This is a genomic window from Micromonospora sp. NPDC001898 (assembly GCF_042891255.1).
In the GTDB taxonomy this organism is placed as follows: domain Bacteria; phylum Actinomycetota; class Actinomycetes; order Mycobacteriales; family Micromonosporaceae; genus Micromonospora.
The window spans coordinates 385909-443273 of the sequence record NZ_JBIATC010000001.1 but is presented as its reverse complement, the minus strand read 5'-3'; the positions used below and the strand labels follow the sequence as shown (position 1 = coordinate 443273).

Here is a 57365-nt window from a genome sequence, read left to right as displayed (position 1 = left end):
AACCGGTACCCACCAACCATCCGCCTAATGACTGTGAGTTACCTGTAAAAACTGAGCGGCTACTGAGCCCCAGGTCAAGAGCGATCTGCTCAGACCGCGCAAGGGGGCTCGATCTACGCAGGGTCAGCGGGCTGCGAGGTCCAGCACGAGCTGCGGGGCGAAGCCGACGACCAGCGCGACGCCGGTGGCGGCGGCGAGCGCGGCGGCGACCGCTCCGGCCGGGCGGGTGGGGACGGGCGTGACGTCGGCCGACGGGGCGTACAACAGGGCGGCGACGCGGAGGTAGTACGCGAGGCCGATCACCGCGTTCACCGCCACGACCAGTGCCAGCCAGGCCGCGCCCCCGTCCAGCAGGGCCCGAACCACCGTCACCTTCGCGAAGAGGCCGGCCAGCCCCGGCGGGAGACCGGCCAGCCCGACCAGGGCCAGCGCGAACGCGGCCCCCACCCAGGGCCGCCGCCGGGCCGCGCCGCGCAGCTCGACGAGGGCGCCGCCGTCGGCGTCGGCCGGCCGCAGCGCCACCAGCGCCGCGAACGCGGCCAGCTCCAGCACCACGAAGAAGACCGCGTACGCGACGGCGGCGGCGTACGCGGCGGCACGGGCGTCGGCGGTGCGGCCGGCGGCCAGCGCGAGCGCGCCGAGCGGGGCGAGGATGTAGCCGGCCTGGGCGACCGACGACCAGGCGAGCAGCCGGACCGCCCGGCGCTGGCGCAGCGCCACCAGGTTGCCCACGGTCATCGTGAGCACGGCGAGTCCGGCGAGCACCGGGCCGGTCACCTCCGCCGGCAGGGCCCGCTGAACCACCGCGAGCAGGGCCACCACCCCGCCGAGCTTCGAGGCTGTCGACAGGTACGCCGCCACCGGCAGTGGCGCGCCGTCGTAGGTGGCCGGGGCCCAGGCGTGGAACGGCACGGCGGCCACCTTGAACGCCAGCCCGAGCACGACCAGCGCCACGGCCGCCGTGGTCAGCGGCACGTCCAGCAGGTCGGGGCGCTCGGCGAACAGCGCGCCGACCCGGCCCAGGTGCAGTCCGCCGGTGACCGCGTAGAGCAGGGCCGCGCCGAGCAGGGTGAGGGTGGTGGCGACCACGCTCACCACGAAAAACGTCACCGCCGCCTCGGCGCTGGCCAGGCTCCCCCGGCGCAGGCCGACGAGCACGTACAGCGGCAGGGTCAGCGTCTCCAGCGCGACGATCAGGGTGATCAGGTCGCCGGCCGCGCCGAGCACCACGCCGCCGGTCATCGAGCAGGCGAGGAGGAAGCAGTACTCGCCCACCGGGGACCGGCCGGCGCGCAGCAGCGGCCCGGACAGCGCCAGCACCCCGAGGGTGAGCAGGGCGAACAGCGCCCCGACCAGGGCGGCCCGGCCGCCGAAGACGTACGAGCAGTCGGCGCCGACGCAGAACGTCGAACGCTCGCCGCCCGCCCCGACGACGGCGCAGCCGAGCGCGGTGGCGACCGACCCGGCGGCGGCCACCGCCACCGTCGCGGCGGCCCGCGCCACCAGCAGGTCGGTCAGCAGCACCAGGACGGCCGTGCCGGCCGCGAGGTACGCCGGGAGCAGCGCCACGCTGTCGACGCTCTGCACCACACTCACCGGAACCCACCTTCGTTCGCGACTGCGGGGCTCCGCTCCGCTGCACTCCTCGCACTCACCGGAACCCACCTTCGTTCGCGACTGCGGGGCTCCGCTCCGCTGCACTCCTCGCACTCACCGGAACCCACCTTCGTTCGCGACTTCCACCACGGGGGTCATGGGAGGATCGCCACCAGGGCGGCCACCGGGTCGGCGGCGACGCCGAGGACCAGGGCGGGTGCCAGGCCGACGGCGAGGGCGAGCAGCACCAGCGGGGCCCACGCGGTCAGTTCGGCGGCGGCGAGGCCGGGGGCGACCCGGCCGACCGCCGGGCTGGGCCGGCCGTGGGTGACCCGGCGCAGCAGCCGCAGCAGGTACGCGGCGGTCAGCGCGCCGCCGACCGCCGCCAGCACGCCCAGGACGGTCCAGAACACCCCGCCCCGCCCGATCGCGGCGACCACGGCGAACGCCTCGCCCCAGAACCCGGCCAGGCCGGGCAGGCCCAGCGAGGCGACGGCGGCGAAGCCGAGCAGCCCGGCCAGCCGGGGCGCGGTCTCCCGCAGCCCGGACAGCTCTGCGAGCTCCCCGGTGCCCGACCGGTCCTTGACGGCCCCGGCCAGGAAGAAGAGTAGTCCGGTGATCACCCCGTGCGCGATGTTGCCGATCAGCGCGGCCTGGATGCCGGTGGCGGTCAGGGTGGCCACCCCGAGCAGCACGAACCCCATGTGCCCGACGCTGGAGTACGCGATCAGCCGCTTCAGCTCGCTCTGGGCGAGGCAGACCAGGGAGCCGATCAGGATCGCCGCGACGGCGAGCACCCCGAGCACCGGGGCGGCCCAGCGGGCCCCCTCCGGCGCCACCCCGACGGCGACCCGGACCAGCCCGTACGTGCCCATCTTGAGCAGCACCCCGGCGAGCACGACGCTGCCGACGGTGGGCGCCTGGGTGTGCGCGTCGGGCAGCCAGGAGTGCAGCGGCCAGAGCGGGCTCTTCACCGCGAACGCCAACCCGAACAGGGTGAACGCGGCGAGCTGGGTGCCCCGGGGAAGCCCGGCCCCGCCGGTCAGCGCGACGAGGTCGGCGGTGCCGGCGGCGGCCACCACGACGTACACGCCGACCAGCAGCAGCACCGAGCCGAGCAGGGTGTAGAGGGCGAACTTGCGCGCCGCCCGCCGCCGGTCCGGTCCGCCCCAGCCGGCGATGATCGCGTACATGGGGAGCAGGACGACCTCGAAGAAGCAGAAGAACAGCACCAGGTCGAAGGCGAGGAAGGTGCCGAGGATGCCGACCTCGACCACCAGCAGCAACGCCACGAGGGCCCGGCCGCTGCCGCCGCCGGCGGGCACCTTCCACACCGTGTACGCGCAGCAGAGCAGGGTGAGCAGCGCGGTCAGCACCACCAGGGGGTACGAGATGCCGTCCACGCCCAGGTGGAAGCGCAGGTCGAGGCCGGGCACCCAGGGCAGGTCGAGCTGGTGCCAGGGCCGCACGGCCGGCGCGGGCCCGTAGCCGGTCCACAGGTGGTCGCCGGCCGCCAGCCACGCCGTGGCGAGCAGGGTCAGCCCCGCCGCCGCCGTGCCGACCAGGCGGGCCGCCCGGTCCCCGGGGACGACGGCGACCACGGCCGCGCCGACCGCCGGCACGGCCAGCGCCGCGACGAGCAGAACCTGTCCGAGCGTCATGCGGCCCCTCCGATCAGCACGGCGGCCAGCCCGATCAGCAGCGCGCCGGCCAGCACTCCCGCCACCGCCCGGGGCAGCGCGGCGCGGTGCAGCCCGGCCAGTGCCCCGCCGAGGCCGCGTGCGCCCCGGGCGGTGCCCTCCACCGCACCGTCGATCACCAGTTCGTCACCCGCGCGGGCGGCCCGGGCCAGGGCGGCCACCGGGCGTACGACGAGGGCGCGCTGGACGTCGTCGAGCCGGAAGCCGGCGGCGAACAGCGGCCCCAGCGGGCCCAGCGCGCGGGCCGGGTCGGCGGGCCGGTCCCGCCGCCAGCCGGCCCAGGCCAGCCCCGCGCCGAGGGCCAGCAGGGCCAGCGGCAGCAGCAGGGCCGGGCCGAGGTGCACCAACTCCCCCTCGCCGACGGCGAGCCGGTCGGTGAACGGGGGCAGGAACGCGGCCAGCCCGAGCAGGGCCGCCGGGACAGCGAGGATCAGCACCGGCCAGCGCATCAGCGCGGGCGGGTCGTGCGGGTGGACCAGCGGCATCCGGGTCTCGCCGAGGAACGCACGCAGCAGCAGCCGGGTGGCGTACCAGGCGGTGACCGCGACGCCGGCCAACCCGGCCAGCCAGACCAGCCAGCCCACCCAGGCGGGGGCCGGGCCGGCCCCGTCCAGCGCGGCGGCCTCGGCGGCGGCGAGCACGCCCTCCTTGCTCCAGAAGCCGGACAGCGGGGGGACGCCGGCCAGCGCGCCGAGGCCGGCCGCCGTGCACCAGAAGGTCACCGGCATGGTGGCGCGCAGGCCGCCCATCCGGGACATCAGGGTGGTGCCGACGGCGTGGATCACCGCCCCGGCCGCGAGGAACAGCAGCGCCTTGAACGCGGCGTGGCTGAGCAGGTGGAACAACGCGGCGGTGGGTGAGCCGACGGCGAGCGCACCGGTCATGTAGCCGATCTGGGAGACCGTGGACCAGGCCAGCACCCGCTTGAGGTCGTCCTGGGCGGTGGCGGCGAGCGCGCCGAGCAGCAGGGTGACCGCGGCCATCACCCCGAGCACGGCGAGCGCGGCCGGGGCCCGCTCGAACAGCGGGTAGAGCCGGGTGACCGCGTACACGCCGGCCGCGACCATGGTGGCGGCGTGGATCAGCGCGGAGACCGGGGTCGGGCCGGCCATCGCGTCGGGCAGCCAGGTGTGCAGCGGGAACTGGGCGCTCTTGCCGGCCACCCCGGCGAGCAGCAGCAGGCAGGCGGTGGTCAGCATGCCGGCGGAGTGGTCGTGGGCGAGCACGTCGGCGATCCGGAAGCTGCCCGCCGAGACGCCGAGCAGCGCGATGCCGAGCAGGAAACCGACGTCGCCCACGCGGGTGACCAGGAACGCCTTCATCGCGGCGGCCGGTGCCTCGGGCAGCCGGCGGTCGTGGGCGATGAGCAGGTAGGAGCACAGGCCCATCACCTCCCAGCCGACCAGCAGCATGATCAGGTCACCGGCGACCACCACCAGCAGCATCGCGGCGGTGAAGAGGCTGATCTGCGCCGCGTACGGCGGGTAGCGGTGGTCGACCTCGACGTCGTCGTGCGGGCCCCGTTTCAGGTAGCCGACGGAGTAGACCTGCACCGCGAGGGCCACCGCCGCGACGGCGACCGCGACCAGGGCGGCGGCCCCGTCGAGCCGGACCCCGAGGGTGACCCGCAGCCCGCCCAGGTCGACCCAGGTGGTCGAGGTCTCCACCGGCGCTCCGACGCGGACCAGCAGGACGACCGCGATCAGCAGCGCCCCGGCCGCCCCGGCCACGCCCAGGCCGATCGCCGCCCGCCGGGCCGGATCCTGCCCGGTGGTCGCGCCGCGCGGCGAGGGCGGCAGCAGCAGCCCGACCAGGCCCGCCACCAGGGGTACGGCCGGCAGCAGCGCGCCGAGCAGGCCGGTCACCGGATCACCTCGCCGGCCGACCCGCCCGGGGTCGCCGCCGCGCCCGCGCCGGGAGCCGGCTCGACCAGGGGCGGCTCGGTCAGCGGCACCTCGTCGACGGCGACGCTGGCCCGCATGCGGTAGAGCTGGAGCACGATCGCCAGCCCCACGCCGATCTCGGCGGCGGCCAGGACGATCACGAAGAGGGCGAATACCTGGCCGGCGTGCGGGAGCTGTGCCCGGACCGTGGTGTCGGCGGTGACCAGGACCAGGTTGACCGCGTTGAGCATCAACTCCACGGCCATCAGCACCAGCACCGCGTTGCGACGGCGCAGCACGCCGTACACGCCCAGGCCGAACAGCAGGGCGGCGGTGACGTACGGGATGACGGGTCTCACCGGCGACCCCCCGCCGTCGGCGCCGGCCGGTCGGTCGCGGGGCTGCCGATGTCGGGACGGGAGAGCACGATCGCGCCGACCAGGGCGGCCAGCAGCAGCACGGAGAGCACCTCGAACGGCAGCACCCAGGAGCCGAACACCTGCTCGCCGAGGCGCTCGGCCGTGCCCGGCTCGGGCAGGTCGACCCGCGTCCAGCGGAACGCGTCGACCAGCAGGGCGGCCAGCCCGAGGCCGGCACCGCCGCCGATCAGGGCGGCCGGCCAGCCGGGCCGGTCCAGGTCGTCGGAGGCGCCGATCGGGGCGCGGGTCAGCATCACCGCGAACAGCAGCAGCACCACCACGGCGCCCACGTAGATCAGCACCTGCACCCAGGCCACCAGCTCGGCGGTGAGCACCAGGAAGAGACCGGCCAGGGCGCCCAGGCAGACCACCAGGTAGAGCCCGGCCCGGACCAGGTGCCGGGTGGTCACCACCAGCGCACCCGCGCCGACCGCCACCGCGCCGAGGGCGAGCAGCAGCGCGTCCACACCGGTCACGAGGCGGCCCCCGGCTCGGCGGCCCCCGGCTCGGCAGCACCCGGCTCGGCAGCACCCGGGCCGGTGGCGGCGCCGGGCTCGGGGCGTACCCGCGTGGGGGCCGGACGGACGGCGGGGGCGGCCGGGGCGGCGGCCTTGCGCGCGGCGGTGGTCTCCTCCTTCGCCGGCTCGCCGTTGCGGTCGTGCGCGGGCGGCGGCGGGACGGTGCCCATCCACTCGCCGAGGTGGTCCTTGTCGTGCAGCAGGTTCTTGATGTCGTACTCGGCGTACTCGAACTCCGGCGACCAGTAGAGCGCGTCGAACGGGCAGACCTCGACGCAGATGCCGCAGTACATGCAGAGCGAGAAGTCGATGTCGAACTTGTCGAGCACGTTGCGCTGGCGGGGACGGGCGGCGCCGGGCACCGCCACCTCCTCCTTGTGCGAGTCGATGTAGATGCACCAGTCCGGGCACTCGCGGGCGCAGAGCATGCAGACGGTGCAGTTCTCCGCCAGCAGGGCGATCACGCCCCGGGACCGGGGCGGCAGCTCGGGGGCCACGTCCGGGTACTGCTGGGTGGTCGAGCGGCGGGTCATCGTCTTCAGCGTGACGGCCAGCCCCTTCGCCAGCCCTTCGCCAGGCACACTCCGCTCGCTCATGCCGTCCATCCTGCCCTGTGCCCCCGGCGCGCGCGACCACCACCCTGCGCATTGCGTTGGTACGGTGACGGCGGGGAGAACGACGCACCGGGAAGGACCTTTCCCATGACCGCCGCGCTGCAGGGCGACCAGCCGCCCGAGGGCGGGTGGACGACCGACGACCTCGACGCGCTGCCCGAGGACGGTCGCCGCCGCGAACTGCTCGATGGAGTGCTCCTCGTGTCCCCCTCCCCCACCCGCGTACACCAGACCATCGCCGGCCGGCTCATGGTCGCGCTCGAAGAAGACTGCCCCGACGAGTACGACGTCACCCAGGGCGTCGAGGTGCGCATCAACCGCACCCGCTCCTTCATCCCGGACGTGCTGGTCACCACGTCGGTCGCGGCACGGCGTCAGCCGTCGCGGTACGAGGCGCACGAGGTCGTGCTCGCGGTCGAGATCGTCTCCCCCAGCACCCGCTCCATCGACCGGGTGCTCAAGCCCGCCCTCTACGCGCAGGCCGGTATCCCGTACTTCTGGCGGATCGAGGTGGAGGACGACGGGCTGGCCGTCCACACGCACCGGATCGACCCGGTGGACGAGGTCTACACCGAGACCGGGCGCTGGACGAAGTTCGTGGACACCGGCGAGCCGTTCCCGGTCAACCTGCCGGTCAGCCGGATCACGCCCCGGCACCTCTGACCGGCGGAAGCACCTCGACGCCGAGCTGCTGGAGGAGCTGGAACAGCTCGGTGCAGTGCCACACGTCGGCGATCCGCCCCGCCTGGTCGAAGCGCAGGAACGACGCCCCCGAGAAGCTGACCACCTGACCGGTGGGCGGCACCGGCCCGAACGCGCCGGCCTGGGTGCCGGCGGCCCGCCAGTGCACGGCCACCCGCTCCTCGGACGCCACCACGTCCACGGTCTTGTAGCGCAGGTCCGGGAAGGCCGCCCGCCGCTCCCGGTGCCAGGCCAGCGCGGCCTCCGGGCCGGTCCCGCCCAGCCCCGGGCACTCCGCCGCGACCAGCTCGTACGCGGACTCCTCGCGCCGGCCGTTCCACACGTCGGCGATGAAGCGTCGGGCCGCCGCCTCCACATCGTTCACCCGGGCAGCCTAGCCACCAGGGACCGGGCGGCCCGGGGCACGCGGGCGGGCGTCCGGAGGGGGCACGCGGACCCAGGCCCCGCCCGCAGGCCGGAAATCGGCCAAGATGGTACGGACGGGAACGACCGGCGGACACCAGGAGGCGACGTGGGCGACGAGGCAGAGGCGACGACCGACGGGAAGTACGTCGAGCCCGGCAGGGAGTTCACCCGCGACCAGCGGTACATCGCCACCCGGATCACCGCCGACGGGCGGGACGGCTGGCCGGTCGAGCCGGGCCGGTACCGGTTGGCGGTCAGTCGCGCCTGCCCCTGGGCCAACCGGCTGATCATCGTACGTCGGCTGCTGGGCCTGGAGGACGCCATCTCGATGGCCGTGGCCGGGCCGACCCATGACGCCCGGAGCTGGACGTTCGACCTGGACCCGGGCGGGCGGGACCCGGTGCTCGGCATCGAACGGCTGGCCGACGCGTACTTCGCCCGGTTCCCCGGGTACGAGCGGGGCATCACCGTGCCGGCGATCGTGGACGTGCCGACCGGGCAGGTGGTCACCAACGACTACTCCCAGATGAGCCTGGACCTGTCGACCGAGTGGACGGCGTACCACCGCGAGGGCGCGCCGGAGCTGTACCCGGAGCGGCTGCGCGACGAGATCGACGAGGTCAACGCGGTCGTCTTCGCCGACGTCAACAACGGCGTGTACCGGTGCGGCTTCGCCGGCAGCCAGCAGGCGTACGAGAAGGCGTACCACCGGCTGTTCGACCGGCTGGACTGGCTGGCCGAGCGGCTGGCCGGGCAGCGGTACCTGGTCGGCGACACGATCACCGAGGCGGACGTGCGGCTGTTCACCACGCTGGTCCGGTTCGACCCGGTCTACCACGGCCACTTCAAGTGCAACCGGCAGAAGCTCACCGAGATGCCGGTGCTGTGGGCGTACGCCCGGGACCTGTTCGCCACGCCCGGGTTCGGCGACACGATCGACTTCGACCACATCAAGCGGCACTACTACGAGGTGCACCGGGACATCAACCCGACCGGGATCGTTCCGCTCGGCCCCGACCTGTCGGGTTGGCTCACCCCGCACGGCCGCGAGCAGCTCGGTGGCCGCCCCTTCGGCGACGGCACCCCACCCCCACCCCCCGCCGAGCGCGCCACCCCACTGCCCTAACCCACCCCTCCCGCTCCCACCCCACTCCAACCCCACCCCGGCTCCCCCGCGATCTTGCACTTTGGGCCCCCGTGATGCGCCTTTCGCACCTTGTGTCGGGGCCGCAACTGCAAGATCGCGGGAAGGAGGGACGGGGTGGGGTGGGGTGGGGGTTAGAGGGCGAGGCGGACGGCGGCCGTCAGGACGAGTTGGGCCAGGGAGGCGGGGACCAGGACCAGCCAGCAGAGGCGCTGGAGCTGGTCCTCGCGCAGCCGGGGGTACGACACCCGGAGCCAGATGATCACGAACGCGACGGCGAAGACCTTGAGCAGCGTCCACAGCCAGCCGAGGTGCTCGTCGGCGAACGGGCCCTGCCAGCCGCCAAGGAAGAGCACGGTGGTCAGCGCGGCGATCACCACGATGCCGACGTACTCGGCGAGCAGGAAGAACGCGAAGCGCAGGCCGGTGTACTCCGTCATGTACCCGAAGACCAGCTCGGAGTCGGCGATCGGCATGTCGAACGGGGGCCGCCGGATCTCAGCCAGCCCGGCGACGAAGAAGACGATCATCGCGGGTGCCTGCCAGAGCAGCCACCAGGGCCGCCACGCCTCGACGATCCCGGGCAGGCTCAGGGTGCCGGCCGCCATGGCCACCGACGCTGCGGCCAGCACCAGCGGCAGTTCGTAGCCGAGCAGCTGGGCCGCCCCGCGCAGCCCGCCGAGCAGGCTGTACTTGTTGGCCGACGCCCACGCCGACATCAGCACCGCCAGCACGCCCACCCCGACCACGGCCAGCACGAAGAACAGGCCGATGTCCAGCGGCTGCCCGACGAGGTCGCCGGGCCCGAGCGGGATCACCAGCAGGGCGAGCAGGTACGGCACCAGGGCCACCACCGGGGCCAGCCGGAACACCGCCCGGTCCGCCTCGCGCGGGGTGACGTCCTCCTTCTGCACGAACTTGACCCCGTCGGCGACGAGCTGGGCCCAGCCGTGGAAGCCGCCCGCGTACATCGGGCCGAGCCGGCCCTGCATGTGCGCCATCACCTTGTGCTCGGCCTGCCCCACGACCAGCGGCAGGACCAGGAAGGCGGCCAGCACGCCGACCACCCGCAGGACGGCCTCCAACCAGTCGGGCATCAGGGCGTACCTCCGTTGCTGCCGGCGTCGTCGCCCGCCGGACCCGAATCCGAACCCGGGTGGGCCGGTGGCTCGGCCGGGGCGGGGGCGGCGGGGCGCTCGGCCGGGGCGGGGCGGGGCGGGCGTTCCCGGGCCGGTCGGGCGGGCGTGCCGCCGCGCGGCCCCTCGCCGACCCCGGCCGCGCCGGCGGGCGTCGGCGTCGGCCCCCACTCCCCCGGAGCCGGTACGCCCGGCGGGCGGATCGGGCGCCGGCCACCGCCGGCCCCGGACTCGCCGGGCTCCTTCGCGCCCGGCCAGGGCTTCGCCACCCGGGAGGCGAGCACGAACTCCTTGCGCAGCGGGTGCCCCTCGAACTCCGGCGGCAGCAGCAGCGGCCTCAGCTCGCCGTGCCCGGGGAAGTCGACGCCGAACATCTCGTACGTCTCCCGCTCGTGCCAGGCCGCGCCCGGGTAGAGGTCGACGACCGAGGCCACCCGTGGCTCGTCCCACGGAACCCGGGTGCGCAGCAGCAGACCGTGCCGGTGGCCGGTCGACCAGAGGTGGGACACCACCTCGCAGCCGTCGGCGAGTTGGTCGACGGCGGAGAGCCAGTCGAAGAAGTCGCAGGCCAGGTCCGCGTCGTCCCGGGCGGCGGCCAGCGCGTCCCGCCAGCTCGCCGGGGGTACGTCGACGGTGGCCCGGGCGTACGCCTGGCCGCCGGATACCGACGCGGTGGCCTCGGCGGGGGCGAGCAGCGCCACCAGCCGCCGGCCGACCTCTTGCGGAGTCATGCCGCTGATCCTATGGCCGACGCCGGCCCCACGCGGCGGGCCGCCCCGGCCGTGGGCCGCGCGGAGTCCGCGTGCGCGCGGCCCGGCGGACCGGATCGCCGCTTTGCCCGGCGGACCGGATGGCCGCTTTCACCGGCGGTGGCCGGCTCGGCGGGGAAGGATGAGGTCGTGCGCGCCGTGACTGTCACCCCCGGGGTCCCGAACTCACTGCGCCTGGTGCACGACCATCCCGAGCCGCCCGCCGAGGAAGGCGCGATCCTGGTCGAGGCGCTCGCGGTGGGGATCTGCGGCACCGACCACGAGATCATCGCCGGGGACTACGGCGAGGCCCCGCCCGGCGCGTCGACCCTGGTGCTCGGGCACGAGTCGCTGGGCCGGGTGCTGGAGGACCCGGGCGGCACGCTGCAACCCGGCGACCTGGTGGCCGGCATCGTCCGCCACCCGGACCCGGTGCCCTGCCCCAACTGCGCAATCGGCGAGTGGGACATGTGCCGCAACGGCAGGTACACCGAGCACGGGATCAAGGAGCTGCCCGGCTTCGCCCGGGACCGGTGGCGGGTGCAGCCGAGGTTCGCCGTCGGCCTGGACCCCGCCCTGGCTCCGGTCGGAGTGCTGCTGGAACCGACCGCGGTGGTGGCGAAGGCGTGGGACCACATCGAACGGATCGGCGCCCGCGCCGAGTGGCAGCCGCAGACGGTGCTGGTCACGGGGGCCGGGCCGATCGGCCTGCTGGCGGCGCTGCTGGCCACCCAGCGCGGGTTCTCCGTGCACGTGCTCGACCGGGCCACCACCGGGCCGAAGCCGGGCCTGGTCAGGGCGCTCGGCGCGACGTACCACACGGAGTCGGTGGCGCAGCTCGACTTCGACCCGGACGTGATCGTCGAGTGCACCGGCGCGCCGGTGGTCGTGCTGGACGCGATGTGCAAGGCCGGACCGACCGGGATCATCTGCCTGACCGGGGTGTCCAGCGGCGGCCGGCGCATCGACTTCGACGCCGGGGCGCTGAACCGGGAACTGGTGCTGGAGAATCACGTGGTGTTCGGCTCGGTGAACGCCAACCGCCGGCACTGGGGCCTGGCCGCAGAGGCCCTCGCCCGAGCCGACCCGGCCTGGCTGAGTTCGCTGATCACCCGGCGGGTGCCGGTGGAGGCGTACACCGAGGCGTACGCCTCCACCCCCGACGACATCAAGGTGGTGCTCGACTTCACCGCCTGAGCGGGTGATCCCGCCCGGCGCACGGGGTCACCGCGTCCGGGCGGAGCCTCGGCGACGCAGCACGGACGCCTTGTGCAGCCGGTAGTTCTCACCTGCGGCGAGCGCCTTCAACAGCTCACCCGTGCCGAGCAGCGCCTCCAGCAGCGCGCCCTGGAGCGCGTTCCCCTCCACCCCGTCGGACAGCACCTCGGCGATCCGCCGCAACTCGCCGACGACCCGGTCCAGGTCCGGTTCCGCCACCACGTCGAAGGCCTTCTCGAAGGCCGGCACGGAGCGGGTGAGCAGCCGGTCCAGCAGGCGGAGCAGGACGTCCAACTGCTCGCGGGAGACCGCTTCCGGCACCCCGTGCTCGTTGACCAGTCGCAGGGTCCTGAAGTACAGCTCGTCGTCGAGCAGCGGCCCACCCCGGCGCCAGGGCTGGCGCGGCAGCACCGCCCCCTCCAGCAGGAACCACCTGTGCACGTCGGTCACGTCCTCGGAGACCCGTCCGACGGCGTCGCCCATCACCGGCGACCACCGCCGGACGTACTCCCGCCGGAGGAAACGGCTGACGCCGAGGGTCACCACCAGGGCGCTGCTGGAGAAGCCCGTCATGCCGGACAGGACGTTGACCAGGTAGGGGTGGTTCTGCATGTTGCCGCCGGCGAACGTCTCCCAGCCGACGCCCACCACGAAGCTGGACAGGGCGATCGCGAACAGGCTCCAGGCGACCGACCGGGGCAGACGGGGCGGCACGGCCGTCAGATACCGGGCAGGCGGCCGTTGCGGAACAGGTCGACGAAGAGCTGGTGGTCCTCGCGGGCCCGCAGCCCGTACGCGTGCGAGAACTCGACCAGCCCGGTGGCGAACCCGTCGGGGTCGGCGTCCACCGCGGCGACGATCGCCTCCTCGGTGGAGTAGTCGACCAGGTCGTGGCTGGACTCGTCGTCGGCCACCGAGTGCATCCGGGCCACCGCCCGACCCAGGTCGGCCAGCACCCCGGCCAGCTCCTCCGGCTCGTTGACGTCCGCCCAGTCCAGGTCGGCCGCGTACGGGGAGACCTCGGCGACGAGCTGCCCGGCACCGTCCAGCTCGGTGAAGCCCAGCCACGGGTCGGCGTGTGCCTGGAGCGCCCGCTGCGACTCGGCCGTACGGTGCCCCTGGTGCCGGAAGTAGCCGCGTACCCGCTGGTCTTCGATGTGCCGGGCCACCGCCGGCACCTGCGCCTGCTTCATGTAGATGACGACGTCGTTCTCCAACGCCTGGGTGTGCCCCTCCAGCAGCAGGTTGTACGACGGCAGCCCGGCCGAGCCGATGCCCACTCCCTTGCGCAGCACGACGTCCTTGATGTGCGCGGCGACCGGGCGCAGCCGGGCGGACGACTCGGGCAGGGTGCCCAGGTAGTCCTGGAAGGCGGCGCAGACCTTCGCCCGGGTGTCGTCATCGATTTCGAAGACCCCGTCGCCGAGGGAGAACCGGCGCTCGTAGTTGTCGACGGTGGTCTGCGCGGAGAGCAGGTCGACCCGGGTGTTGAGCCGGGCCTGCTGGAGCACCCGGCGCAGCACCCCGTCGGCGTTGTCCAGGGTGATCGAGCCGATCGCGTCGTCCCCGCCGGCGGCGATGGCCCGCAGCTCGGTCAGGTACGACCGGGCGAAGCCGGTGACCAGGTCACTGATCGCCCGGTCGGAGAGCGCCTTGGCGTACCCGAGCAGGGCCACGCTGGCGGCGAGCCGCCTCAGGTCCCAGGAGAACGGCCCGACGTACGCCTCGTCGAAGTCGTTGACGTTGAACACGAGCTGCCCGGAGGCGTTCATGTAGGTGCCGAAGTTCTCGGCGTGCAGGTCGCCGTGGATCCACACCCTGCTGGTGCGCTCGTCCAGGAACGCGTCGTCGGCGAAGTCGCCGCGCTGGTCGGCGTAGAAGAGCGAGGCGCTGCCCCGGTAGAAGGCGAACGGCGAGGCGGCCATCTTGCGGAACTTGCGGCGGAACGCCGCCGGATCGAGCGCCATCGACGTACCGAACTCCTCGGTGAGCACGTCGACGATGAAGGCGGAACGCTGGTCCGCGGACTGGGTCATGGACCGCAGGCTAGCCCCCGGCCGCCACGGACGACCCAGGTACTTCGGGCCCAGCCGGTGAAGCGCTCGGCCGGTCCGCCGGGCCGGACAGCGTCAGCGAGTTCCGCAACGGCCTCCACCTGCAAAGGAGCGAGATAGATCAGCGGGCCGACGCGATTCCCCGGTACTCGGCGAGGAGCAGAGGTTGGCGGGCGAGCAGGGCCAGGCGATCCCGCACGCCCGGCAGCGCCGGAGACTGCGCCGGTGCGAGTCGTGGCGCTGTCCGAGGGCGTTTCACCCTCTCTGCCCGGCCATAACTGCAAAATCGCGCAGAGTGGGGTGGGGCCTGCGCCGACGTCACCCTTGCCGCCACCCCTGGCTGGCGACGACGTGCGCGGTGACGCCGGGTGCACACCAGCCTGTCGTGGCGTGATCGTTTGCTGATTTGTGAGACGACACGCCGGGCGAGTTCTTCAAAATCAGCAGACGATCGTGAAGGCCCACCCCCCAGGGGCGGGCAGAGGCGGGGCGGGGGCGGAAACGCCGACGCCGCCGACCGGCAGGCAACACCGCAGCGCCCCCTTTGCTCTGCTGCCCCCTGCGCAACGCCCACGGAGCGTGACGGTGCTGCCGGCCTCACTGCCGGCACCGACCCGAGGCAGCTGCGCGATGCTGGGGGTGCTGGTGCTCGTGCTGCACAGGTCGGTGCTGGTGTTGCGGTGGCGGCAGCAGAGCAAAGGGACGGGGTGGCATTACCTGCCTGGCATCCCGGCCGCTTGGACGGCTGGCCCGCTGTCCCACTTCATACGCCCACCCGCATCGGGCCAGGGCCTGCAACATGGTCAAGGCCTTCGCCGCAGTTTATCGATCAAGCCGCAGCTACCGCACTCACACCCGTGACGGTGGAGTCGCTACAGGCCCTGTCACCAACGTCCATGGGCAGAACACCTAGCCGGCCGGCGGACGGACCGGCGGGGCGGTCAGGGACTCCACCGGCCGTGGCGGGTGCGCGCCGGCCGGGGGCGCGGGCGCGTCGGCCGGGGAGGCGAGCGGGTCGGGGCGGGGGACGCCACCGATGCCGGACTGCTCGGCGGCGATCTTCTCCTGGAGGCGCAGGATGCCGTGCAGCAGCGCCTCCGGGCGGGGCGGGCAGCCGGGCACGTAGACGTCGACGGGGATGAGTTGGTCGACGCCCTTGGTCACCGAGTACGAGTCCCAGTACGGGCCGCCGCAGTTGGAGCAGGCGCCGAACGAGATGACGTACTTCGGCTCGGGCATCTGGTCGTAGAGCCGCTTGATCGCCGGGGCCATCTTGTCGGTGACCGTGCCGGAGACCACCATCAGGTCGGCCTGGCGCGGGCCGTGGGCGAACGGGATCACCCCGAGCCGCATGAAGTCGTGCCGGCCCATGCTGGTGGCGATGAACTCGATGGCGCAGCAGGCCAGGCCGAAGTTGAACACCCAGAGCGAGTAGCGGCGGCCCCAGTTCAGCACGAACCGGATCGGCTCTCCCAGCACTCCCGGCAGCTGCACGACCGGCCCCCCTCTCGTCCTGCGCCAGTCAACCACAGCCACCGGACGGCCCGGCCGGGCCGCTCAGTACGTCGGCCGTTGCAGCAGCCCGACGAACTCGACCAGCAGCCGTTCCCGCAGGGCCGGCGGGGCGGCGTTGAGCAGGGCGTTCACGGTGGCATCCGGCCCGGAGCCGCCGGGGCCGGACGGCGTACCGCCGAGGCCGAGGCCGGCGGCCAGGCCGGCGACCAGCTCCGGGGTGAGCGCGTCCGGGGTCAGGGTCGCGGCGAGCGCGGTCAGCTCGGCGGGCAGTTCGACCGGCCCGGCGGCCCGGGCCGCCGCGACCGCGTCGGCCAGGTCGGGGCCGAACTCCGCCACCCTGGGGGCCACCGAGGCGGTCACCGTGAGGTGCACGCTGGCCGGCAGCTCGCCGCACGTGAGCTGGGGCTGGGTGTGCCAGCCGCGCGCCGTCAGCTCGTCGACCAGCACGAACAGGTCCAGCCCCGGGTCGACGGAGGTGAAGCAGACCACCGTCGACTCGGGCTCGGCCATCAGCCGCAGCCCGTCGACGCCCCGTACGGCGTCGGCGAGCCCGGCCACCGCGTCCCGGGTGGCGGCGGCCAGCCGCAGGTAGCCGTCCTCGCCGAGGTGGCGCAGGGTGGCGTACGCGGCGGCGATCGGCCCGCCCGAGCGGGTGGAGGCGATTACCGGGTTGACCATGGTGTACCCGGGCCAGTCGGCGTACGCGAAGTACTGCGGGGCGCGCAGCGCCGGGTCGCGGTGCAGCAGCACCGAGACGCCCTTCGGGGCGTACGCGTACTTGTGCAGGTCGACCGAGATCGAGGTGACCCCGTCGACGGTGAAGTCGAACGGCGGCACCGGGGCTCCGAGGCGACGCAGCCAGGGCAGGGCCCAGCCGCCGAAGCAGGCGTCGACGTGGCAGCGCACCCCGGCCGCCGCCGCCACCTCGGCGATCCCGGCGACCGGGTCGACGACGCCGTGCGCGTACGAGGGGGCGGAGCAGGCCACCAGCACGGTGTCGGGGCGGATCGCGGCGGCCACGTCGGCGGCCGACGGGCGCAGCGTGTCCGGGTCGACGGGCACCGGGTCGAGGGCCACCCGCAGGTAGTGGGCCGCCTTGGCGAACGCCGCGTGCGCGGTCACCGGCACCGCGATCCGGGGCTCGGTGATCTCCGGGCGGGCGTCGCGGGCCGCCTTCACGGCGAGGATCAGCGACTCGGTGCCGCCGCTGGTGACGCTGCCGACGACGTCCGGGGCGGTCGTGCCGGGGCCGCCGCCGAGCAGCCGGGCAGCCGCCCCGACCAGCGCGTTCTCCATCGCCAGCAGGGACGGGAAGGCGGTCGGGTCGAGCCCGTTGACGTGCGCGCTACCGGCGTGGGCGGCGGCGGCCAGGTCGTCCAGCCCCGGCACGGCGGGGTCGTACACGTACGCGAACAGCCGCCCCCCGTGCGTGGGTCGGTCGGCCTCGCGCAGCCCCCGGATCTCCCGGAGCACCCGCTCGGCCGGCACCCCGTGCTCCGGCAGCGCCCGGCCGGTGTCCTGGTCGTCGATCATGGAGTGGTGACGTCCTTCTCGTGGGGGGGTGGGTGTGGCGAGGAGGTCGGCCCGGGTGAGGGTGTAGCGGCGCAGGAGGAGCAGGGGCGGAGCCACCAGCAGGGCCGGCAGCAGGGTGAAGCCCAGGAGGACACCGAGGCGGGCAGTGTCGGACTGGGCCGCCGCCGTGCCCGTGTCGGACGAGACGTAGCCGCTGAGCTGGAGGACCAGGCCGTAGATGCCCGGTCCGAGGGCGAGGCCGAAGGTCTCCCCCGCCGTCCACAGGCCGGTGAACACGCCGGCCTGCCTCCGGCCGGTGCGGGCGGTGTCGTACGCGATGCAGTCGGGCAGCATGGCCAGCGCGAAGACCTGCTGGCCGGCGTACCCGACGCCGATCACCGCGACCACCAGATAGACCGCGACGGCCGGCAGCACCGGCGCGGCGACCAGGGCGGTCGCGCCGGCCGCGAGCAGCACCGACGCGGCGACCAGGGCGGCCCGCTTGCCGACCCGGGCGCCGACCCGGGTCCACAGCGGCATCACCAGCAGCGCCGGCCCGACGAAGCAGGCGAACAGCACGGTCGGGCCGGTGTCCGGGTCGCGCAGCACCTGACCGGCGAAGTAGCTGACTCCGGCCAGGATGGTGGCCACCCCGGCGGACTGGATCACGAAGCAGACCAGCAGCGCCCGGAACGGCCGGTTCCGCCCGGCGACGGCGAGCTGGGCGCGCAGGGTCGGCTCGCTCTCGCCGACCGTGCCGGTGGGCGCGCCCCGGGTGCCGAGGAACGCCCCGACCGCGCCGAGCACGATCAGCCCGGCCACGAACAGGCCCATCCAGCGGTGCCCGGCGACGCCGTCGCCACCGGCGGTCACCACGGCCGGGGCGACCGCGCCGGAGACCAGGATGGCCACCGCCAGCACCGCGATCCGCCAGCTCATCAGCCGGGTACGTTCCGCGTAGTCGTCGGTCAGCTCGGCCGGCATCGCCACGTACGGGACCTGGAAGAAGGCGAACGCGGTCGCGGCGGCCAGGAACGCGACGGCGACGTACCCGGCGGCGGCCGGGCCCGACCCGAACGGGCCGGCGAAGATCGCGGCGAACAGCACGCCGAGGGCGAGCCCGCCGAGCAGCAGGTACGGCCGGCGGGCGCCCCAGCGCGACCTGGTCCGGTCGGAGATCCGCCCGACGACCGGGTTGACCAGCACGTCCCACGCCTTCGGCAGGAGCACCAGCAGGGCCGCCACCCCGGCGGCGACGCCCAGGGTGTCGGTCAGGTAGGGCAGGAGCAGCAGCCCGGGCACCGTGCCGAAGGCCCCGGTCGCCAGGGAGCCGAGCGCGTAGCCGAGGTGCACCCGGCGGGGCAGCCCGCCGTTCGCCCAACGGGTCGGTGCTCCGGGCGGCGTGCCGGATTCGGCCGGCGACAGCGTCATGACGCCGAATGTTACTCACGTTATGGCCTGGGTCACATCCCCTCTTCCGGCGACCAGGCCGCCGCCATGTCCACGCCCGACGGGCGCAGCGGGGCGCCCTCGGCGCGCAACCGGGCCCGCGCCTCGACCTCGTGGCCGGGCGGCAGCCGGCCGGCGGAGTTCACCACCCGATGCCACGGCACCCCGCCCCCGTGCCTGGCCATGATCGACCCGACCAGCCGCGCCGACGCCCGCCCCGAGCGCTCGGCGAGCGCGTCGGCGACCGCCCCGTACGACATCACCCGGCCCGGCGGGATGCGCTCGACCAGCTCCAGCACCGCCTCGACGTACTCCTCCGGTGTCACGCGCGCCACTCCTCAGCTGTCCCGACCGGCCAGAGTATGGGAACGGCCACGGGGGCGGCGGGACCGACCGCGCAGAATGGGCGGGTGCGCGAAGCAGTCACCTCGGCCCGGCGGATCGTCGTCAAGATCGGTTCGTCCTCGCTGACCACGGCGTCCGGCGGCCTCGACGACGCCCGGGTCGACGCGCTGGTCGACACCCTCGCCGCGCTCGCCGCCGCCGGCCGTGAGGTGGTGCTGGTCTCCTCCGGTGCGATCGCCGCCGGGCTCGCCCCGCTCGGCCTCACCCGACGCCCCCGCGACCTGGCCACCCAGCAGGCCGCGGCCAGCGTCGGCCAGGGCCTGCTGATCGGCCGGTACGCGGCCGGCTTCGCCCGGCACAGCCTGACCGTCGGGCAGGTGCTGCTCACCGTCGACGACGTGACCCGGCGGGCGCACTACCGCAACGCGTACCGGACCCTGCGCAAGCTGCTCGACCTGCGGGCCGTGCCGATCGTCAACGAGAACGACACGGTCGCCACCGAGGAGATCCGGTTCGGCGACAACGACCGGCTGGCCGCCCTGGTCGCCGCGCTGGTCCACGCCGAGCTGCTGGTGCTCCTCTCCGACGTCGACGCGCTGTGGACCGGCGACCCGACCCGGCCGGGGTCGACCCGGATCACCGAGGTCCGCGACGAGCGGGACCTGGCCGGCGTGCAGGTCGGCGGGGCCGGCCGGGCCGGGGTCGGCACCGGCGGCATGGTCACCAAGGTCGAGGCGGCCCGGATCGCCACCGGCTTCGGCATCCCCGTGGTGCTCACCGCCGCGCCGCTGGCCGCCGGGGCGCTGGCCGGCGAGGAGGTCGGCACCCTGTTCCACGCCGGGCGGCGGCGCCCCACCGCCAGGCTGTTCTGGCTGGCCCACGCCACCACCCCGCGCGGCCGGCTACATCTCGACGAGGGTGCGGTCGCGGCCGTGGTGGGCCGGCGCAAGTCACTGCTGCCCGCCGGAGTCACGGCCGTCGACGGGGCGTTCACCGCGGGCGACCCGGTCGACCTGGTCGACGCCGGGGGCGCACCGGTCGCCCGGGGACTGGTCAACTACGACGCCGTCGAGCTGCCCGGCCTGCTCGGCCGGTCCACCGGAGAGCTGGCCGCGGCCCTCGGCCCGGCGTACGAACGTGAGGTCGTCCACCGCGACGACCTGGTGCTGTTGTAGGCAGGGGCCCGTCCCCTACACGTGAGGAGTGCACGATGAGCGTCGACGAGCAGGCCCGGCGGGCCCGGGACGCGGCGGAGGCGCTGGCCGTCGCCACCCGTACCGTCAAGGACGGCGCGCTGGTCGCGATGGCCGACGCGCTGGTGGCGCGTACCCCCGAGATCCTGACCGCGAACGCGGCGGACCTGGCGGCCGGGCGCGAGGCCGGGCTGAGCGCGGCCGTGCTGGACCGGCTCGCCCTCGACGCTTCCCGGGTGGCCGGCATCGCCGACGCGCTGCGCGAGATGGCCGCGCTGCCCGACCCGGTGGGCGAGGTGGTCCGCGGCTCGACCCTGCCCAACGGCCTGGAGCTGCGGCAGATCCGGGTGCCGTTCGGGGTGGTCGGCATCATCTACGAGGCCCGACCCAACGTGACGGTCGACGCCGCCGGGATCTGCCTGAAGTCCGGCAACGCGGCACTGCTGCGCGGCTCCTCCTCGGCGGCGAACTCCAACGCCGCCCTGGTCGCGGTGCTCCGCGACGCCGTCGCCGACGCGGGCCTCCCCGCAGACGCGGTGCAACTGCTCGACGCCACCTCCCGCGAGTCGGTCAAGGAGCTGATGCGCGCCCGGGGCCTGGTCGACGTGCTGATCCCGCGCGGGGGCGCGTCGCTGATCCGCACCGTGGTGGAGGAGTCGACGGTCCCGGTGATCGAGACGGGGGTGGGCAACTGCCACGTGTACGTCGACGCCGCCGCCGACCTGGCCAAGGCCGTCGCGATCGCCCTCAACGCCAAGACCCAGCGCCTGTCCACCTGCAACACCGCCGAGTCGCTGCTGGTGCACGCCGGGATCGCGGACGCGTTCCTGCCGGCGGTGCTGGCCGCGTTCGCCGAGGCCGGGGTGACCGTGCACGGCTCCCCCGAGGTGGCCGCGCACTCCGACGCGGTGGTGCCCGCCACCGACGAGGACTACGCCACCGAATACCTGTCGGCCGACATCTCGGTCGCCGTCGTCGACTCGCTCGACGCGGCGGTCGCGCACATCCGCCGGTACGGCAGCGGCCACACCGAGGCGATCGTCACCGACTCGCAGTCGGCGGCCCGGGAGTTCGTGGCCCGGGTGGACGCGGCGGCGGTGATGGTGAACGCCTCGACCCGGTTCACCGACGGCGGCGAGTTCGGCTTCGGCGCGGAGATCGGCATCTCGACGCAGAAGCTGCACGCCCGGGGCCCGATGGGCCTGCCCGAGCTGACCAGCACCAAGTACGTCGTCACCGGCGACGGCCACCTGCGGGGGTAGGCGCGGGCACCGGGGCAACGCCCACGGTGCAGCCGCTCGCGGACGTGGGCGCGCAGCGCCAGGTCCCGGTCCCCACCCACCCCGCCGGTCAGCGGCGGCGACGACCCGACCGGCGGGGCTTCTCGCGCTGGCCACGGGGGCGTCGCCGGCCCGGCGTACCCCCGGCCGGCGGCAGCGCGCCCTCGCCCCAGAACCGCAGCGCCACCAGCGGAGCGGCGACCACCAGGAAAACCAGTAGCTGGAACCAGGCGTACTCCAGCAGCTCCACGTCCCAGGTCCGCCAGACCACCAGCAGGACGACGGCCAGCACCGCGAACACCACGAACATGAGCAGGCCGCCGTACCGGCCGACGAACCGCCGGAAGCTCCCGCGGTGGGCGGCGGGCGGGTCAGCGGCAGCCACGGATGGCCGCCAGGGTGGTGTGCACGTCGCCACGCTACCGACGCAAACGCGATTCCGCCTCGGACAGGTCGGCCGAGCGACAGGAACGGGCAGGGGCCCCTTCCGTCGGGAAGGGGCCCCTGCGTCAGGCTCAGTACGCGGGAAGCGAGGGATCGATCTGCTTGATCCAGGACAGCACGCCGCCCTGGACGTGCACCGCGTCGCGGAAGCCGGCCGCCTTGAGCGCGGCGAGCGCCTCGGCGGACCGGACGCCGGACTTGCAGTGCAGCACGATCTGCTTGTCCTGCGGCAGCTTCACCAGCGCCTCGCCGGAGATGATCTCGCCCTTGGGGATCAGCGTCGAGCCGGGGATGCGGACGATCTCGTACTCGGCGGGCTCGCGGACGTCGACCAGGAAGACGTCCTTGCCGGCGTCCTGCCACTCCTTGAGTTCGGCGGCGGTGATGGTGGCGTCGACGATCGCCTCCTGGGCCTCCTCGGAGACCGCGCCGCAGAAGTCCTCGTAGTCCTCCAGCAGGTCGGTGACCGTCGGGTTGTCGCCGCAGAGCACGCAGTTCGGGTCCTTCCGGACCTTGATCTTGCGGTACTCCATCTCCAGGGCGTCGTAGACCATCAGCCGGCCCACCAGCGGCTCGCCGATGCCGGCGAGCAGCTTGATCGCCTCGTTGACCTGGATCGAGCCGACCGACGCGCAGAGCACGCCGAGGACGCCGCCCTCCGCGCAGGACGGGACCATGCCGGGCGGCGGGGGCTCCGGGTAGAGGCAGCGGTAGCAGGGCCCGTGCTCGGCCCAGAACACCGACGCCTGGCCGTCGAAACGGTAGATCGACCCCCAGACGTACGGCTTTCCGAGCAGCACCGCCGCGTCGTTGACCAGGTACCGGGTGGCGAAGTTGTCGGTGCCGTCGACGATCAGGTCGTAGGCGGAGAAGATCCCGCGAACGTTGTCCCGGTCCAGCGCGGTGTTGTGGATCTCCACGCTGACCAGCGGGTTGATCTCGTGGATCGACGCGGCGGCGGACTCGGCCTTGGACCGGCCGATGTCGGAGACGCCGTGGATGATCTGCCGCTGGAGGTTCGACTCGTCGACGGTGTCGAAGTCGATGATGCCGAGCGTCCCGACGCCTGCGGCGGCCAGGTACAGCAGGGCCGGCGAGCCGAGGCCGCCGGCGCCCACGCAGAGCACCCGGGCGTTCTTCAGTCGCTTCTGCCCCTCGACCCCGACGTCGGGAATGATCAGGTGGCGGGAGTAGCGACGGATCTCGTCAACGGTCAGCTCGGCGGCGGGCTCGACGAGCGGGGGCAACGGCACGGTGGACTCCCCGGGATCGGCGGTGGGAACCGCGCCATTGTTGCTCGCCGCGACCGCCTTCGGCCATGAGCAGGGCCACGTCGCCCGACATGCGGGAGCGGGAATATCTTCAGACGCCCGGAATCAGCTCCCCCGCGTACCGGTTCCCGTCGAGGTAGGGCCAGGCGTTGGCGACGCAGCCGTCCAGGCCGTACGTCTGCTGCAGCATCACCGGCGCGGCCTCGCCGGGCCCGGGGCAGGCCTCGTGCAGCTCGCCGAACTCGTGCCCGACCTCGTGGTTGACCACGTAGCTGCGGTAGACCGCCAGCGGCGCGCCGTAGTCCGGGACCGCCTCCATCCAGCGGGCCAAATTGATGATCACCTGGCCGGGGAGCCGGCAGGAGGTGTACCGCTCCGTGCTCAACCCGCCGAGCGCACACATCCGCTCGGAGGTGACCGGGGTTGCCAGGTAGACGGTGAAGTCGGCGTCGGCGGCCTCGGCCACCCGCTGCACCCGCAGTTCTCCGGAGGCGATCCAGCTCCGTGGGTCGCCGAGCACCTCGTCGACGGTGGCCGCGAAGGCGTCCGCGTCCTGGCCGGTGCCCTGCTCGACGAGCACCCGGTAGCGGCGCACCGGGCCGTCCGCGCCCTGGACCGGGGACTGGCCCGCCGCCGGGGCGAACCGGCCGGGGCCGCTGCTCGGCCAGCCGATCGGCGCGGCCGGGTCGGCCGGAGCGCCCTGGTCGCCCGTGCCGCCGCCGGGCAGGGCCCACCTTTCGCCGGGGCCGGCGGGGCCGGCCGGCGGTCCGCCGCCGAGGAGCAGGGTCGCCGCCGCGACGAGCGCCACCAGTCCGGCGAGGCCGCCGAGCAGCGTACGCGGGCGGGGCCGCCGCGCCCGGCGCCCGTCAGGACGCGGACGGGAGGGGCGGAACGGCCCGGAAGGGGACGCCGATGTCATGCCACCAGCCTGCCAGACCAGCCGGGCATTTCCGGGCATTTACCACAGCTGCCATGAAAGGCCCTCACCTTGCCAGCCTGACGTGCCGCCCGGGGGGGCCGGCACGCGCCGCCCGATCGACGGCAGCCCGGGTCAGAACGCCAGCCCAGGTCAGAACGGCAGCCCGGTTCAGAGCGACGGGCCGGAATGCCGGCGGCCGTCCAGGTACGGCCACGGGTTGGCCACGCACCCCCGCAGGAACAGGGTCTGCTGCATCATCACCGGCGCCGGCCGGCCCGGCTTCGGACAGCGCTCGTGGTGGTGCCCGAGCTCGTGCCCGACCTCGTGGTTCACCACGTACGTCCGGTAGACCGACAGCGGCACGCCGGCCGACACGAAGTGCGGCACCGAGCTCCGCCACCGGTCCAGGTTGATGATCACCTTTCCGGACGCCCGGCAGGAGGTGTACGGCTGGCCGCCCACCCGGATGTCGACGCCGCCCGCCGCGCACATCCGTCCTGCGGTGCGCGCCGTGGCCAGGTGGACCGTGAAGTCGTGCCGGGCCCCGCCCGGCACCCGCTGCAACCGCAGCCGGCCGCCGTCCACCCAGCTCCCCGGCCCGGCCAGCGCCTCCTGCACCGCCGTGCCGAACGCCCGCGCGTCCTCGCCCGTCTCCGACTCCACCGCCACCCGGTAGCGGCGCAGCCGGCCGGACGTGCCGAGCACCTCGCCGGCCCGGTCGTCGTACCGGAAACCGCCCCGACCGGCCGACGGCACCGGGCCGGGCAGCCGCAGCACCGGCGACGCGGAAACGTCGAAGGGCGGCGCGGCCGGGTGGGGGGACACCGGCCCGGAAGACGCGACGGCCGGGCCGAACACGCCGGAGGGGGCGGCCGGGCGGGAGGGGTCGACCGGGGCGGCCGTCAGGGGCGGCGCGGGCTGGCCCAGGGCCGCCTCCCCCACCCCCGCCGGGGACCGCCCGACCTGGCCGGCCGACGGCCGCCCGGCCAGCCCGGCCAACCCGGCCAGCCCGCACACGGCGAGCGTGAACAGGGAAAGGACCGTCCGCCACCGGCGGCCGGCGGGGCGTGCGAGGAGAGCCGCCGGGAGGCTCGTACGAGGAGCCCGGCGGGAGAGGAATCGGGGCATCCCGGTCAGCCTGCCATGTCGCGGCGGGCCGCGGTGTCCTCCGTTTCGGTGAGGAGCCCGAGCACCGCCCGGGCCACTGTGCGGGGCACCTCCATCTGGGCCACGTGCCCCACCCCGTCGAGCATCAGCAGCCGGCTGTCCGGGATCACCCGGGCTGCCTGCGGCGCAACCCGCACGTCGACGAGCCGGTCGTGGGAGCCACCGATCACCAGCGTCGGCGCGGGCACCGCCGCGGCCATCCGCCACAGCGACTCCGACCCCCGCAGGTACGAGCGCAGGAAGCTGGACACCAGCCCCCGGAAGGTGCGCACGTACGCGGCGGCGTGGTGCTCGACGTGGTGGCGCGCCCGGATCTCCTCCAGCGCCTCCCGCCGACGCTGCTCGCTGATCCGGGTCAGGTCGGCCACGGAGGACTCCATCATCTGCCGCTCCATCGCCTCGGGGGCCACCCGGGCCAACTGCCAGCCGACGAGGCGTTCCCCCCGGGGGACGGCCAGCACCGGCAACATCCGGCCCTGCAACGACCGGCGGAAGTCGAGGAAGGGCAACGCCGGGGAGACCAGCGTCAGGGTGCGCACCAGATCGGGGCGCAGCGCCGCGACCCGCACCGAGATCGCCCCGCCCAGCGAGTTGCCGAGCAGGTGCACCGGCCCTCGGCCGGCGTGCTCGATCAGGCGGACCAACCGGTCGGCGAAGGCGGGGATCGTGTACTGACGCCCCGGCTCGCTGCGCCCGAACCCGGGCAGGTCGATCGCCTGGCCGTCGAGGCGGTCGGCTAGCAGCCCGGCCAGGTCGGTCCAGTTCTGCGACGAACCGCCGAGGCCGTGCACGTAGAGCGCCGGCTCCGCGCCGGGGGCGGTGGGCGGGGTGTCCCGGACGTAGGTGACCGAGCCGTCGAGGCGTACCTCCCGGCCGGGCCACGGCGGCGGGGCCTCATGCCCGGGTAGGAGGTGCTCCGGCCCGAGGGTGGCGCGTTTCATGGCTCAATTCTGCCCGGCCCGGCACCGGGCGGCAGCGGGCCGGGGTGTGCGCCGCACCGCAGCCTTCGTCCCGCCGCAGCCTCTGTCCCGCAGCCTTCGTGCCGCCGCCGCAGCCGCCGGCCGGCAGCCGGGTGACCGGTCAGGCCAGCAGCGCCTCGAGCCGCCGGTTGACCGCCGCCAGGGTCGCCCGGACCACGGCCTGCCGTGGATCGCCGGCGACCAGCGCCGACCCGGCGAGTTGCTCGACCCAGCCGTCGCAGACCAGCAGCACCACGACCGTGGCCACCTCGCAGTTGCCGAACGGCACCACCGCCGCGTGCTCGACGAAGCACCGCCCCTGGTCGGCGTCCTGCTCCCCGCCGCGCAGCAACTTGTCGACCGCCGCCGCGGCGGCGACCGCGCAGAGCCGCAGCACGTAGCCGTCCACGGCGGGCCCGGTGGCGTGCCCCGCCGCGCTCTCCGTACCGGCGAAGAGCCGGACCTCGACGGTGGCGTCGAGGCCGAACGTGCTGACCTGGACGTGGTCGATCACCACCCGGGGGCCCGGCACGCCGCCGGTGTCCAGCGGTCGCGACGGCGCGGTCTCCGTCGTGGTCATCTGACCGCCCGAGTACGAGGCACCGAGCGTCGCCGGGCTGCCGGTCGCGGCGCCGGCCGTCGCCACCTGGCCCGGCTCCTCCACGACGGCCCGGCCGCGATGCCCGGTCGGCTGGCGGCGACGGCGCGGAGGCTCGCCCGCCGGCTCGGATCGGCGGTCGACCCGGTACGGCGGGGCCTCGGCCGGCGCGCGGCCCTCGGACACTCGCGACCCGGCGCCCCGGGCGTCGGGTACCCGGGCGTCGGGCAGCGGGTCCGCCAAGCGGCGCCGCACCGGCGGGGGCGGCGGGGTGTTGGGAATCCCGGGGACGTTCTGCGGCGCGGCGGCCAGCCCCATCCGATCCTGGAGCAGGCGGGCGACGTGCCGGCTCACCTCGGCCGGGTCCGCGCCGTCGGCGAGGTCGAGGCGGAGGCTGTGCGCCCCGGCCGGGGTATGGCGCAGCGCAGCGTCCCGCACCCCGGCGACCCCCCGGACGGCGTCGAGGATCGCGTTGACGTCAAACCCCTCGGGCCGTTCCTGCGGCGGCGCGGGCTCGTCGTCCCTGCGCAGATGGGTGGCGATGCGGGCGAGTTCCGGGGTTTCGGCAGGTGGCTCCACGGCTGGCGGCTCCGGCACGACGGGCACGTCCGGCTCGGCGGGGACGCGCTGCGGCAGCACCGCCGAGGTGCGGTCCGGCTGCCGGTCCTCGTCGACCGGGGCGGCCGGGGATCCCGGGTCGGGTGCGGATCGGCGGGCCGCGTACGGGGGTGCGCTCGTCGGGACGGGCGCGGCTGGGGTCGTCCGGATGAGCCGTCCGATCCCGCTCGTGGCGGGCACGGCGGCGGGTCCGGCGCTGGTGGGGGCCGGCGGTTGGCCGGGGGCCTCGGCGGGCGGGGTGTCATCGGGGACCGGACGTAGCCGGAACGGCCGAGCCGCGCGCAACTCGGCGGATTCGACGGCCGCGGCGTCGTGACCGGGTGCGGACGGCCCGGGTGGGGCTGGGGGGGCGGAGGCGGGACGCCCACCGGCCCAGGCGGGACGCTCGACGTGGTCGGGTGCCGGCCGGACGGCCGGCTCGTACCCGGGACCAGGCTCGGGCCGGGGGAAGTCGTACGACGGGCCGGCCTCGGGGCGCGGCGGCTGGTAGGGCCGGGCGGGTTCGGCCCGAGCCGGCTCGTACGGCCGGGCCGGCTCGGCCGGGTAGGGGCGACCCGGCCCGGCCATGTACGGGCGATCCGGCTCCGCAGCGTGGGGGCGGCCCGGCTCCGCGACGTAAGGTCGACCCACCTCGGGCTGGTGGCCGCGGCTCTGGTCCGGGGCCCAGTCGACGGCCCGGTCCTCGCGGGACCGGCGACCGGCCGGTTCGCCCTCCTCCTCGCGGGACCGGCGGGCGGCCGGGTCCTCGTCCCCACGGGACCGATGACCGGCGGCATCCTCCTCCCCACGGGCACGGCGGGCGGCCGGGTCCTCCTCCTCGCGGGACCGATGGCCGGGGCCACCGCCCTGTTCGCGGGACCACGGCGGCGCCCAACTGCCGCCCCAGCTCGGCCGGTTCCAGTCGGGGCCGGCCCAACCCGGCTCGGGGGTCGCCGCGCGCTCGCCGGCTCGCTCCCACGCGGCTCGGCGGTCGTCGACACCCGGGCGGTCGCCCAGGGCAGGGTGGTCGTCGACACCCGGGCGGTCGCCCAGGGCAGGGTGGTCGTCGACACCCGGGCGGTCGTCCTGGGCTCGGCGGTCGTCGAAACCGGGGCGGTCAACGGCGGCCGGCAAGTAGCCGGCACGGTCGGCGGCGGGCGGCAGGGCGGGGTGGCCGGCGGCCGGCGGGCCGCCCCCGCCGAGCGGATCGACAACCTGCGCCGGCCCCTGCTCGGCCGCCGGACGGCCGCGCGGTGCCGCCCCGGACAGGAGGGTCGCCCGGTCGGCGCCGGACGGGTCTGCCTGCGGGTGGCCGCGCGGGTCGACGTCGGGCGGGAAGCGGTCGGCCCAGTCGGACGGACGGTCGGCCCAGTCGGACGGTGCTCCGGCGGACGCGCTCGGCTCGGGAACGGAGCGGTCGGGGACAGAGCGGTCGGGGACAGAGCGATCCGGGACGGAGCGATCCGGGACGGGGGCGTGCAGCCCGGATGGCACCTCGAAGCCGGAGGCGGCCGTGCCGGGGGGCGGCACCTGCACGGCGGGCGGGGCGGACGACGGGGCGCTCACGTCCGGCCAGCGGCCGGCAGGGGCCGCCGGAGCGTCCTCGGAGGCGTGCCGGGATGCGGCGTCCGCCTCACCCCCGTGCTGCGGACCGGCCAACCGTTCCAGCGCCGGGGCGGGACGCTGCGCGGGGACGGCCAGCCGGTCGCCGCCGCTCCGGCCGGGTTCCCCGCCCAGCGGCGGCGCGCTGACCGGCGCCTGGCGGCCCACCGGCGGCTCCTCCCCGGCGTGGGTCACCCCGTTGACGTGCGAATGGCCGTTGACCCGGGCCTGCGGCCCCGGCTCGGGGGGCAGGCCGGGCAGCGGTGCCGGAAGGTCGCCGTAACGCGGTGACGAGGCACCCCAGCCGGAGACGGGCTCGGACCGGCGCCAGGGGCTCGGCGACTCCTCGCCGCCGGTGGACCAGCCGGTCACCGGGTGCGCCCATCCGCTGGAGGAACGGGCCAGGTCATCCTGCTGACCCGTCCCGTCGCCGTGCTCTCCCGGGGTGGCGGCACCGGGTTGCCCTGTTTCAGTCACCGCGCGCTCCTTGGTCGCCCCTGCTGAGGCTACCGTGTGGTGACAGTGGCGATAAGTTACAGCGGCGGGCCAATTCCGCTAGGGGTTCACGAACCCTGACCGGTTCGGGCGATAAGTGCCGGCTCGTACGAACAGTTTCGGAGGTTCCCATGACGGCTGTGGGGAACGGTGCCCAGACCGCCGGCCGGCCCACGCGCCTGCCCCGCTCGGCGCGGCGCAAGCAGCTGCTCGCGGCGGCGCAGGAGGTGTTCGTCGCGCAGGGCTACCACGCCGCCGCGATGGACGACATCGCCGAGCGGGCGGGGGTCTCGAAGCCGGTGCTCTACCAGCACTTCCCAGGCAAGATGGAGCTCTACCTGGCGCTGCTGGACACGCACTGCGACGCGATCTTGGCCAAGGTGGACGACGCCATGCGCGGCACCAACGACAACAAGGAGCGGGTCAGCGCGTCGGTGCGCGCCTACTTCGACTTCATCGACCACGAGAGCGAGGCGTTCCGTCTGGTCTTCGAGTCCGACCTGCGCAACGACCCGGCCGTGCGGCAACGGGTGGAACGGGTGGAGCAGGGCTGCATCGCGGCGATAACCGACACGATCATCTCCGACACCGGGGTCAGTCGGGCGCACGCCAAACTGCTCGCCTCGGGGCTGGTCGGCGCGGCGGAGACGGCGGCGCAGTTCTGGCTGGCCGATGGCCGGCAGGTGCCCAAGGCGGAGGCCGAGGCGCTCGTTGCCGCGCTGTCCTGGCGGGGCATCGCCAGCTTCCCGCTACAGGGTGAGTCAGCCTGAACATCCGGCCGCGAGATCGGATAGCCTTCCCACGGCGGCTTTTTCGCCCCAGTTGAGGAGGCACCGTGGAGGTCAAGATCGGCGTGCAGTACGCGCCGCGCGAGCTGGTTCTGGAGAGCGCGCAGTCGCCGGCCGAGATCGAGCAGATCGTGACCGACGCCATGGCCAAGAGCGAGGGGACGCTCTCCCTGACCGACGAGAAGGGCCGGCGGGTCATCGTGCCGATCGGCAAGGTGGCCTACGTCGAGATCGCCGAGGCGTCGCCGCGGTCGGTCGGCTTCACCGTCCGCTGACCCGTCCGGCGTCCGTGGCGGGGTGCGGCACGCGCGCACCGTCCGCCACGGACGCCGTCGTGCTTCCGCCACGGACGCCGTCGTGCTTCCGCCACGGACGCCGTCGAGCGTTCCGCCCCGGGCCGTCGCGCGGTCCGGTGATGGCAGCGCCCCTGCCTCCCCGCGCGACCAGCGCGGTGAGCGCGCCCCGTCCGCCACGGCGACCTCGCCCGGCCGGGGCGAGCCGGCGATCCCCCGGAGGAGTCGTCGCTGACCGCGTCGCCCGCGTACGCCTTGGTCACCGCCTCCAGCCAGCCCTTCGGCTCGCAACCGCCCCATCCGGGGTTGCGGGTGCCCGAAATCGCCCCAGGTGACCGGACGGGCGAACGACTAGCTGTGGCCCAGGTCACACTTGGCACCCCCGAATGGCGGGCCACACCCCTGAACAGGGACGACGCAGCGGCGGCTCAGGTAGTATTGAGCAGTTGCCGAGGGCGCAGATCTGACCGAGGTCCGGTCTGACCCGTAGTACTGCCCACGGCGCGCGTGCGGCCCGGTCCGGCTCGGCGATTCCGCCCCCGACCGTGTGGCCCGCGCAACTACCGACCGCGCCCTGAGGACATGTAGGGGCGCACCACGAGAGGGCACCCCCAAATCCATATGAGCGAGCAGATTCTCGATCTCACCACAGGCGGCCACGAGCTGGCCCCGACCGCCCCGGTCCGCCCGGAGGCCCCCACGTTCGCCGAGCTCGGCGCCCGGCCGGAGACCGTCGAGGCGCTGGCCGTGGCCGGCATCGTCCGCGCCTTCGCCATCCAGGAGTACGCGATCCCGATCGCGTTGCGCGGCATCGACATGATCGGCCAGGCGCCGACGGGCACCGGCAAGACCCTCGGCTTCGGCGTGCCGCTGCTGGAGCGGGTCTTCGCCCCCGCCGAGGGTAGCGACGGCGTGCCGCAGGCGCTGGTCGTCGTCCCCACCCGCGAGCTGGGCATCCAGGTCGCCAAGGACCTCGCCGCCGCCGGCCGGACCCGGGGCGTCCGGGTGCTGCCGATCTACGGCGGGGTGGCGTACGAGCCGCAGATCGACGCCCTGCGCAAGGGCGTCGAGATCCTGGTCGGCACCCCCGGCCGTTTGATGGACCTGCAGAAGCAGAAGCACCTGCGGCTCGACCGGGTGCGTGCGCTGGTCCTCGACGAGGCCGACCGCATGCTCGACCTGGGCTTCCTCGACGACGTCGAGAAGATCCTCGCGATGCTGCCGGAGGACCGGCAGACGATGCTCTTCTCGGCCACCATGCCGGACCCGATCGTCACCCTGTCCCGGCGGTTCCTGCGCCGCCCGATGACGATCCACGCCGGGCACACCGCCGAGACCGGCCCGTCGCCGCAGACCGAGCAGCTGGTCTACCGCACCCACTCGATGAACAAGGTCGAGATCGTGGCTCGGATCCTCCAGGCGGAGGGGCGCGGTCTCACCATGATCTTCACCCGCACCAAGCGGGCCGCCGACCGGGTCGCCGAGGACCTCGACTTCCGCGGCTTCGCCGTGGCCGCCGTGCACGGTGACCTGGGCCAGGGAGCTCGGGAGCGGGCGCTGCGCGCGTTCCGGGCCGGCAAGATCGACATCCTGGTCGCGACCGACGTGGCCGCCCGAGGGCTGGACGTCAGCGGCGTCACCCACGTCATCAACTACGACTGCCCCGAAGACCAGGACACCTACACCCACCGGATCGGTCGTACCGGACGGGCCGGCGCCACCGGCGTCGCGGTGACCTTCGTCGACTGGGACGACATGCCCCGCTGGCGGATCATCGACAAGACGCTCGGGCTGGACATGCCGGAGCCGCCGGAGACGTACCACACCTCGGCGCACCTCTACACCGACCTGGACATCTCCCAAGACATCACCGGCACGCTGCCGACGGCGGAGCGGACCCGGGCCGGGCTGTCGGCCGAGATCGAGGAAGACCTCGGCGGCCGGCCCCGGCGCGGTGAGAGCGCCGGTGGCGGCCGTGGCTCCCGACGGGGCGAGGGCCGTGGGCGCGACGAGGCACGCGGCCGCGACGAGGGCCGCGGGCGTGGCGAGCGCCGCCAGGGCCGCTCCGGTCCGGCCGCCGAGCCGGACGCCACCGAGGCCCCGGTCGACCAGGCTGCCGAGGAGAGCACCCGGACCGCGCGTCGCCGGCGTCGCCGCCGGGCCGGCGAGGTGGTGGCCGGCGAGCCGACCGCGGTGATCTTCGTCGAGCCGGCCGGCGCCGATCCGGCCGGCGCCGAGCCGGCCCCGGCCACGGCCGCCGCCGACGGGGAGCCGGGCAAGCCGCGCCGCCGCCGGCGCCGCCGGGGTGGCTCCGGCACGGGTACGCCTGCCGAGGCGACCGCCGACTGACCCACGTCCCAGACGTCGACATCCCCCGCACCGGCCCGCCCGGAGCGGGGGATGTCCCGTTCCGGCCCGCCCGCCTCTCGACGGGGCCGACCGCTCGACGGGACAGGTGGCCCGACGAGGAAGATGGAGAGATGCCCGAACCGCTGGACGCAGCCCTGACCGAGGTCCGGGCGCTGCTGCTCGACCCCTTGCTGACCCGGGCGGTCGCCGCCGGCCGCCGGCGCGGGCACCGCCCCTCGATGGTCCGCGCCGAACTGCGTCCGGTCGCCCTCAAGGCCGGCCCCCGGTTGCAGATCGCCACCTCCGACGGGGCCCGCCCCTACACCCGCAACGTCGCGCCGGGGACGGAGGCCGACGCGGCGGTGGACGCCCTGCTGGCCGAGCCGTTCGGCAACTGGCACGTGGAGACCGCCGACGTGACGCTCCAGCTCCGGGTGACCAAGTCCGGTGAGGCGCAGGTGCACCGGGTCGCCGCCGCACGTCCCGCGCCGGAGCCGGGCGGCCATGACCGGGCCAAGGAGTGGCTGCTCGACCCGGGCGACGAGATCTTCACCGAGATCGGCGGCTCGGCGGCGAAGCGCCGACAGGTGGACGCGTTCCTGCGGGCGCTGGCCGCCACCCTGCCGGACGACCTCACCGGCCCGCTGCGGGTGGTCGACCTGGGGTGCGGCAACGCGTACCTGACCTTCGCCGCGTACCGCTATCTCTCCCAGCGGGGGCTGGACGTGCAGCTGGTCGGCGTCGACGTGCGGGAGGACCAGCGGCGGCGCAACACCGAGCTGGCCGAGCGGCTGGGCTGGGCCGGCCAGGTGAGCTTCGTGGCCGGCACGATCGCCGACGCGGTCGTCGAGCCCGCGCCCGACCTGGTGCTGGCACTGCACGCCTGCGACACCGCCACCGACGAGGCGCTGGCCCGCGCCGTGCGGTGGGACGCCCGGTGGGTGCTCGCCGCGCCGTGCTGCCACCACGACCTCGCCGCCCAGCTACGCGCCCGGCCGGCCCCGTCCCCGTACGAGCTGCTGACCCGGCAGGGCATCCTGCGGGAGCGCTTCGCGGACGTGCTGACCGACTCGCTGCGGGCCGCGCTGTTGCGGCTGCACGGGTACCGGACCGAGGTGGTGGAGTTCGTCGACTCCCGGCACACCCCCCGCAACCTGCTGATCCGGGCCCGCCGGGTCGGTGCTGCGGCCGACCCCGGGCAGCGGGCGGAGTATCGCGCCCTGCTCGACCAGTGGCAGGTCACCCCGCGCCTGGAGACGCTGCTCGCCGCCCGGGAGGGTTGACCCGCCCGGGGAGAGTGGCGCTGAGTTCCGTCAGCGGCGACGTTCGCCGTTGCCGTCCCGGTCCGGCGTACGTTCGTTGGTAAAGCTGCGGTCGAACACCGACACCCGGGGCCCGGTTCCCCGGCCGAGGCGCTCGCCGTCGGACGACACCGTCGGGAAGGGCACCACCTTGCCCGGGGTCTCGGCGTTACCGGCGGCGGCGAACGCGTTCCAGGAGATGTCGACCAGCAGCCGCTTGAGCTCGGCGTGCCGCACGGCCGCGTTGCGTTGCAGCGCCATCCGGGCACCGAGCACCACACCGACGAGCGTCGTGGTGACCGCGCCGGCGGCGGCCAGGACGTGGGTGCCGTCGGCCTGGTCGCCGCCGAGCACGAGGACCAGGAGCCAGACCCAGAAGCCCGCGGCGAAGACGCCTGCCTTGGCCACGAAGAAGAGGCTGACCGTACCCGGACGGTACGGCGGGGGACGGCTCGGATCGGCCATGCTGCTCCTCATCGACGCGGCCGGTGGGGGACGGGCGACCGCGGACGGTAGGTGGACGAACATCGAGCTTAATTGACGTTCGACAAGCACCGACAGTCGCGATCCCGACCGCCGGGAACCGGCCCCGGCACGTCGGCCAAGAGAACATGAGCGGTCTTCGCAGGTCATCCGGGGGCGGCGACGCGGACGACGATCAAGGGGCGGGCGGCGGCTTGCTTCCCCCGTCGGGGGTACTACGCTCGAAGGGCACCGTCCGGTGCTCCAGCCGGGAAGGAAGACCCCGCAGGGATGGCCGCGTCAGAGGTTTCGCCGCAGATGGCCTTCGCACGATTCGTGCGGCGGGCCATCGACGACGCTCGGGAAGAGCGCGGCTGGACCGTCAGCGATCTCGCGGGGCACACCGGGGTCGGCCGTTCCACCGTCTTCCGCTGGCTGGCCGGCGACTGGCACGACTATCCCGAGCTGGCGAAGGTACGCGGCTTCTGCGGTGCCCTCGACCTGCCCGTGGCGGCGGCCTTCCGGGCCCTCGGCCTGCCCGACGCGGGCCCCGCCCCGCGCCGGCGAGGGGACGAGGGGCCGGTCGAGGCCGACGTGCGGGTCATCCTCCAGCGGCTGGCCGACCCGGCGGTGCCGGCCGAGGAGAAGCACCACATCCGCGACCTGCTGCGTTACCTGGCCCGCCGCCCCGTCCGCCGCGCCGGTTGATCGGCACCGCCGAGGGGGTCAACGGTCGAGCGGTGACCCTGTGGGCGGTCAACGGTCGCGCCGGTCGAGCGGCACGCGAAGGCGGTCCGTCGGTCGCGCCGGCTGCCCGGGGTGACGCCGACGGTCAGGGCGCCGTGAGGGTGAACTCGGCGGTCCGCACCTCGCCGGCCACCTGGAAGTCGAAGTACAGGCGGTAACGCCCGGGCCCCGGCACGGCCAGTTGGAAGGTGACCCCGTCCGCGGCCGGCCCCGACTCCGGGTGCACGTGCAGGTAGCCCAGGTCCCCCTCGCGCAGCGCCACCAGATGCCCGTACGCGCCCAGGTAGCGCTCCAGCGTCGGGGTGGCGTCACCGACGCGGACCACGAACCGGAGCGGCCTGGTCGCGCCGATCCGGGGCTCGCCGGACCAGCTCACCGTGAACCCGTCCACGGTGGCGGTGCGGGTCGGCTCGGGCAGCGGCCGGGGCGTGTGGTCGCCGGGGACGGCGAGGTCGACGCCGAGGACGCGGGCGCTCTGCCCGCCGTCGTCGGTGACGAGGGTGAAGTCCGCGTACACCCGCCACGCCCCGGCCTGCGGCAGGGTCAGCAGGACCGACCAGGTGCCGTCAGCACCCATCGTCGGGTGCAGGTGCTGGTAGCCGCTGAGGTCCCGGCGCACCACGATCAGGTGCATCGGCTTGTCGTGCACGACCGCGAAACGGGTCACCGGCCGGCCCTGGACGTCCCGCACCTGGAAACGGAACTCGCCCGGCCGCCCGGCGGCGAGGCCGGTGGACAGCGGGGTCAGGGTCCAGCCACCGGAGCCGACCGCGAGGCCGCCGACCTCGGTCGCCCCGTCGGTGTCGGTGCCGGTGCCGTGTTCGTGCGCCCCGGTGCCGGGCGAGTGGGGGTGGTCCGTGGCGGCCGTCGAGGTCCGCCCGGTCGCGTCGGCGGGCCCCGGGTTGAGCCGCCCGAGCCCGAAGCCGAGCAGCACCGCGAGGATCAGCCCGCCCACCACCAGCGCGAGCCGCAGCGTGCCCCGGTCCACCAGTGCGTCGGCCGCCTCCGGCACGCCGCCCCCGGGCGGGGCTGACGGCGACACGGGCACCTCAGCCGGGCCGGGTCGCTGATCGGTCATGGCCCCACGGTACCGCCGGGCTCCCCACCGGCCGGCCAACGACCGCGCGGCGTGGCACCGGTCGCAATCCGCCCCGCCCGGGAACTTTCCGTCCCGATCGCATCCGGGTCGCCGCCCTGGCTGCCTCCCGACGCGGGAACCCCGCCGCCTCCGCCCGAGGGTCGCCGACCGGTGCCGCCCAGAGGACCGGGCAGCCGGCCGGCGGCAGCCGGCGACGGCCAGGGACCGGGCAGCCGGCCGCCGGCAGCCGGCGACGGCCAGGGGACCGAGCTTCCGTCGGCCGGTGCCGCCCAGGGGACCGAGCTTCCCTCGGCCGGTGCCGCCCAGGGGACCGAGCTTCCGTCAGCCGGCGACGGCCAGGGCGAGGGGGAGCACGTCGGGTGCGCCGGCCCGGCGCAGCAGCCGGGTCACCATGGTCAGGGTCCAGCCCGTGTCCACCAGGTCGTCGACGAGCAGCACCGGGCCGTCCAGCCCGGCGAGCACGCCGGCCAGTTCGTCCGGCACTGCGAAAGCGTCGTGCAGGACACGTACCCGCTGGGCGCTGTTGCCGCGCGGCCCGTCCGGGCCGGCGGACCCGGCGGGGACCACCTGGCCGAGCAGCGGCAGCCGGCCCACCGCGGCGATCCGCTCGGCGAGCGAGCCGACCAGCGCGGGCCGCCGCCGGGAGCCGACCACGACCACGCCGACCGGGCGGCGCGGCCACGGGTCGTCGCCGTGCGCCCACGCCTTCAACACCTCGACCACCGCGCCGGCCACGTCGTCGGGGACCGGCCCGTCCGCCACGTCGGGCCCGACCAGCTCGCGCAGCCGACCGCCCCAGCCCAGGTCGGACAGCCGCCCCACGGCCCGCCCCGGCAGCGCCTGCTCCGCCGGGGGAATCCGGCCCTTCAGCGGTACGCCCACCGCGTCCAGCCCGGTCGGCCACAGCTTCTTCGGCGCGATCTCCACCCCGGGCCGCCCGAGGTATGCCTGCGCGGCGCCCTGCGCCGGCCCGGACACCTCGGGCGTGAACAGCGGCCCCGCGCACCGGTCGCACCGGCCGCAGTCGCCCGCCCCGACGTCGTCCAGGCACTCGCGCAGGTACCGCATCCGGCAGCCGGGGGTGGTCGCGTACTCGCGCATGGCCTGCTGCTCGGCGGTGCGGGCCTGGGCGACGCGGCGCAACCGGGTCTCGTCGTAGGCCCAGGGCTCCCCGGTGGCGAGCCAGCCGCCGCGCACCCGGCGCACCGCGCCGTCCACGTCGAGCACCTTGAGCATCAGCTCCAGCCGGGCCCGGCGCAGGTCGACGACCGGCTCCAGGGCCTGCGTGGACAACGGGCGGTCGGTGTGCAGGGCGGCCAGCACGGCCCGGACCTGCTCCTCCGGCGGGAACGCGAGCGAGGCGAAGTACCGCCAGATGGCGGCGTCCTCGACGCCGGGCAGCAGCAGCACCTCGGCGTGCTCGACGGCGCGGCCGGCGCGGCCGACCTGCTGGTAGTAGGCGATCGGCGACGGCGGGGCCCCGAGGTGCACCACGAAGCCGAGGTCGGGCTTGTCGAAGCCCATGCCCAGCGCGCTCGTGGCGACGAGCGCTTTGATCTTGTTGTCGAGCAGGTCCTGTTCGGCGGCCCGCCGGTCGGCGTCCTCGGTCTGCCCCGTGTACGAGGCCACCGGGTATCCCCGCGAGCGGAGGAACTCCGCCGTCTCGCCGGCCGCCGCCACGGTCAGCGTGTAGATGATCCCCGACCCGGGGAGCCGGTCGAGGTGGTCGGCGAGCCAGCCGATCCGGTGCGCCGGGGTGGGCAGGTCCAGCACGCCCAGCCGCAGCGACTCCCGGTCCAGGGTGCCGCGCAGCACCAGCACGTCGGGGCGCTCGACGGCCGAAGCGGTCAGCTCGGTGCCGAGCTGCTCGGCGACGTCGGCGGTGACCCGGGCGTTGGCGGTGGCCGTGGTGGCGAGCACGGGCGTGCGCTCGGGCAGGTTGCCCAGGAACGTGCGCAGCCGCCGGTAGTCGGGACGGAAGTCGTGCCCCCAGTCGGAGACGCAGTGCGCCTCGTCGACCACCAGCAGGCCGGTCGTCGCGGCCAGCCTCGGCAGCACGGTGTCCCGGAAGTCCGGGTTGTTGAGCCGCTCGGGGCTGATCAGCAGGACGTCGACCGTGCCGTCGTGGATCTCGGCGGTGATCTGGTCCCACTCTTCCAGGTTCGCCGAGTTGATGGTGCGGGCCCGGATGCCGGCGCGGGCCGCCGCCTCCACCTGGTTGCGCATGAGCGCCAGCAGCGGCGACACGATCACCGTCGGCCCGTGCTCACCGCGCTCCCGTAGCAGCGCGGTCGCCACGAAGTAGACCGCCGACTTGCCCCACCCGGTGCGCTGCACGCAGAGCACCCGGCGGCGGTCGACGACCAGCGCCTCGATGGCCCGCCACTGATCTTCCCGCAGCCGGGCGTGCTCCCCGGCCAGCCGGCGCAGCACCGCCTCGGCCCGTTCCCGTACCGCCGCCCGCTCCTGACTCATCCGACATGTCTACCAGCGCCACCCCTCCCACCCCCGCTCCCCTGCCCCACCCCGCCACGTTGGTCGAGAGGTTTCGGTCACTCTCCGGGCCGCGCCTGACGCAAAGTTCTTGATCACCGGCGCGTGCACCGCCCGCCACCGCCGGCCGGTCGGCACTCGCCGTCGTGGTGGGCCCGCAGCGGGCAGCGCCGGCGGCCGTCGAGCAGCCGGTCGCAGAAGACCCGGTGGCGTACGTGCTGGGCATCCTCCTCGGACACCGTCGTCTCCGCCCCGTCCACGTCGGCCAGGAAGGCGAGCGCCCGGGCGATCACACGGGCGAACCCGCGGGCGGCGTCGAGGTCGGCGGCGAACACCGGCACGTGCACCACGAAGCGCTGCCGGCTCACCACCGGCCACCGTCCCGGCGCGGGCCGGACCCGGCCGGCGGCGCGAAGCGCGAGTGCCAACTGCGCAGCGCCCGCTTGATCCGGGCATTCTCCTCGGTCGTATGAGCCAACTCGCGGCGGGTGGCGGCCAGTTCGCCGGCCACCAGGTCGAGGAACGCGTGTACCTCCGCCGGGTCCAGGCCGCGCCGCACCGTGGCGAACCGCCGGTCCCGGACCTGCCCGGCGGTCAACGGTCGGGTCACCTCCGGCCGGTACCAGCCGGCGTTAGGCAATCGGGTCGCCTCAGGCCGGCACCAGCCGGCGTTAGGCAATCGGGTCGGCCGGTCCACCCGGCTGACGTCTCTTCTCCTGGTTGCGGACCGGACCAGATCCAGCAGGTTGCGCACGGTCACTCCTCTCGTCGAGCCGCACGGTGGAAGGCGGCCCGGTCCGCAGACAGGGGATGCGGACCGGACCGCCGGCCCCGCGACCGCAGCCCTCCTCGGCGGTACGACCCCGGAGCCAACCTGGGCGTCCGCCCCCGGGGTTTGCCGAACCAACCGGAGCCGGACAGCCAGAACCTACTACAGCAGCTACAGCAAGTCGACTCCGAAGAGTCGCGTCGCCAGCACTTATTGCAGTTGCTAGTGCAGGTCGGGCATGATCGGACTGCCGAACCGACCGGAGTCCTCACCATGCCCACAGCACAGCCGTCATTCCGCCGCATCGTCGACGAGATCGCCGACAAGATCCGAACCGGTGAACTCAAGCCGGGCGACAAGCTGCCCTCGACCAGCGAGCTGGCAAAGATCCACGACGTCAGCACCGGCACGGTCTACCGTGCGCTCTCGCTGCTGCACGACCGCAACCTCATCATTGGGCAGTCCGGTCGCGGGACCTACGTCGCCGACCGTCCCGGCCAGCCCGCGTAGCAGCTCGCCCTCGCGACTCCCCCGCCGACGTCGCTGACGCCCATCCAGACGTTGGGCGGCTGCGCCGCGCTGGAAGCGGGGGCGGAACCGGGCGGGGCGGGGCAGCGGATCAGCGGCCGAGGACGGAGCCACCGTTGACGCCGAGGACCTGGCCGGTGACGTACCCGGCGTCGCGGCCGGCCAGGTAGCGGACCGCCCCGGCGATGTCGTCGGGCAACCCGGCCCGCCCGACCAGGGTGGCGGCCACCCGCTTGGCGTGCCCCTCGGGGGTCATCCGGTCGCCGAAGAACTCGGTCTCTGCCACGTAGCCGGGGCTGACCACGTTGACCGTGATCTGCTCCGGGCCGAGCTGTGCCGCCAGGTCGTACGCCCACCCGTGCAGCGCCGCCTTGGCCGCCGAGTACGCCCCACCGCCGCCCCGCTGGGCGGCGATCGAGCTGAGCAGGATCACCCGGCCCCCGGGACGGCGCAGGACGGGCCGCAGCGCCTCGGTCAACAGCACGGCCGTCAGCACGTTGGCGTCCAGGTTGGCCCGCCAGTGTGCGGCGACCCCGGCCAGCGTGCCGGTGTCCCCGCCCAGGTATCCGCCGGCGTTGTTGACGACAGCGTCGACAGACCGGCCGTCGACCGCCTCGACCACGCCGGACAGTTGTCCCGGGTCCGTCAGGTCGGCGACCACCGCCCGCACCGCCCCCGCCCTGCCGCAGTCCGCACCGATCCGCTCGGTGGCGGCTCGCAGCACGTCCCCCCGCCGCCCGACGACGACCACGTCGAACCCGTCCGCGACGAGCCCTCGGGTGACGGCCGCCCCGATCCCTGTCCCACCGCCACTGACAACCGCCAACCGCCCCGCCTCACCCATCCCGCGCCTCCCATGTCGGCCCTTATCGATCATGAAGTTATCAACGCCCCGCCCGGAGTGTCATGGCGATAACTTCATGATCAACGAATTCGGGTGAAGGGAGGTCGGGTGGGCGTTTGGGCACCGGTGCGGCGGACGGAAAAGGAAGATTGGCTGGTGCGCCGGTTTCTCCGTCATCCCGTCCGGCTGGTGCCGTTCGGGTTCCTGGCGGTGATCCTGGTCGGCACCGTCCTGCTGATGCTGCCGGCAGCGACCAGCGAGCACCGGTACACCCCGTTCACCACGGCACTCTTCACCTCCGCCTCGGCGGTCTCCGTCACCGGCCTGACCGTGGTCGACACCCCGGACTACTGGAACGAATTCGGGTTGGTGATGATCACCGTGCTGACCCAGGTCGGCGGGCTCGGCATCCTGACCGGTGCGACCCTGGTGATCCTGGTGGTCGCCCGGCAGCTCGGGCTGCGCAACCGGCTGCTGGTGCAGGCCGAGACCGCGGAGTTCGGCGTCGGCGACGTACGCCGGCTGCTGCTGCGCATCGCCGCCACCGTCGGCGCCTGCGAGGCGGTGATGACCGCCGTCCTCGCCGGCCGGTTCTGGCTCGGCTACGACTACCCGCCCGGCCGGGCGCTCTGGTACGGCCTCTTCCACGCCGTGCAGGGGTTCAACAACGGCGGGTTCGCGCTCTTCTCCGACAGCCTGATCGGTTTCGCCCGTGACCCGTGGATCTGCCTGCCGATCGCGCTCGGCACGATCGTCGGCGGGCTGGGCTTCCCCGCGCTGTTCGAGGCGGCCCGGGAGTGGCGCCGCCCGGGCCACTGGGCGATCGCCACCAAGCTCACCATCTGGGGCAGCGCGGTGCTGCTGGCAGTCGGCTTCGTCGGCCTGCTGGCGGCCGAGTGGTCCGACCCGCGCACCATCGGCACGTACGACGTCCCCGGCAAGGTGCTGGCCGTCTTCACCCAGGACGCGGTGCTCCGCACCGGCGGGTTCGTCACCCTCGACACCGCGGGGCTGGACGAGGAGAGCGTTCCGCTGCTGATCGCTCTGATGTTCATCGGCGGCGGCAGCGCCAGCACCGCCGGCGGGATCAAGGTCTCCACGTTCTTCCTGCTCGGCTTCGCCATCTGGGCCGAGCTGCGCGGTGAGCCGGACGTCACGGTGGGTCGCCGTCGGGTGGCCACCGCGAGCCTGCGGCAGGCGCTGACCGTGGCGCTGCTCAGCGTCGCGCTCGTGGTCGCCGGCACGGTCGTGCTGCTGCTGCTGACCGAGGGAATGCCCTACCACCGGGCGCTGCTGGAGGTGACGTCGGCGTTCAGCACCACCGGCCTGTCCACGGGCATCGCATCGACCGTCGCCGACCCGGGGCAGCTCGTCCTGACCCTGCTGATGTACATCGGTCGGGTCGGCCCGCTCACCCTCGGGTCCGCGATCGCGTTGAACACCCGACGGCGCCTGTACCGCTACCCGGAGGAGCAACCCATTGTCGGTTAGGAACACGGACGACAGAGGTATCGCGGTGATCGGCCTCGGGCGGTTCGGCTGCCACCTGGCCACGTCGCTGACCCAGCTCGACCACGACGTGCTCGCCATCGACCGCGGTGCCGGCCAGGTGCAGAGGTGGTCCCAGTACCTGGAGCGGGTGGTGCAGGCGGACGCCACCGAGGAGGGTGCGCTGCGCCAGCTCGGGGTGACCGGCTTCCGGCGGGTGGTGGTGGCGATCGGCGCCTCGGTGGAGGCCAGCGTGCTGACCGTCCTCGCGCTGACCGAGCTGGGCGTGCCGCAGATCTGGGCCCGGGCGACCTCGGACAAGCACGCCAAGATCCTCGCCTCTGTCGGCGCCCATCACGTGATCTTCCCGGAGGCGGAGACCGGTGAGCGGGTGGCGCACCTCATCGTCAGCAAGATGCTGGACTTCATCGAGTTCGGCGACGACTTCGCCATCGCCAAGGTCCGGGTGCCGGACACCCTGGTCGGGCGGCCACTGCGCGAGCTTGCCCCGGCGGACCGCTACGGGGTGATGGTGGTCGGCGCGAAGCTGCCCGGTGAGCGGTTCCGGTACGCGGACCCGGCCACCGTGCTCACCGCAGGCAGCGTGCTGGTCGTGGAGGGGAGCATCGTCCAGGTGCAGCGCTTCGCCTCGCTGACCTGACCGGTCACTTGCCCTTGGCCTTGCCCTTTCCGGCCCCCTTTCCCTTGGTCACTGCCCTTTTCCCTTGTCAGCCCCCTTGGCCTTGCCGGGTTTCGCGGGCTTCTCGGCCTTCGCGGGCTTCGCCTTGGACCCGCCACCGGAGCCGCCCCCGGCCGAGGAGCCCGAAGACCCGGAACCGGCCTTCGCGACCGTCGCCTTCTGCTTGGTGAGCTTCGTTGGGGCCTTGGTGGTCGGCACGGTGGTCGGCAGCGACCCGGCCACCCCGGAGACCTGCACCCGGCAGGCGGTGTCGCCGAGGCGGAACTCCACCGGCAGCGGGTTCGCGCCGGTGTACCGGCCGCTGAGGGCGACCTTGCGGGCCGCGCCGGGGGCCAGCGCGGCCTGGGTCGCGGCGGGCCGGACCTCGACGGTACGGCCCTGTTGCCGGACGGCCGGGTCGGCCTTCGTCACCGTCTGCTGGCCGGGAAAGGTGAAGCTCATCGTCCAGTCTCGCAGCTCGTGGTCGCCGCTGTTGGTCAGGATCAGCTCGGCCGAGAAGTCCTTGCCGGAGTCCTTGCGCAGCGCGTACTCGACGGCGCAGGGAGGCGGCCCGGTCAGCCCCATCCGGGCCTCGGTGGGCTGGTCCACGCCGCCGCTGGCCGGGCTGCGGGAGGTCACCCCCCACATCGTCGCGGTCACCGCGACCAGGCCCGCCGCCGCCACCCCCGCCTCGACCCTGCGCCGCCGGGTGGCGGCCCGGCGGCTGCGGGTACGCCCGGAGAACGGCAGCGCGTCGGTGTCGGTCGACCAGGGCAGGATCGTGGTGCCGGCGTTGGCCAGCACGGCCGGGTCGAGCTGCGTCCCGTCGGCCGACCCGGGGGCCGGCGACACGGGCACCGCGGCCAGCATCCCGGCGGCCTCGGCGAGCGTGCGGGCCACCTCGGCGGTGGCCGGTCGGTCCGCGGGGCTCTTGGCCAGGCAGCGGCGCACCAGCTCGGCCACCTCGTCGGGCAGGCCGGGCACCTCGGGCATCGGCTCCGGTTCGGCGTACAGGTGCGCGCGGAGCATCTGGGTGGTGGTGCTCGCCTGCCAGGGCAGCCGACCGGTGAGCATCCGGTACAGCAGCAGGCCGACGGCGTACACGTCGGTGGCCGGGGAGACCTGGCCGTTGTCCAGCCGCTCCGGCGCCAGGTACGCGGGGGTGCCGAGCAGGGTGCCGTCCGGCCCCTTCTCGCTCTCCCCGGCCAGCGCCGAGATGCCGAAGTCGACCACCTTCACCCCGGTCGGGGTGAGCATGACGTTGCCCGGGGTCACGTCCCGGTGCACCACGCCCCGGGCGTGCGCGGCGGCCAGCGCCGAGGAGACCTCCGCGCCGATCGTCACCGCCTCCCGCCAGGGCAGCGTCCCGCCCCGGCCGAGCCGGGCGCTCAGCGGGCCGCCGTCGATCAGCTCCATGACGACGTACGGCACGGTCAGCCCGACCTGCTCGGACTCGCCGTAGTCGTACACCCCCGTGATGTTGGGGTGGCAGAGCCGCGCGGCGGCCTGCGCCTCGATCCGGATCCGGTGCCGGAACGCCCGGTCGCTGGCCAGCCGGGAGGCGAGCACCTTCACCGCCACCTGCCGGCCCAGCACCTCGTCGTACCCCCGCCACACGACGGACATGCCGCCCGCGCCGAGCTGCTCGATCAGCCGGTATCGCTCACCGAGCAGCTGTGCGCCGTTACGGACCGCTCCACCCATGGTCGGAGTTTTTGCCCGACCTGGGCATTCCTAACCCTCGGCAGTCAGAATCGGTCGACCAATCACCCGATCAGGCGGTCGCGAGCAGTTGGTCCACCGGGGCGTAGTCGTCTGTGAGTACCAGTGCGTCGCCGACGAACGCGTCCAGCACCTCGCCGGAGAGCACGCCCGCCGGCTCGGGCAGCCCGGACACCCGCTGTTGCAGCGGGGCCAGCGGCAGCGGCGCGTCGGAGGCGACGATGAGGAAGTTGGACCCCACCAGCCCGGCGACCGCGTCGGGCGGGGCGACCAGGGCGACGTGCCGGAACGCGGCGGCGACGGTGGCCAGCTCGCTGCGGACGAACCGGCCGGGCGGGTAGTCGATCACGTTCTGTACGTAGATCCCGCCCGGGCGCAGCACCCGGTCGACCTCGTCGGCCATCTCCCGGGTGGCCAGGTGCCAGGGCACCACGAGGTGCCCGAAGGCGTCGCCGACCACCAGGTCACGGCTGTCGGCGGCCTCCCGGCCGAGCAGCACCCGGGCGTCGCCGATCTCGGTGCGCAGGTCCGGGCCGGCGCGTACGCCGAGCTTCTCGCGGTCCAGCTCGACCAGGCCGCCGTCGATCTCGAAGACCAGGTTGCCGGTGCCGGGCCGGGTGGCGGTCAGGTAGCGCGGCACGGTGAACCCGCCGCCGCCCAGGTGCAGGACGTCCAGCCGCTGCCCGGCCGGCGCGGCCACGTCGGCCGCCGCGCCGATCCACTGCGTGTACGCGTACTTCAGATGGGTCGGGTCGTTCAGGTCGACGTACGAGTGCTGGGCGGAGTTGAGCAGCAGCGTCCGCCCGGACGGGCGATCCGGATCGGTCTGGACCGACGCGCAGTGGTACGCCGTCTCCACGTCGCACGGGTTCGGGGCGACCGTGGTCAGCCCCGCCCCGACCAGCCCCAGCACCGCCGCCGCGACCTTGACCCGGCCGGGACCGGGCAGCCCGGCGCGCCCCAGTCGGTGCAGGTACGCCCCCAGGCCCAGCCCGGTTACGCCGAGCAGCACAGCGAGGGCGAGCACGATCGCGGTGCTGGGCAGCGCGGCCACCAGCACGAATCCGGTCGACAGGGTGGCCGTGATGCCGCCGAGGGTGCCGATGCCGGAGAGCCGGCCGACCACCTGGCCGGTGCGCCGCAGGTCGGCGAGCTGGAGCTTGACCACCAGCGGGGTGACCGCCGAGAGCAACGCCGCCGGCACGAACACGGCGAGCGCGGTGAGCAGCAGGACGGCGCTGGCCGCCCCGCCACGCAGCAGCTCGCCGGCGTACCGGACGACCGGGAGGGTGATCGCGGTGGCGATGCCGGCGAGCACCAGCGCCGGGGCGATCAGGGTGCGCGGGTCCCGCCGGTCGGCCAGCCAGCCGCCGGTCCACGCCCCGTACGCGATCGCGGCCAGCGCGATGCCGATGACGGAGCTGGTGACCTGGAGGGTGACCCCCACGTACGGGCCGACCAGGCGCAGCGAGACGGTCTCCAGCACCAGCACCGCGCCGCTGGAGAGGAAGACCAGGAACGCGGCGAGACCGTTGGGCAGGGCGCGACCGGCGGGCGGCGCGGGCCGCGCCGAGTCCACCGCGACGTCGGAGGATGAGCTGCTCACCGTCGCGATGGTACGCAGCGGACCTGGCAGTTCGGGTCAGTACATCGAGAGATGAACATGGTTCGTGTGGTCGGCGGCGGGGCTGCCGCTGCCGCTGTACGCCCGCCACCCGGTGTTCGGCATCCAGATCTGCCGGTACCAGATCACGTAGAGCACCCCCAGCCGGCTGGCGTTGTTCTTGTAGTAGTTGGCCAGGCTGTCGCCGTACGCCTTGTCCCCGCCGCTGGCCGTCTCGTCCTTGAAGCCGCTGGTGGCGGCGGAGAAGTCACAGGCCCGCCCCTTGGGGTGCTCGCCGCCGCCGCCGCTGCGGAAACAGGAGACGTACCGCTTGTAGCCGGCGGCCTTGGCCTGTTGCATGGCGTGCAGGGTGCGCGGGGTGATGCAGCCGGAGGTCGTCGGGTCGTTGACCGAGCAGGACTCCGAGGGCCAGGACCCGTCGGAGTTGCGCGGGGCCGGCTTGGCCGAGGAGGAGCCGCCGCTGAACCCGGCGCCGGTGCCGGAGCTGACCGTCGCCAGCGCCTTCTCGGCCTCCCGTTTCTTCTTCGCGAGCGCGGCGAGCTGCCTCCGCTGCTCGCGGACCTCGGTGTCGATGCCGATCTTGGCGCGGGTCGCCTCGTCCCGGGCCTGGGCCAGGTCGCGCAGCCGGCGGCTGTCGCGCTGGGCCATCACGTCCAGCTCGGCGGCGCGGCGCAGGAACGACTCCGGCGACGCGCTCTGCAGCAGCAACGCCGGAGCGCTCACCCGCCCCAGCCGGTACGACTGCACGGCCACCTCGCTGACCTGCACGTTCAGCTCCACCAGCCGGGTCTCGACGATTTTGAGCTGACCGGTCAGCAACTGCTGCCGGCGCTTGGAGTTGTCCAGCTTCGCCTTGGCCTCGATGTGCCCCTTGGCGGCGGCCTCCAGCGCGTCGCGTAGCTGCTTCGTCCCGCCCTCGTTCGGCTCGGCCGAGGCGGGCACCGCGCCGACGCCGAGCAGCAGCGCGACGGCGACCAGCAGCACGGTCAGCGGCCCGGTGCCGCGACGGCCGGGCAGCACGGTCAGCGGCCGGTTGCCGCGACGCCGGATGAGGCTGGTACTGGGCACGGGCAGCGTCCCTTCCCTCGACCGCCGGGCCCGTCGTCCTCGGCGCGGCGGCGTCCTCCACCGGCGCCGGATGGCGGCCTGCTGGGCGGAGACCGCCGGTCAGGATACCGGACCGGCGGCCGGCCGCCTGGCCCGCGACATCGCCAAATGTCGATACTGACGCAGGGTTGCCGGCCCGTCGCGAAGCGGGTGGGTCGGCGGCTCAATCAGGCCAGGTCGAGGGCGTCGCAGGTCTCGGCCCAGACCCGCTCGTTCGCGGCGACCAGCAGGCCCCGGCCCTCCTCGGCCGGGTGGTACTCGCTGCCGTCGAACCGGCGGGCCACCCCGCCGGCCTGGCGGACCAGCAGCACCCCCGGGGCGTGGTCCCACGGCAGGGTGCGCCAGAAGAGCACGAACTGCTGGGAGCCGACGAGCAGGTCGAGATACTCCCGGCCGGCGCAGTGCTGGCCGGGCAGCAGCTCGCCGATCCGCTCCCCGCCGGCCTCGGCGCGCCGCCGGGCCTCCGGCGGCAGGAACCGGGTTATCGCGGTACCGCGCAGGCTGCCGAACGGCGGCACCCCCTCGGCGGTGCGCACCGGGACGCCGTTCACGAGGGTCGCCCCGCCCGCCCGGGCGACGGCCAGCGTCTCCGCCAGCGGGTCGAGCACCCACGAGGCGACCGGCGCCCCATCGGTCAGCAGCGCCACCATCAGGGCGAACGGCCGCTTCCCGGCGGCGAAGTTCGAGGTTCCGTCGATCGGGTCGACCAGCCAGACGTCCCCGTCGTCGCGCAGGTGATCCAGCAGGCCCGGGTCCTCGGCCGCGGCCTCCTCGCCGACCACCAGCGAGCCGGGGCGAAGCCGGCGCAGCCCGGCGCTGATCAGCTCCTCGGCCCGCTGGTCGGCGACGGTGACCAGCTCACCGGGCGCCTTCTCGGCGACCTCGGCGGCGTCCAGCTTGCCGAACAGTGGCAGCACGACGTCCGCCGCGGCCCGGTGCAGCAGCTCCGCGACGTCGTCCAGCAGGGTGTCAGCCACGCGGCGGCAACTTCACCACGCTGACGAAGAACTCGTCGATCTGCCGGACCACCGAGATGAACTGCTCGAAGTCCACCGGCTTGGTGACGTACGCGTTCGCGTGCAGCTGGTAGCTGCGCAGGATGTCCTCGTCGGCCTGGGACGTCGTCAGCACCACCACCGGGATGCGGCAGAGCTGCTCGTCCCGCTTGATCTCCTCCAGCACCTCCCGGCCGTCGCGGCGGGGCAGGTTGAGGTCGAGCAGGATCAGGTCCGGCGCGACGGCGTCCGCGAACTGGCCCTCCCGCCGCAGGTAGGCCAGCGCCTCGTCGCCGTCGGAGACGACGGTCAGCCGGTTACGCAGCTTGTGCTCCTCGAACGCCTCCTGGGTCATCAGCACGTCACCCGGGTCGTCCTCGACCAGCAGGACCTCGATCGGACTCTTGCCGTCCGCTGGCGCGGTCATGTCACCGTCTCCTTAACGCCACCCGTGCTGTCGCTCTGCGGGGCCTCGTCGGCCCCCTCCACCCGTGTCCCGCCCTGGCGGGGCGGCTCCACCCCGGCCGCGCCCGCCACTGCCGGGTCCGCGGCGGTCGCCGGCTCCCCGGCGTCCACCGCCTCGTCGGCCGGGCCCTCGGCGGCCTGCTGCTCGGCCGCCCGCGCCGCCTCCACGTCCTCGGGCAGGGCCGGCAGGGTGAACCGGATCGCGGTGCCCTCGGCGGTGTCGGTGTCCACCCAGACCCGGCCGCCGTGGTACTCGGCGATCTTCTTGACGATCGCCAGGCCGATGCCGGTGCCCGGGTACGCGTCCTTGGAGTGCAGCCGCTGGAAGATCACGAAGATCTTGTCGGCGAACTCCGGCTCGATCCCGATGCCGTTGTCCTGGCAGCAGATCTCCCACTCGTCGTCGACCAGCCGCGCGGAGACGTGCACCTTCGGCGGCACGTCCGGGCGGCGGAACTTGATCGAGTTGCTGACCAGGTTGGCCAGCAGGTTGGTCAGCAGCGGCTCCTCGCCGCGGATCACCGGCAGCTCACCCCAGGTCAGCTCGGCGTCGGCGTACTGCCGGGCGGCCTCGGTCTGCCCGGCCACGTCGCCCATCACCTTGTTCAGGTCGACCTCGGTGAAGCCGGTGGTGAGCCGGCCGATCCGGGAGAACGCCAACAGGTCGTTGATCAGGCGCTGCATCCGCTGCGCGCCGTCCACGGCGAACGCGATGTACTGGTCGGCCCGCTCGTCGAGCTGCCCCGCGTACCGGCGCTGGAGGAGCTGGCAGAAGCTGGCCACCTTGCGCAGCGGCTCCTGCAGGTCGTGCGAGGCGACGTACGCGAACTGCTCCAGGTCCCGGTTGGAGCGGACCAGCTCCTCGGCCTGCTTCTGGAGCTGGCTGTTGACCCACTCGATGCTCTCCCGGGCCTCGCGCACCTCCGCCAGGTCCTTGGCGATCTTCTGGCGCATCGCGTCCACGTCGTCGGCGAGCTGCTGGAACTCCGGGGGGCCTGACCCGGCGATGCGGTGCTGGTAGTCGCCCTCAGCCACCTCGCGGACCTGCTCGGCGAGGCTGGTCAGCGGCCGGACCACCATCCGGTTCAGCGAGGTCAGCAGCACCGCGCCGGCCACGACCACCACCAGCGCCGCCGCGATCAGCAGCATCACCAGGATCGAGCTGGTGCGGTAGATGTCGTCCGCGCCCTTCTCCCGCTGGTCGAGGATGCCCTGCTGGAGTTGGGCGACCGAGGCGCGGATCAGGTCGAAGCGCTGCCGGGTCTGGTCGGTGATCAACGCCTGCCCGGCCGCCGTGCCGGACCGCTCGGTGGTGCTGATCACCGGCTCGGCGACCGCGCGACGCCAGTCGGCGGACTCGGCCTTGATCGATGCCAGCTCCCTGGCCATGACCGGGTAGACATCGATCAGGGGCTCCATCGACCGGTAGAGCTGCTGCTCCCGCCCGACCCCCTCGACGTACGGTTCGAGGTCCTGGCGGTCGGCGGTGACCGCGTAGCCGCGCACCGCGGTCTCCTGGTCGACCAGCACGTTGAGCAGTTCCTGGGACTGGACACGCAGCGGGCCGGTGCGGTCCAGCATCGTGTGGATGTGGTCGCGGTTCTTCGCCGCCACCCCGATCTCCACCGCGACGGAGGCACCGAGCAGCACGCCGACCACGGTGAGCAGCGCCACGACCCGGCGACGCAGGGTCCAGCTCGGCTGCCGCGCCGTCACCGGCCACCGCCCCGGGTCAGCAGGAGCATGGCGACGTCGTCCGCGAGCGGCCCCCCGTTGATCTGTTCCGCCCGCCCCACCAGCCAGGCCGGCAGCTCGGCGAGCGGCACGGCGAGACTGTCCGGCTCGCCGAGCAGGGCGGTCAGGCCGGAGACGTCGAGCCGTTCGTCGCCGTCGCCCACCCGGCCCTCGATCAGGCCGTCGGTGTACATCAGCAGGGACCAGTCATCGGTGTCGAACTCCAGGTCGAAGGCTATGGGCCGGCGCGGTCGGACGCCGAGCAGCAGGCCGCCGGGCACCGGCACCGGCGCGACCTTACCCCCGGACAACAGCAGCGGCGGCGGATGCCCCGCGAGCCGCACGGTGGCGGCGTTGCGGGCCAGGTCGAGCCGGGCGGTGGCCACCGTGGCGAAGATCTCCTGGAGTCGGCGCTCGCTCATCAGCACCTGTTCCAGGGCGGGCAGCACCTCGTCGTCGGGCACCCCGGCCAGCACCAGGGCCCGCCAGGCGACCCGGAGCTCCACCCCGAGGGCCGCCTCGTCCACCCCGTGCCCGCAGACGTCGCCGACGATGAAGTCGACCCGGTCCGGCCGGGTCTGCACCACGTCGTAGAAGTCGCCGCCGATCAGCGCCGCGTGCCGACCGGGGCGGTAGAAGGTGTGCACCGCGACCTGGTCGGTCGACATCAGCGGCTGGGGCAGCAGGCCCCGCTCCAGCCGGGCCGACTCGGCCTGGCGCAGCTCCACCTCGCGCAGCCGCCGGGCGTTCTCGTCGGCCCGCTTGCGTTCCACGGCGTAGCGCAGCGCCCGGGTCAGCAGCACGCCGTCGACCTGGCCCTTGACCAGGTAGTCCTGTGCGCCCTCGGCGACCGCGACGATGCCCAGGTGCTCGTCGGAGCGGCCGGTCAGCACACACACCGCGGCGCCGCTGGACATGTCCAGCACCTGGCGCAGCCCGTCCAGCCCCTGGGCGTCGGGCAGGCCGAGGTCGAGCAGGACGCAGTCCACGCCCATCACCCGCTTCCGGGCCTCGCTCAGGCTGCTGGCGACCGACAACTCGATCATCGAGTTGGTCTCGGCGAGCAACTCGCTGACCAGGAAGGCGTCGCCCTCGTCGTCCTCGACCAGCAGCACCCGCAGCCGCTCGCCGGGCGGCAGGTTGGGGTGCCGACCGAGGCCGCCGTGCGGGTACGGCACGACGGAGGGACCGGCGTGGCCGGGCCCCCGGTGCGGCCGGGTCACCGCCGCGAGACGCGGAAGATCGCTGGTGATGTCGGGCTCCTTCCGAGTGCCCTGCTGATCCTGTATTAGACAACGGTCGCACACAACACGACGGGCCCGGCACGGGCGGCCTGCCCTCCGTCACGAGCCGGGCGGGCAAAGGAACAAGTGGCCCGACGGGCGGTCCCGCTGCCGGCCCCGGCGGTGCAGGATGGTGCCCACCCTGGCCCCACCCCCGAGGAGACCCCGTGGGCGCACCGCTCCCCACCCGCGCCGCAGACCGGGCGCTGACCCGGCCCCGCCGCCGGTCGCTCGCCGCCCTGGCCGCGCTCGCCGCCCTGCTCGCGGTCGGCGGCACCGTCGCGTACGACCTGGACACCCCCGACCCGGCCCCGGCCGACGCGCCGGCCGACACGTTCAGCGCCGGGCGGGCGTACCAGAACGTGCAGGCCGTCGCGGCCCGGCCGCACCCGGCCGGCAGCCCGGCCAACGACCAGGTCCGCGCGCATGTGGAGAGCGTGCTGCGCGGCCTCGGCCTGGAGACCACGGTGCAGGACACCGTCGCCGAGGAGGCCGGCCAGCTCAGCGGGGCCGCCGCCGGGGCGACCCTGGCCCGGGTCCGTAACGTGGTGGCCCGGCTGCCCGGAACCGACCCGACCGGGAAGGTGTTCCTGGTCGCCCACTACGACTCGGTGCAGTCCGGGCCGGGCGGCAACGACGACGCCGCGGGCACCTCCACGATCCTGGAGGTGGCCCGGGCGCTGACCGCCGGTCCCCGCCCCCGCAACGACGTGGTCTTCGTGCTCACCGACGCCGAGGAGGCATGCCTGTGCGGGGCGTCCGCGTTCGCGGCGGACCACCCGCTCGCCGCCGACGGCGGGGTGGTGCTCAACCTGGAGGCGCGCGGCTCCACCGGCCCGGTGATCATGTTCGAGACGTCCCGGGACAACGCGAAGCTGGTGGACGTCTTCGGCCGGGCCGCCCCACACCCCGTCGGCACCTCGTTCGCGGTGGAGATCTACCGGGCGCTGCCCAACGACACCGACTTCACCGCGTTCCTCGACCGGGCCGGGTTCGTCGGGCTGAACTCGGCGTACATCGACGGCGGGGCGATCTACCACACCCCGCTGGACACCCCGGCCGCGATGGACCGGGCCAGCCTCCAGCAGCATGGCGACAACGCGCTCGGCCTGACCCGCGAGTTCGGCCGTGCCGACCTGACGGACCTGCGCTCCGGGCATGACGCCACGTACTTCCCCGTTCCCGGCGGCCTGGTCCGCTACCCCGGCTGGCTGGTGCTGCCGCTGGCACTGGCGGCGCTGGTCGCCGTCGCCGCGCTCGGCTGGCTGGCCCGTCGGCGCGGCCGGACCACGTACGGGCGGCTGGCCGCCGGGTTCGGGCTGGCGCTGGCGCCGATCGTCGCCGCCCCGCTGGCCGCGCAGTTGCTCTGGGCGGGGATCACCGCCGTTCGGCCCGGCTACGCCGAGCTGCTCGACCCGTACCGGCCGACCTGGTACCGGCTCGCGGTGGTGGCGCTCGCCGCCGCGATCCTGGTCGCCTGGTACGCGCTGACCCGCCGCCGGGTCGGCCCGGCCGCCCTGGCGGTCGGCGGGCTGGGCTGGCTGGCCGTGCTCGGCGTGGTGCTCGCGCTGCTGGTGCCCGGCGGGGCGTACCTGACGACCCTGCCGGCCCTGGCCGGCGCGGCGGCCGGGCTGGTCGCCCTGGGCACCCGGGTCGACGGCCCCTGGCCGGTGGTCTCGGTGACCCTGGCCGGCTCGGTCGCCGTGCTGATCCTGCTGCCGACCGTGGTGCTGCTCTTCCCGGCGCTCGGCATGGCGATGGGCGGCGTCGCGGCCCTGTTCGCGGTGCTGCTCGGGCTCGCCGCGCTGCCGGTGGTGGACCTGCTGCACCCGGAGGCCGGCGGGCAGCGCGGCATGGTCGCGGCCCGGGCCCGCCGGGCGGGCGCGCTGCCGGCCGTCGCTGCCGGGCTCGCGGCGGCGGTGTTCGCCGGGGTCGGGCTAGCCGTCGACCGGTTCGACGCCGCCCATCCGGTGCCCACCCACCTGATGTACGCCCTGGACGCCGGCACCGGGCAGGCCCGCTGGCTCAGCCGCGAGACCGATCCCCAGCCCTGGACCGACGGGTACGTCGACGGAGTGGCCGAGGTCGGGGACTTCCCCGGGCTCGGCGACGCCGAGCTGCGGGGCGGTCCGGCCCAGGCGGCGAACGTGCCCGCGCCGAAGCTGGAGATCCTCGCCGACACCGGTACCGGCTCTGGCTCCGCTGATCGGCGGACCGTGCGGGTGCGGCTCACCCCGCAGCGGCCGGTCCGGCTCGCCACCCTGCACGTCGACGGCGCGACCGTGGTGGAGTCCGCGACCGTGAACGGGCGGCGGATCGACGGCGGTCGGCCCGCCGACGACGCGGCCTGGGGCTTCGGGCTGGTCTTCCACGCCCCGCCGCCGGAGGGCATCGAGATCACCCTGGAGCTGGCACCCGGCACCCGGCCGGCGACGCTGCGGGCCATGGACGCCAGCGACGGCCTGGACGCCGTGCCCGGGTTCCGCCCCCGTCCGCCGGATGTCGGGGTGGTCGGCTCCCACAGCTCGGAGATGCTCGCGGTGGCCCGCACGTACCCGCTGTGACCGCGTCGCCGGGGAGGGCGGCCGACCGCGCTCCCCGGCGACCCGCCTTCACCGACGGAGGAAGGGATCCAAGGGCTGCTCAGACGGTCAACGACTCGACCGACAGGTAGAAGTTCTGGGTGGCCAGGCCGTAGTACGGCGAGAACATGCGGCCCGGCACGGTGTCCAGAACAAAGCTGTTGTGCCCGTTGATCAGACCGGTGCTGCCGTTGAACTGGGTGAGCCAGTAGCCGCCGGACGAGCCACTTGTCATGTCGTTTTCCATGTAGATGATGCTGGCTCCGGCGTCGTGGGCGAGGCTGTTCGCCCTCCACAGGGTCTGCCCGTTGAACGGTGGTCCCGCCGGGTAGCCGAACGCCCAGGCGTACTGGATGGGCTGGCCGAAGGTGATGCCCATGCCACCCACGACGTCCTGGATTCGCTGGCCGAGCGAGTTGCGCGGCATGAGGACAGCGCCCACGTCGTCTTTCCAGTCGTTGTGCATTGCCCAGTTGCCGTCGGCATACGTGATGAGCGCGGGCCAGTGGCCGTAGGGGGCGGTTCCGTTTTGATAGTTCGGCACGAACGTGAAGTTGACGGCCCAGCGCCTCTTTCCGTTCTCGTCCAGCTCGGTCACACAGTGCCCAGCGGTCCAGACCAGTGATTTACCCGAAGCGTTGACCACGCCGGCCGAGCAGACATAGTCCTCTCCCCGCATCGTGAAGAACACCTTGCCGCTGGTGCGGGCCACCGGATGCCCGATCGGGTAGAAGGGCTGGGACGAGCTGATTGTCATGCCGGTCGCCGTGCTGCTGGTCGCCGGCCCGGCAGCCGGACCGATGGGTGCCTGCGCGACCGTCGGCTCGGCCGGGGGGACCGTGAACGGCTCGCCTCGCGGTCGACTGGCCCGGCTGGGCGCTGTCAGGTCCCCGACCGTCGTGGCGGAGATCGTCTTTCCCGCAGGGCGGGCCGAACGCATCCGCTCCGGTGTCCAGTACGAGGCCAGGGCCCGCTCCTTGGCGGCGACGCCGGTGCCCTTGATCGAACGGGCCACCTCCGGGCTGAACTCGCTGACGTGGCCGACCGCCCCATCGACCGACAGCAGCGCATCGATGCCGGGTGGTGTCAGAGCCGCCGTGCTCGGAGCGGCCATGGCCATGCTCGCCGCCACGGCGAGCGTCGTGGACACGACGAGCCCACGTAGTAACTTCCGGGACATCCCGTACCTGCCTCTCGGGTGGATCTTGACGATTAGAGAGGCTAGCCCCGTCGATCGATTTGGCCATCGAGAATTCACCGTTATGCGGATGAAGAAACTTGAGGCCAATCCGACCTAATTGTTCCAGGTGTGAAAATGCTCAATTTCGTCATTTAGATCGCGCTGTGATCGCATATATGCCCACTTGGCGCGGAGTGGCGACGTGAGGATGTGCACACTATCGCGAATATGACAGGAATCGGCCATTGAACGTAGCAGGTCAGAGCTCATGCCGTCGCTTACTTCCAGCGGAAGTGGATGAAGAGTCGGCCGAAGTTCTTCGAGTCCTTCTCCACCCGGTGGTAGAGCTGCTTGACATCCTTCTGGTCGAGAAAGCGCAGCACCCGCTTCTTGAGCTGGCCGGAGCCCTTGCCGGGGATGATCTCGACGAGGGTGGCCTTCTTCGCCACCGCCTCGTCCATGATCCCGCGCAGCGCGCGGTCGATGTCCTGGCCCTTGTTGAAGATGTCGTGCAGGTCCAGCTTGAGCTTCATGCCGCCTCCACCACCTGTGCACGTCCCATGGCAGCCCATGGTAGGCCGCAGCCGCGGGGAGGAGGCTCAGGCCTCGTCGTCCAGGTTCGGCCGGACAACGTCCAGGTTCGGCCGGGCAAGGGGAGGGGCGAGTTCCCCTACCCCTTGCCCGGCGCGGTCAGTGGCCGCCGCTGACCCGGTTCTCCACCCGGCGCAGCGCGGTCGCGTAGTCGGTGTTCGTCGAGTGCATCGCGGCGGCGATGCGCAGGTGCCGCAGCGCGTCCGTCGGGCGGTTCAGCCGCTCCAGCGTCCGGCCGAGCACGTGATGCGCGTAGTGGTCGCTGGGGTCCCGGTCGACCAGCTCGCGCAGCTGCTCCTCGGCGCGGTGGAGCTGCGCGGTCTGGAAGTACGCCCGGGCCAGCAGCTGTCGTACCGAGGAGTTGCCCGGCTCGGCCTCGACGATCGGCTCCAGCAGCCGAACCGCTCCGGACGCGTCACCCATCTCGAAGAACATGGTCGCCCGCCGGTACTCCGCCAGAAGATCCATGACCCACCTCCTCGTCTCGCGCCGTCACTGATCCGACGCTGGCACAACACCGCGCGGAACGCGAGTGTTCCTGCGGCGAAACCCGCCGGACCGGGCCGACGAGGGCACGGTCAGGCCGACGTCCTTCCCCTGTCCAGGTCCCAGGCGCGGACGCCGCCGACGATCCCGGCGGTGTTCGGCACCACCACCACGTCGTCGCCCATCCGGGCGAGCTGCTCGGGCCGGATCAGCCGCGAGTTGCCCCCGCCCAGGTAGAGCCGGTCCCAGCGGAACACCGGGCGCAGGCCGTC

At 74.1% G+C, this 57365-nt stretch carries 51 protein-coding genes and 1 pseudogene (1 of these 52 running past the window's edge); 14 read left to right on the top strand and 38 right to left on the bottom strand.

Annotated elements, in window-relative coordinates:
- Positions 1 to 123: 123 nt before the first annotated feature.
- From ACFYZF_RS02120 to ACFYZF_RS02095, 6 genes are all read right to left on the bottom strand, one after another.
- Positions 124 to 1596 carry an NADH-quinone oxidoreductase subunit N gene (locus tag ACFYZF_RS02120; RefSeq protein ID WP_387014908.1) on the bottom strand — a complete coding sequence of 491 codons (1473 nt, stop codon included), beginning with the start codon at positions 1594 to 1596 and terminating at the stop codon, positions 124 to 126.
- Between the two features lie 155 nt (positions 1597 to 1751).
- On the bottom strand, positions 1752 to 3257 hold the full coding sequence (locus ACFYZF_RS02115; RefSeq protein ID WP_387014906.1) for a NuoM family protein: 1506 nt from the start codon (positions 3255 to 3257) through the stop codon (positions 1752 to 1754).
- A complete protein-coding gene (locus tag ACFYZF_RS02110; protein WP_387014904.1) occupies positions 3254 to 5161 on the bottom strand; it encodes an NADH-quinone oxidoreductase subunit L in 1908 nt (635 codons plus the stop codon). Before ACFYZF_RS02110 ends, ACFYZF_RS02115 begins: the two co-directional genes overlap by 4 nt.
- The gene (gene nuoK, locus ACFYZF_RS02105) at positions 5158 to 5538 is read right to left on the bottom strand and encodes an NADH-quinone oxidoreductase subunit NuoK (protein WP_387014902.1); all 381 of its coding nucleotides are present in this window, start codon (positions 5536 to 5538) and stop codon (positions 5158 to 5160) included. Before nuoK ends, ACFYZF_RS02110 begins: the two co-directional genes overlap by 4 nt.
- A complete protein-coding gene (locus tag ACFYZF_RS02100; protein WP_387014899.1) occupies positions 5535 to 6074 on the bottom strand; it encodes an NADH-quinone oxidoreductase subunit J in 540 nt (179 codons plus the stop codon). Before ACFYZF_RS02100 ends, nuoK begins: the two co-directional genes overlap by 4 nt.
- Positions 6071 to 6712 (bottom strand): NuoI/complex I 23 kDa subunit family protein, encoded by a 642-nt coding sequence (locus ACFYZF_RS02095; protein WP_387014896.1) that lies wholly within the window; start codon positions 6710 to 6712, stop codon positions 6071 to 6073. The genes ACFYZF_RS02100 and ACFYZF_RS02095 overlap by 4 nt, the downstream gene beginning before the upstream one ends.
- A 105-nt stretch (positions 6713 to 6817) precedes the next feature.
- Between ACFYZF_RS02095 and ACFYZF_RS02090 the strand changes: the two genes are divergently transcribed.
- The gene (locus ACFYZF_RS02090; protein WP_387014894.1) at positions 6818 to 7393 is read left to right on the top strand and encodes a Uma2 family endonuclease; all 576 of its coding nucleotides are present in this window, start codon (positions 6818 to 6820) and stop codon (positions 7391 to 7393) included.
- On the opposite strand, the gene ACFYZF_RS02085 is transcribed toward ACFYZF_RS02090, so the two are convergent.
- A complete protein-coding gene (locus ACFYZF_RS02085; RefSeq protein ID WP_387014891.1) occupies positions 7374 to 7796 on the bottom strand; it encodes an ester cyclase in 423 nt (140 codons plus the stop codon). The genes ACFYZF_RS02090 and ACFYZF_RS02085 overlap by 20 nt on opposite strands.
- A 147-nt stretch (positions 7797 to 7943) precedes the next feature.
- Between ACFYZF_RS02085 and ACFYZF_RS02080 the strand changes: the two genes are divergently transcribed.
- Positions 7944 to 8963: a glutathione S-transferase family protein gene (locus ACFYZF_RS02080; protein WP_387014889.1), complete on the top strand. Its 1020-nt coding sequence runs from the start codon at positions 7944 to 7946 to the stop codon at positions 8961 to 8963.
- Between the two features lie 152 nt (positions 8964 to 9115).
- On the opposite strand, the gene ACFYZF_RS02075 is transcribed toward ACFYZF_RS02080, so the two are convergent.
- A complete protein-coding gene (locus tag ACFYZF_RS02075) occupies positions 9116 to 10078 on the bottom strand; it encodes an NADH-quinone oxidoreductase subunit H (RefSeq protein ID WP_387014886.1) in 963 nt (320 codons plus the stop codon).
- The gene (locus ACFYZF_RS02070; protein WP_387014883.1) at positions 10078 to 10848 is read right to left on the bottom strand and encodes an NADH-quinone oxidoreductase subunit C; all 771 of its coding nucleotides are present in this window, start codon (positions 10846 to 10848) and stop codon (positions 10078 to 10080) included. The genes ACFYZF_RS02075 and ACFYZF_RS02070 overlap by 1 nt, the downstream gene beginning before the upstream one ends.
- Positions 10849 to 11016: 168 nt before the next feature.
- Between ACFYZF_RS02070 and ACFYZF_RS02065 the strand changes: the two genes are divergently transcribed.
- Positions 11017 to 12063: a glucose 1-dehydrogenase gene (locus ACFYZF_RS02065; protein ID WP_387014881.1), complete on the top strand. Its 1047-nt coding sequence runs from the start codon at positions 11017 to 11019 to the stop codon at positions 12061 to 12063.
- 27 nt (positions 12064 to 12090) lie between these two features.
- Here the strand turns inward: ACFYZF_RS02065 and ACFYZF_RS02060 are convergent, their stop codons facing one another.
- The 6 genes and pseudogenes from ACFYZF_RS02060 to ACFYZF_RS02035 form a co-directional block, all read right to left on the bottom strand.
- On the bottom strand, positions 12091 to 12798 hold the full coding sequence (locus ACFYZF_RS02060; RefSeq protein ID WP_387014879.1) for a hypothetical protein: 708 nt from the start codon (positions 12796 to 12798) through the stop codon (positions 12091 to 12093).
- 5 nt (positions 12799 to 12803) lie between these two features.
- Complete coding sequence (locus ACFYZF_RS02055) at positions 12804 to 14120, bottom strand: DUF2252 domain-containing protein (protein WP_387014877.1); 1317 nt, start codon at positions 14118 to 14120, stop codon at positions 12804 to 12806.
- Positions 14121 to 15047: 927 nt separating this feature from the next.
- Positions 15048 to 15632, bottom strand: a complete 585-nt coding sequence (locus tag ACFYZF_RS02050; RefSeq protein ID WP_387014875.1) for an NADH-quinone oxidoreductase subunit B — start codon at positions 15630 to 15632, stop codon at positions 15048 to 15050.
- A 63-nt stretch (positions 15633 to 15695) separates the two neighbouring features.
- Positions 15696 to 17186: a pyridoxal phosphate-dependent decarboxylase family protein gene (locus ACFYZF_RS02045; RefSeq protein ID WP_387016020.1), complete on the bottom strand. Its 1491-nt coding sequence runs from the start codon at positions 17184 to 17186 to the stop codon at positions 15696 to 15698.
- 9 nt (positions 17187 to 17195) lie between these two features.
- Positions 17196 to 18596 (bottom strand): annotated as a pseudogene (locus ACFYZF_RS02040) (MFS transporter); the annotation flags it as partial.
- A gap of 32 nt (positions 18597 to 18628) precedes the next feature.
- Positions 18629 to 18940, bottom strand: a complete 312-nt coding sequence (locus ACFYZF_RS02035) for an MGMT family protein (RefSeq protein ID WP_387014872.1) — start codon at positions 18938 to 18940, stop codon at positions 18629 to 18631.
- Between the two features lie 36 nt (positions 18941 to 18976).
- Here ACFYZF_RS02035 and proB point away from each other — a divergent pair, with 36 nt between their 5' ends.
- Together proB and ACFYZF_RS02025 are read left to right on the top strand one after the other, a co-directional pair.
- Positions 18977 to 20134, top strand: coding sequence for a glutamate 5-kinase (gene proB / locus ACFYZF_RS02030; protein WP_387014870.1), 1158 nt, complete (start codon positions 18977 to 18979; stop codon positions 20132 to 20134).
- Between the two features lie 35 nt (positions 20135 to 20169).
- Positions 20170 to 21414: a glutamate-5-semialdehyde dehydrogenase gene (locus ACFYZF_RS02025; protein ID WP_387014868.1), complete on the top strand. Its 1245-nt coding sequence runs from the start codon at positions 20170 to 20172 to the stop codon at positions 21412 to 21414.
- A gap of 88 nt (positions 21415 to 21502) precedes the next feature.
- Here ACFYZF_RS02025 and ACFYZF_RS02020 read toward each other — a convergent pair whose 3' ends face one another.
- The 6 genes from ACFYZF_RS02020 to ACFYZF_RS01995 form a co-directional block, all read right to left on the bottom strand.
- The gene (locus ACFYZF_RS02020) at positions 21503 to 21817 is read right to left on the bottom strand and encodes a hypothetical protein (RefSeq protein WP_387014865.1); all 315 of its coding nucleotides are present in this window, start codon (positions 21815 to 21817) and stop codon (positions 21503 to 21505) included.
- A 130-nt stretch (positions 21818 to 21947) separates the two neighbouring features.
- Positions 21948 to 23129, bottom strand: a complete 1182-nt coding sequence (gene moeZ, locus ACFYZF_RS02015; RefSeq protein WP_387014862.1) for an adenylyltransferase/sulfurtransferase MoeZ — start codon at positions 23127 to 23129, stop codon at positions 21948 to 21950.
- Positions 23130 to 23238: 109 nt separating this feature from the next.
- Positions 23239 to 24066, bottom strand: a complete 828-nt coding sequence (locus ACFYZF_RS02010; RefSeq protein WP_387014859.1) for a DUF3152 domain-containing protein — start codon at positions 24064 to 24066, stop codon at positions 23239 to 23241.
- Between the two features lie 168 nt (positions 24067 to 24234).
- A complete protein-coding gene (locus ACFYZF_RS02005) occupies positions 24235 to 25194 on the bottom strand; it encodes a DUF3152 domain-containing protein (protein ID WP_387014856.1) in 960 nt (319 codons plus the stop codon).
- A 5-nt stretch (positions 25195 to 25199) separates the two neighbouring features.
- On the bottom strand, positions 25200 to 26174 hold the full coding sequence (locus ACFYZF_RS02000) for an alpha/beta fold hydrolase (protein WP_387014853.1): 975 nt from the start codon (positions 26172 to 26174) through the stop codon (positions 25200 to 25202).
- Positions 26175 to 26313: 139 nt separating this feature from the next.
- On the bottom strand, positions 26314 to 28038 hold the full coding sequence (locus ACFYZF_RS01995) for a hypothetical protein (RefSeq protein ID WP_387016018.1): 1725 nt from the start codon (positions 28036 to 28038) through the stop codon (positions 26314 to 26316).
- Positions 28039 to 29615: 1577 nt separating this feature from the next.
- On the opposite strand from ACFYZF_RS01995, the gene ACFYZF_RS01990 reads away from it, so the two are divergent.
- The 4 genes from ACFYZF_RS01990 (at position 29616) to ACFYZF_RS01975 (ending at position 34197) form a co-directional block, all read left to right on the top strand.
- Positions 29616 to 30254, top strand: coding sequence for a TetR/AcrR family transcriptional regulator (locus ACFYZF_RS01990; protein WP_387014851.1), 639 nt, complete (start codon positions 29616 to 29618; stop codon positions 30252 to 30254).
- A gap of 65 nt (positions 30255 to 30319) precedes the next feature.
- On the top strand, positions 30320 to 30547 hold the full coding sequence (locus tag ACFYZF_RS01985) for a DUF3107 domain-containing protein (RefSeq protein ID WP_387014848.1): 228 nt from the start codon (positions 30320 to 30322) through the stop codon (positions 30545 to 30547).
- A gap of 639 nt (positions 30548 to 31186) precedes the next feature.
- Entirely contained in the window at positions 31187 to 32914 is a 1728-nt protein-coding gene (locus ACFYZF_RS01980) for a DEAD/DEAH box helicase (protein WP_387014846.1), read from the top strand.
- 131 nt (positions 32915 to 33045) lie between these two features.
- Positions 33046 to 34197 (top strand): class I SAM-dependent methyltransferase, encoded by a 1152-nt coding sequence (locus tag ACFYZF_RS01975; RefSeq protein ID WP_387014843.1) that lies wholly within the window; start codon positions 33046 to 33048, stop codon positions 34195 to 34197.
- A 30-nt stretch (positions 34198 to 34227) separates the two neighbouring features.
- Here ACFYZF_RS01975 and ACFYZF_RS01970 read toward each other — a convergent pair whose 3' ends face one another.
- Positions 34228 to 34680, bottom strand: a complete 453-nt coding sequence (locus tag ACFYZF_RS01970; protein WP_387014840.1) for a hypothetical protein — start codon at positions 34678 to 34680, stop codon at positions 34228 to 34230.
- A 288-nt stretch (positions 34681 to 34968) separates the two neighbouring features.
- Here ACFYZF_RS01970 and ACFYZF_RS01965 point away from each other — a divergent pair, with 288 nt between their 5' ends.
- Entirely contained in the window at positions 34969 to 35385 is a 417-nt protein-coding gene (locus ACFYZF_RS01965) for a helix-turn-helix domain-containing protein (RefSeq protein WP_350887816.1), read from the top strand.
- A gap of 124 nt (positions 35386 to 35509) precedes the next feature.
- Here ACFYZF_RS01965 and ACFYZF_RS01960 read toward each other — a convergent pair whose 3' ends face one another.
- From ACFYZF_RS01960 to ACFYZF_RS01945, 4 genes are all read right to left on the bottom strand, one after another.
- The gene (locus tag ACFYZF_RS01960) at positions 35510 to 36502 is read right to left on the bottom strand and encodes a hypothetical protein (protein ID WP_387014837.1); all 993 of its coding nucleotides are present in this window, start codon (positions 36500 to 36502) and stop codon (positions 35510 to 35512) included.
- Between the two features lie 342 nt (positions 36503 to 36844).
- Positions 36845 to 38998, bottom strand: a complete 2154-nt coding sequence (locus ACFYZF_RS01955; RefSeq protein WP_387014835.1) for a DEAD/DEAH box helicase — start codon at positions 38996 to 38998, stop codon at positions 36845 to 36847.
- 113 nt (positions 38999 to 39111) lie between these two features.
- A complete protein-coding gene (locus ACFYZF_RS01950) occupies positions 39112 to 39384 on the bottom strand; it encodes a hypothetical protein (protein WP_387014832.1) in 273 nt (90 codons plus the stop codon).
- Positions 39381 to 39626 carry a DivIVA domain-containing protein gene (locus ACFYZF_RS01945; protein WP_387014830.1) on the bottom strand — a complete coding sequence of 82 codons (246 nt, stop codon included), beginning with the start codon at positions 39624 to 39626 and terminating at the stop codon, positions 39381 to 39383. Before ACFYZF_RS01945 ends, ACFYZF_RS01950 begins: the two co-directional genes overlap by 4 nt.
- A 432-nt stretch (positions 39627 to 40058) precedes the next feature.
- Here ACFYZF_RS01945 and ACFYZF_RS01940 point away from each other — a divergent pair, with 432 nt between their 5' ends.
- Positions 40059 to 40295, top strand: a complete 237-nt coding sequence (locus ACFYZF_RS01940) for a GntR family transcriptional regulator (protein WP_387014828.1) — start codon at positions 40059 to 40061, stop codon at positions 40293 to 40295.
- Between the two features lie 109 nt (positions 40296 to 40404).
- Here the strand turns inward: ACFYZF_RS01940 and ACFYZF_RS01935 are convergent, their stop codons facing one another.
- Positions 40405 to 41157, bottom strand: coding sequence for an SDR family NAD(P)-dependent oxidoreductase (locus ACFYZF_RS01935; protein WP_387014825.1), 753 nt, complete (start codon positions 41155 to 41157; stop codon positions 40405 to 40407).
- A gap of 156 nt (positions 41158 to 41313) precedes the next feature.
- On the opposite strand from ACFYZF_RS01935, the gene ACFYZF_RS01930 reads away from it, so the two are divergent.
- Both ACFYZF_RS01930 and ACFYZF_RS01925 read left to right on the top strand, forming a co-directional pair.
- Positions 41314 to 42648, top strand: coding sequence for a TrkH family potassium uptake protein (locus ACFYZF_RS01930; protein ID WP_387014823.1), 1335 nt, complete (start codon positions 41314 to 41316; stop codon positions 42646 to 42648).
- Between the two features lie 28 nt (positions 42649 to 42676).
- On the top strand, positions 42677 to 43306 hold the full coding sequence (locus tag ACFYZF_RS01925; RefSeq protein ID WP_387016016.1) for a potassium channel family protein: 630 nt from the start codon (positions 42677 to 42679) through the stop codon (positions 43304 to 43306).
- 48 nt (positions 43307 to 43354) lie between these two features.
- On the opposite strand, the gene ACFYZF_RS01920 is transcribed toward ACFYZF_RS01925, so the two are convergent.
- The 7 genes from ACFYZF_RS01920 to ACFYZF_RS01890 all read right to left on the bottom strand — a co-directional run bounded on the left by ACFYZF_RS01920 (position 43355) and on the right by ACFYZF_RS01890 (position 52194).
- A complete protein-coding gene (locus ACFYZF_RS01920) occupies positions 43355 to 45028 on the bottom strand; it encodes a protein kinase (RefSeq protein ID WP_387014820.1) in 1674 nt (557 codons plus the stop codon).
- Positions 45029 to 45098: 70 nt separating this feature from the next.
- The gene (locus ACFYZF_RS01915; RefSeq protein WP_387014817.1) at positions 45099 to 46652 is read right to left on the bottom strand and encodes a fused MFS/spermidine synthase; all 1554 of its coding nucleotides are present in this window, start codon (positions 46650 to 46652) and stop codon (positions 45099 to 45101) included.
- Between the two features lie 36 nt (positions 46653 to 46688).
- Positions 46689 to 47651: a coiled-coil domain-containing protein gene (locus ACFYZF_RS01910; RefSeq protein ID WP_387016014.1), complete on the bottom strand. Its 963-nt coding sequence runs from the start codon at positions 47649 to 47651 to the stop codon at positions 46689 to 46691.
- Between the two features lie 293 nt (positions 47652 to 47944).
- Complete coding sequence (locus ACFYZF_RS01905) at positions 47945 to 48754, bottom strand: inositol monophosphatase family protein (protein WP_387014814.1); 810 nt, start codon at positions 48752 to 48754, stop codon at positions 47945 to 47947.
- On the bottom strand, positions 48747 to 49199 hold the full coding sequence (locus ACFYZF_RS01900; RefSeq protein ID WP_387014811.1) for a response regulator: 453 nt from the start codon (positions 49197 to 49199) through the stop codon (positions 48747 to 48749). The genes ACFYZF_RS01905 and ACFYZF_RS01900 overlap by 8 nt, the downstream gene beginning before the upstream one ends.
- Positions 49196 to 50953 (bottom strand): ATP-binding protein, encoded by a 1758-nt coding sequence (locus tag ACFYZF_RS01895; protein ID WP_387014808.1) that lies wholly within the window; start codon positions 50951 to 50953, stop codon positions 49196 to 49198. Before ACFYZF_RS01895 ends, ACFYZF_RS01900 begins: the two co-directional genes overlap by 4 nt.
- On the bottom strand, positions 50950 to 52194 hold the full coding sequence (locus ACFYZF_RS01890; RefSeq protein WP_387014806.1) for a PP2C family protein-serine/threonine phosphatase: 1245 nt from the start codon (positions 52192 to 52194) through the stop codon (positions 50950 to 50952). Before ACFYZF_RS01890 ends, ACFYZF_RS01895 begins: the two co-directional genes overlap by 4 nt.
- A 227-nt stretch (positions 52195 to 52421) precedes the next feature.
- Here ACFYZF_RS01890 and ACFYZF_RS01885 point away from each other — a divergent pair, with 227 nt between their 5' ends.
- On the top strand, positions 52422 to 54818 hold the full coding sequence (locus ACFYZF_RS01885; RefSeq protein ID WP_387014803.1) for a M28 family peptidase: 2397 nt from the start codon (positions 52422 to 52424) through the stop codon (positions 54816 to 54818).
- Between the two features lie 79 nt (positions 54819 to 54897).
- Here ACFYZF_RS01885 and ACFYZF_RS01880 read toward each other — a convergent pair whose 3' ends face one another.
- The 4 genes from ACFYZF_RS01880 to ACFYZF_RS01865 form a co-directional block, all read right to left on the bottom strand.
- Positions 54898 to 55986: a trypsin-like serine peptidase gene (locus ACFYZF_RS01880; protein WP_387014801.1), complete on the bottom strand. Its 1089-nt coding sequence runs from the start codon at positions 55984 to 55986 to the stop codon at positions 54898 to 54900.
- 308 nt (positions 55987 to 56294) lie between these two features.
- Positions 56295 to 56549 carry a Smr/MutS family protein gene (locus ACFYZF_RS01875; protein ID WP_117664998.1) on the bottom strand — a complete coding sequence of 85 codons (255 nt, stop codon included), beginning with the start codon at positions 56547 to 56549 and terminating at the stop codon, positions 56295 to 56297.
- Between the two features lie 157 nt (positions 56550 to 56706).
- Positions 56707 to 57075, bottom strand: coding sequence for a tetratricopeptide repeat protein (locus ACFYZF_RS01870; protein WP_387014797.1), 369 nt, complete (start codon positions 57073 to 57075; stop codon positions 56707 to 56709).
- A 110-nt stretch (positions 57076 to 57185) separates the two neighbouring features.
- Positions 57186 to 57365 carry the 3' end of an ROK family protein gene (locus ACFYZF_RS01865; protein ID WP_387014795.1) on the bottom strand. 585 nt of this gene lie beyond the right edge of the window, so 180 of the gene's 765 nt are visible here — the last part of the coding sequence; its start codon lies off the right edge, out of view; its stop codon occupies positions 57186 to 57188.

Coding starts and splice junctions, on each gene's coding strand:
- ACFYZF_RS02115 (WP_387014906.1), bottom strand. CDS start 3,257: ATGACGCTCGGACAGGTTCTGCTCGTCGCGGCGCTGGCCGTGCCGGCG.
- ACFYZF_RS02095 (WP_387014896.1), bottom strand. CDS start 6,712: ATGAGCGAGCGGAGTGTGCCTGGCGAAGGGCTGGCGAAGGGGCTGGCC.
- ACFYZF_RS02090 (WP_387014894.1), top strand. CDS start 6,818: ATGACCGCCGCGCTGCAGGGCGACCAGCCGCCCGAGGGCGGGTGGACG.
- ACFYZF_RS02075 (WP_387014886.1), bottom strand. CDS start 10,078: ATGCCCGACTGGTTGGAGGCCGTCCTGCGGGTGGTCGGCGTGCTGGCC.
- ACFYZF_RS02070 (WP_387014883.1), bottom strand. CDS start 10,848: ATGACTCCGCAAGAGGTCGGCCGGCGGCTGGTGGCGCTGCTCGCCCCC.
- ACFYZF_RS02055 (WP_387014877.1), bottom strand. CDS start 14,120: ATGACCCAGTCCGCGGACCAGCGTTCCGCCTTCATCGTCGACGTGCTC.
- ACFYZF_RS02045 (WP_387016020.1), bottom strand. CDS start 17,186: ATGATCGACGACCAGGACACCGGCCGGGCGCTGCCGGAGCACGGGGTG.
- proB (WP_387014870.1), top strand. CDS start 18,977: ATGGGAACGGCCACGGGGGCGGCGGGACCGACCGCGCAGAATGGGCGG.
- ACFYZF_RS02025 (WP_387014868.1), top strand. CDS start 20,170: ATGAGCGTCGACGAGCAGGCCCGGCGGGCCCGGGACGCGGCGGAGGCG.
- ACFYZF_RS02010 (WP_387014859.1), bottom strand. CDS start 24,066: ATGACATCGGCGTCCCCTTCCGGGCCGTTCCGCCCCTCCCGTCCGCGT.
- ACFYZF_RS02005 (WP_387014856.1), bottom strand. CDS start 25,194: ATGCCCCGATTCCTCTCCCGCCGGGCTCCTCGTACGAGCCTCCCGGCG.
- ACFYZF_RS02000 (WP_387014853.1), bottom strand. CDS start 26,174: ATGAAACGCGCCACCCTCGGGCCGGAGCACCTCCTACCCGGGCATGAG.
- ACFYZF_RS01990 (WP_387014851.1), top strand. CDS start 29,616: ATGACGGCTGTGGGGAACGGTGCCCAGACCGCCGGCCGGCCCACGCGC.
- ACFYZF_RS01980 (WP_387014846.1), top strand. CDS start 31,187: ATGAGCGAGCAGATTCTCGATCTCACCACAGGCGGCCACGAGCTGGCC.
- ACFYZF_RS01975 (WP_387014843.1), top strand. CDS start 33,046: ATGCCCGAACCGCTGGACGCAGCCCTGACCGAGGTCCGGGCGCTGCTG.
- ACFYZF_RS01970 (WP_387014840.1), bottom strand. CDS start 34,680: ATGGCCGATCCGAGCCGTCCCCCGCCGTACCGTCCGGGTACGGTCAGC.
- ACFYZF_RS01965 (WP_350887816.1), top strand. CDS start 34,969: ATGGCCGCGTCAGAGGTTTCGCCGCAGATGGCCTTCGCACGATTCGTG.
- ACFYZF_RS01960 (WP_387014837.1), bottom strand. CDS start 36,502: ATGACCGATCAGCGACCCGGCCCGGCTGAGGTGCCCGTGTCGCCGTCA.
- ACFYZF_RS01955 (WP_387014835.1), bottom strand. CDS start 38,998: ATGAGTCAGGAGCGGGCGGCGGTACGGGAACGGGCCGAGGCGGTGCTG.
- ACFYZF_RS01940 (WP_387014828.1), top strand. CDS start 40,059: ATGCCCACAGCACAGCCGTCATTCCGCCGCATCGTCGACGAGATCGCC.
- ACFYZF_RS01935 (WP_387014825.1), bottom strand. CDS start 41,157: ATGGGTGAGGCGGGGCGGTTGGCGGTTGTCAGTGGCGGTGGGACAGGG.
- ACFYZF_RS01920 (WP_387014820.1), bottom strand. CDS start 45,028: ATGGGTGGAGCGGTCCGTAACGGCGCACAGCTGCTCGGTGAGCGATAC.
- ACFYZF_RS01900 (WP_387014811.1), bottom strand. CDS start 49,199: ATGACCGCGCCAGCGGACGGCAAGAGTCCGATCGAGGTCCTGCTGGTC.
- ACFYZF_RS01875 (WP_117664998.1), bottom strand. CDS start 56,549: ATGAAGCTCAAGCTGGACCTGCACGACATCTTCAACAAGGGCCAGGAC.
- ACFYZF_RS01870 (WP_387014797.1), bottom strand. CDS start 57,075: ATGGATCTTCTGGCGGAGTACCGGCGGGCGACCATGTTCTTCGAGATG.